Here is a 57671-nt window from a genome sequence, read left to right as displayed (position 1 = left end):
CGGTGGATCAGCGTGTCGGCGGCGCCCTCGCCGCGGCGGCGCTGGAAGCTGCCGCGGACGTCGTAGTCGTGCGAGTGCTCGAACGCCGCGTCGGGCGCGTACGCGACGGTCCAGCCGAGCGCTCCCGCCCGGCGGATCCAGTCGACGTCCTCCGAGTAGCGCAGGCTTTCGTCGAAAGGCAGGCGCTCCCAGACGTCCCGGCGGATCGCGGAGGCCGCCATCGAGAAGAACGTTCCCCTCCGGACGGCGAGCGTCCCCGAGGCCGGGAAGGCCCGCGCGTGGTCGGCCTGCGTGAGCGCGTCCGCGGCCGGGCGAGGGACCTGGCGCCCGTAGACTGCCGCTGTCGCGCCGCCGCGGAGCAGCGGGGCGAGCAGACGCCCGAGGGCGTCCCGCCCGCGCGGGACCGCGTCGGCGTTGACGAACGCCACCACCGCGGACCGGGTCCGATCCATGCCGGTGTTGAGGACGGCGCCGGGCATGTACGTTCCCGGCGCCCAGTCGAGGACCTCGACGCCCGCCTGGAGCGCGGCCTCGCGTGAGCCGTCCGTGGAGCCGGAGTCGATGAAGAGCACCCGCGCTCGGGGCGCCTCCTGGCGCGCGAGCGCCTCGAGCGTGCGCTGCGTGAGGGGCATCTCGTCGTGACAGCGGACGACGACGTCGATGAGGTCGGGCATGTGGGGTGAATCGGGGTTCCGCGCGTCGTTCATGGCGAATCGTTCGTGGCACGTGAGCGCTCACCGCAGGAGATACCGACGCTCTCCGGTCCCCCTCTCCCGTCTGCGTCCCCGTGCGCGTGCGCGCTCTGTCTTCGAGATCAAAAGCCGTCTCTATTCTCCAGAGCGCCTATCAACTTGAAGCGCCCAGAAATGGAGAGATTTGAACCACAGAGGCACAGAGGACACAGAGGAACAACAAAAAACTCTGTGCCCTCTGTGCCCTCTGTGGTTCGTTTTATCAGGGCTTCAACCTGCTCGGCGTCCTGGGAGGTCTTCGGATGACTCGAGAGCGCTGTTCTCCTCGATCATGATTGTCACGAGCACGCAGACAGGAGACGGGAGACCGCCAGCCCGCGAACGCTTCACGATGGTACATCGTTCATGACACACCGTTGATGTCGCGCAGGTTTCGCCGGCATTTCACCCATCCCCCGAAGCAAATGACCACTCCCCCGGCGCGAGGCCGCTCCCTTCCTCTCATCGCGAGCACGACACGTTCGGCGCGAGCTCACGTGTTCATTTACCCTCTCTCTCCTTGGCGCCCTCCGGCGCCGTGCTAAACATGCCAGACGCTCGCATGATGAACCTCGCGATCGCGACGGGCGGCACGGATCTCGGCCTCTCCGGTCTGAGTGCCTATCTGAACGCCGTGCTCCCCCGGCTCAGGCGCCGAGTCGAGCAGGCCGGGGGGGCGACGATCGCGCTCGGGCGGCGCGCGGATCTCGACGCCTACTCCGCCCACCTCGGCGGCGCCGAGCGGGTGGTCACGCGCGACGCGTGGCGCCCGGCGGCGCTCAACGCGCTCTGGCACCTCGGCGCAGCCGGCCGCGCCGCCGCGCGCGCGGGCGCCGACGTGCTGCTCCTGCCGGCGGCGCACCGGAGGGCGACCCTGCGCTCGCCGATCCCCACCGTCGCCGTGGTCCACGACCTCGCGCCGCTGCGCGTGAAGCGACGGTACGACCCGCTCCGCATGGCGTACGGGCGGCACGTCGTCGTCGGCGCGCTCGCCACGGCGGACGTCCTCGTCGCCGTGAGCGACGCCACGCGCGTCGACGTGGAGCGGGCGCTCGGCCGGCCGCCCGGCTCGGTGCGGGTGATCCCGAACGGCGTCGACCACGAGCGCTTCACCCCGGCCGCGGGCGACGACCCGCGCGTGCGCGACGCGCGCCGCCGCGTCGGCGTGGACCGCCCCTACGTCCTCTACCTCGGGCGCCTCGAGCACCCGGGCAAGAACCTCCTCCGCCTGCTCCACGCCTTCGCCGCCAGCGCGGCGCGCGCCTCGCACGCGCTCGCGCTCGCCGGCGCCGACTGGGGCGCCGAGCCGCTGCTCCGGGCCGAGATCGCGCGGCTCGGCCTCGATCGCGAGGTGAAGCTCCTCGGCTATCTCCCCGACGACGCGGTCCCCGGCCTCGTCGCGGGCGCCGACGCCGTCGCGATGGTGGGCCTCTACGAGGGCTTCGGCCTGCCGGCGCTCGAGGCCCTCGCGGCGGGGCGGCCGGTCGTGGCCTCGCGGACCGGCGCGCTGCCCGAGGTCGTCGGCGATCTGGGCGCGCTCTGCGATCCGCTCGACGAACGCTCGATCGCCGAGGCGCTCTCGCGCGCGCTCGGCGACGAGGCGTACCGCGCCCGCGCGCGGCGCGAGGGGCCCGCGCGCGCCGCCGCGCGGAGCTGGGACAGGGCGGCCGACGGGCTCCTCGAGGCCTGCCGCGACGCGATGGCGACGAGACGCCGGGGATCATGAGCAGGGAGCGCTTCATGGACGGAGCGGAGGCAGGATCGGACAGGGGCGGCCGCGCGGCGCGCGCCCGGACGCGCGTGCGCTTCGGTCGGGTGTGGGTCGACGCGCTCACGGCCGAGGGCGCGCTCGACGAGATCGAGCGCCTGGTCGACGCCGGCGAGGGCGGGCGCGTGTTCACGCCGAACGTCGACCACGTCGTGATCGCCGAGCGAAACCCCGCGTTCCGCGAGGCGTACGCGGGCGCGAGCCTCTCGCTGGTCGACGGCCAGCCGCTCGTGTGGACCTCGCCGCTCGTCGGCGAGCGGCTGCCCGAGAAGATCTCGGGCTCCGACCTCATCTGGCCGCTGCTCCGGCGCGCGGCGGCGCGGCGCCTCCGGGTCTACTTCCTCGGCGGCCGCCCGGGCGCGGCGCGCGCGGTCGCCGACAGGGCCGCCCGCGAGCTGGGCGTCCTCGTCGCGGGCGCCGAGGCGCCGAGGATCTCGATCGACCCCGCGCCGGAGGACGAGGCCGTCTGGGCGCGGATCCGCGCGGCCGAGCCGCACCTGCTCTTCGTCGCCCTCGGCGCGCCGAAGGGCGAGCTGTGGATCCACCGCGCGTCGGCGCACATCCGTCCGGCGGTGGCGCTCAGCATCGGGGCGGGGCTCGACTTCCTCGCCGGGCAGGTGCCCCGCGCGCCGCGCTGGGTCTCGCGCGCGGGGCTCGAGTGGCTCTTCCGCCTCGCGCTGGAGCCGCGCCGGCTCGCGCGCCGGTACCTCGTCGACGATCCGCGGTTCGCCGGGATCCTCTACCGGACCTGCCGCGACGCGCGCGACGCCCGCGTCCGCGTGTTCACGCCGCCGTCGCGGCGCCATGACCCCCTGACGACGTAGGACGACGCAAGAAAGGCGCGAGGTACCCTGCCTGTACGACCCCGAGGACACCCACGTGAGCGCGGCGAGGCCGCCGTCCGCGAGCGGCGCCGCGCCGGACCCGGCGCGCCCCGGGACGCCGGTCGAGCCGGCCCGCGTCCTCCGGGCGCTGCGGCGGAGCGCGCGCGCGCTCGCGCTCGCCGCCGCCCTGTCCGGCGTGGCCGGCGCGGCGATCGCGGCGACGCTCGTGAAGCGGGAGTTCGAGGCCGGCGTCGTGCTCGTGTGGGAGCAGGCGGTGGGCCGCGACGAGGCCGCGCACGAGCTCCAGACGGTGCTCGACAGCGTGAAGATCCCGAAGAACCTCGAGAAGGTGCGCGAGCGCCTGCGCCTGCAGACGCCGATCGAGGTCATCGGGCAGCGCGTGTCCACGGTGTCGTCGAGCGAGTCGAAGGTCGTCACGATCAAGGCCAGGGCCGAGGCCCCCGAGCTCGCCGCGCGGCTCACGGACACGGTGGTCGAGGTGTTCTTCGAGAACCGCCTCGAGAACGCGCGCGAGCGCCTGCGCGAGCAGGCAGAGAGCCAGCAGAAGGCGGTCGCCGCGGCCCGCGACGCTGTCGCCGCGGCGCGCAAGGCGTACGACGAGCTCCGCGCGGCGCACGGCATCGCCGACCTGCCGGGCGAGACGCAGGCGGCGATCGAGCAGGCGGCGCGGATCCGCACCGAGGGCGAGCTCGCGCGCGTGGAGATGGAGGCCGAGGAGGCGCGGCTGGAGTCGCTGCGCAAGGTCGCCACCAGGGAGTCGCCGACCGCGGTGCTGTCCGAGAGCGAGATCCTGCCGGACTCGCAGAAGCTCGCGCAGGCGCGGGCCGATCTCGTCGCGCTGAGGGCGCAGCTCGCGCCGGAGCACCCGCGCGTCCAGGCGCTGGAGGCCCAGGTGGCCTCGCTGGAGCAGCGCGTGGCGGAGTCGCCGCCGCCGATGACCGCGGGGCGCATCGTGGGCCGCAACCCGCAGTGGGAGACCGCGCGCGAGGGGCTCACGCACGCGGCGGCGCAGCGGGACGCGGCGATGAAGAAGCGGCAGACGTACGCGGAGCTGGCCGCGGCGGCGGAGTCGTTCGTGGCCAGGCTGTCGAAGATCGAGGGCGAGGCGTCCGCGCTGCTCTCGGCGCTGCACCTCGCGGAGCAGCAGCTCGCCGAGCGGAGGGAGCGGCTCGGGCGGACGGAGGACGCGATCCGCGCGCCGAGCGTCGGCTTCCGCGTGCTCTCGCCGGCGCGCGCGCCGACGTTCCCGGTGAAGTCACGGCGCGCGCTGGTCGCGATCGTCGTCCCGCTCCTCGGCCTCCTGGGCGCCACCTTCGCGGCGCTGGCGCGCGCGGTGTGGGGCCTCCGCGCGCACGTGGGCACGGAGCTCGCGTTCTGGGGGCGCGGGCCCGTGGTGGCGACGTCGACGTGGCCGCGCGACCCCGAGGCGCTCGACGACCTGGCGGCCGACCTCGGCGACGCGTGGCGGGGCTCGTCCGGCACGACGCTCGTCGCCGGCTTCGGTGAGGTGGAGGCGCGGCACGTCGGCCCGCTGCTGGAGCGGCTCGCGCGCGGCCCGGCGGGGGCTGGCGCGCCGCCGGGGCCGCAGATCCGCGCGCTCGCGTTCGATCAGGCGCTGCCCGCGCTGCGCCGCGCGGCGCGCCGGGCCGCGCGCGTGCTGGTGCTCGTCGAGGCGGGCAAGCGATCGGGGCCCGATCTCGGCGGGATCGCGACGCGCCTCGGCCGGAGCGACGGCATCGGCTTCGTGCTGCTCGGCGTCGCCCCGGAGCTGGTCGCGCTCCCCGATCACGTCGGCGACACGCGCGCGTTCTGGGGCACCGGCGCCGACGCGGCGGTCGAGCGCGCGCCGATCATGACGCAGGCGCGCCCGCCGGCGCCCCCGCGGGCGCGGCGCCGGGCCGGAGGCTGAGCCACCAGAGCAGCGCCCCGCAGATCACCGCGCCCGCGAGCGCCGCGGCGGCGCACGACGCCGCGCTCGCGAGCGCGCCCGCGCGCGCCGGGCCGCGCAGCGCCCACGACGTCGCGAGCGAGGCGAGCCCGCCGCCGAGCGGCGGCGCGAACGCCCGCGCGACGTCGCGGGCGCCGTAGCCGAGCAGCCGGCTCGCGTTGATCCACGCGAGCGTCGTCTTCACGAGGCTCCCCACGACCGTGCTCCCGGCGACCGCCCAGATCCCGTACCGCGGCGAGCCGAGGACCGAGATCGACAGGTTGACCGCCGCGCCGATCGCGGCCGGCACCGCCGTCGCCCACGCCGTGCGCCCGCTCAGCGTGAGCGTGGCGCCGGCCATCTCCTCGCTCGCGGTGACGATCGAGGCGAGCGCGAGGATCGCGAGCACCGTCGCGGTCACGTCGTTGTCGGCGACGGCGCCGACCCAGGCCACGAGCAGCGGCTGCGCGTTGAGCGCGATCGAGCCCATGCTCACCGCGATGACGCCGCAGAAGACGCCGGTGCCGACGCGCACCGCGCCCTCGCGCCGCGCGGGGTCGCCGAGCCGCGGCTGGAGCACGGCGGTCGCCTGCTTCGTGAGCATGTAGATCATCTCGACGGCGCGGCTCGCGACGCCGTACGACGCGACGATCGCGAGCGGCGCCACGCGCGAGAGGACGACCGCGTCGACGCGGACGGCGAGCATCGTCGAGACGCTGATCACGAGCGACGCCGAGCCCTCGCGGAGCGCGCCCCACATCTCGGCGCGGTCGCGCGGGATCCCGGGCCGGAGCGGCAGGAGCGGGTCGATCGACCGCGCCACGCGCAGCGTGATCGCGAGCTCGATCACGCTCGCGAGGAGCAGGCCGGCCGAGGGCACCATCAGCGTGCGCCCGGAGATCGCGAAGCCGAGGGCGACGACGAGGAGGTGGGTGAAGGCCTGCGCCGTGCGCGCGTACGCGACCGCGTTCGCGCGGCCGCGGGCCATGATGTAGCCGCGGTACGGCGTGCCGAGCGCGGAGACCACGCCGCCGAGGAGCACGAGCACGGCCGCGCGCGAGATGTCCGCCTGCAGCTCCGCCGACCCCCCGCCGACGCCGAGGAACCACAGGTACGAGGCGCCCGCCGCGAGCGGGCCGAGCGTGCAGAGCGGGACGAGCGCGAGCGCGACGGCGCGGCGCGCGCGCGCCTCGTCGGCCGCGACCGCGGCGCGCTGGACGGCCGTGGTGAGCCCGAGATCGGCGATCGCGAGCTGGAAGCTGATCGTGCCGAGCAGCGACCAGGCGCCGAGCTTCTCGGCCTTGAGCCAGCGGGCCATCACCGTGTAGACGACGAGGCCCGCGACCATCGCCGCGACCTGCCTGCCGCCGCCGGCGAGCAGCTCGACGAGCACCCGCCGCTCGCCCGACCGGCCCGAGGGCCGCGCCGTCAAGGCGACCACCGCAGCACCGGCCCGGATCCACGCGGAGAGCGACGCATCACGCCCTCACCTGTTGAGCAGCGTCACGGGGACGGCGATGGCGGCGAGCGCCGGGGCGAGGCGGTTCACCACGTCGGTCGTCGTGGCGAACCAGTGCTCGGTGACGAAGACGATGTCGCCCGCGGCGAGCTCGACGTCGCCCCCGCGGCCCGCGACGAGGGCCTTCAGGTCGGCGACGTAGACCCGCGGGCTGGAGAGCGGGCCGCGGAGGACGCGGATGTCGCCGTTGTCGGCGTCCTTCGTCGTGCCGCCCGCGAGCGCCAGCGCCTCGGTCAGGCGCATCCCGGACCGGAACGGCGCGAGCCGCGGCGCGCGCACGTCGCCGAGGACGGTCACGCGCCGCCCCCGCGCCGACGGCACGAACACGAGATCGCCGGCGCGGAGCCGCACGTTGTGCCGCGCGTCGCCCTGCATCGCGCGGCTCAGGCTGATCGGCAGCGCCACGCCGCCGCGGACGACGCGGGCGGCGTCGAGGTCGGCGGCGTCGTACGTCTCGCCCGCCTCGTCGAACGTCTTGAGCCCGCCGGCCGTCACCACGATCTCGGCGACGCGCGCGTCGGGCCTGAGCTCGTACGCGCCCGGCCTGTCCACCGCGCCGACCACGGTCACGCGGTGCCCCGTGGCGCGGACCACCTGGAGGCTCACGCGCGCGAACTGGTCATACGCCTGCAACGCGCGCTCGACGCGCCGCTCCGCCGTCTGGAAATCGAGCCCGCCCACCTCCACGTCGCCCGCGAGGGGCACGTGGAGGCGCCCGGTCTCGTCCACGGTCACCTCCGGCACGTCCAGCGGATCGACCGAGGTTGTCCGCAGGTGGAGCACGTCGCCCGGGAGCAGCACATAAGGAGTCGGCGGCGCGTCGGGCACGCCGCTCGGCTCGACCCTCGCCGGCGGAGGGAAATTGGGATCTTCCGCGAGCAGGTTGGGCGCGGGCTGCGTGCGACTGCACCCCACGATGATGAAGAGGAGTCCCAGCGCGATGAGCGCGCCCGGCGACTCGAGGACACGAGCGCCGCCCGGCCGGCGCTGTACCGGGCGCGCGGGAGCGCAGTCCCGGCGACGCCGGCGGACGAGCGCGCGTGCGGCGCTGGCCATCTCCGATTGCGGCGCCACAATACCGGCGTCTTCAAGCATCTTCGCCAACGCTCCTTGTAACCTGGTCCAGGAGGACGCGATGCGCTGCCCTCGTTCGATGATGTTCGGGTCCCTCCGCGAGCGCCCGGCGCGGCGCGTCCGCGCGCGCTGCGCGCCGAGGAGGGTGGGTTGATGGACGGCGCCGCAGACAGCGGGGTGCACGCCGTCAGCGCGACGTCCCGCCTCCTCGATCGGGCGGCCGCGGAGCGGCTGCGCGATGATCTGCTCGGCGCGGCGGCGCGCGGCGCGCGCGCGTTCGTCATCGATCTCGGCGCCGTCGAGGCCTTCGACCCGATCGGCCTCTCGGTGCTCCTCATGACGCGGCGGGAGGCGCCCGCCGGCGCGCGGATCGCGCTCGCCGCCCTGCGCCGGCAGGGCCAGGCCGTGGCCAGGGCGATGCGCCTTCACGAGGTCTTCGACATCTACGCCGACGTCGGCGCCGCGACGGCGGACCTCTCCCGTTGACATGCCGATGTCGCTTAGCACGACGCTCGACACGGCCTTTTGCGCCCCCGTTTCATGCCTGTTTCCAGGGGAATTCTTCATGTGCTCTCCCGCGTGGATCACGGCAGGCGCCGCATAACGCCTTACGCGCGATGGCGCCGGGAGCCTTGATTTTTGCTGCCTTGCGTAACTCGTCGTACCGGATGTGTCGAGGGCAGCTATAGTCACAGGGAGATGACATGAGCGTGGAGTCGCATCGACACAGCCGAGCCGACAACGCGGTTGGGCCGGGCGGAGGGGGGGCGCGCTTCTGGCGGGTACGAGGGTGGCGGCACGGCGGGCGCGGCCCGGGTCCGGTCGCCGAGGAGGCTTGCTCGACAATGGCTCGCACACAGACAGATTCGGACCTGGGACCACATGACGCGGAAGAGCCCCGGACCGGGGCTCGGGCGGCGTCGCCCTCGGGGACGGCCGAGCAGCCGGTCAAGCTGATTGGAGAGAGCGCGCCGATGCGGGCGCTCGCACGGCAGATCGATCGGGTGGCGCGGAGCGACGTGACCGTGGCCATCTTCGGGGAGAGCGGCACGGGCAAGGAGCTGGTGGCGCGGGCCATCCACCAGCGCGGTCCGCGCGCCGGCGGCCCGTTCGTGGCCATCAACTGCGCTGCCATCCCGGAGTCGCTCCAGGAGGCGGAGCTCTTCGGCCACGAGCGCGGCTCCTTCACCGGGGCGACGCACGCGCGCCCTGGCTGCTTCGAGCAGGCCAACCACGGGACGCTGCTGCTCGACGAGCTCGGCGAGATGAGCCTCTCGACGCAGACGTGCCTCCTCCGCGCCCTCCAGCAGCGCGCGATCCGGCGCGTCGGCGGGTCGACCGAGATCCCGCTCGACGTGCGCGTCGTGTGCGCGACCCAGCGGGACCTGCGCGCGGCGGTGGAGAGCGGCCGTTTCCGCGAGGATCTCTACTTCCGCCTGGTCGTGTTCCCGATCGAGGTCGTGGCGCTGCGCGACCGGCGGGAGGACATCGCGCTCCTGGTCGACCACGCGCTCGGCGTGCTCGAGCGCGGCCGGAGCGTGCGGGTGCGGCGCGACGCGCTCGAGGCGCTCGAGGCCTACGCGTGGCCGGGCAACGTGCGCGAGCTGTTCAACGTCGTGCACCGCAGCATCCTCTCGTGCGAAGGCGGCGAGATCACCGCGGCGGATCTCCCCGAGTACGTCCGGCGGACCCCGGCGTCCGCGGCGGTGACGCCGCTCGCCCAGATCGAGCGCGCGGCCATCGAGCGCGCGCTCGCCGCCTGCGGCCAGAGCGTCACCAAGGCCGCGGAGATGCTCGGGATCAGCCGCGCGACGCTGTACCGGCGCGTGGCGCAGTTCCGGGCCGAGGGCGGCGAGGAGCCTCCCGCGTTGCAGCGGCGCCCCCGCGTCCTGCTCCCGAGCGACGCGCCCAAGGCCCAGGCGTCGAGCAGCCGCATCCGCCGCCCGTCCACGTCGAGGCGCCGCGATTACCGCGCGCAGCAGCATCGCCCGGAGTGACAGACAGCGCAGCGCCTTCCTGGAGGGGATCTCGAATGAGGGTCACGGCCGTCCTGCCATTGCTCGCCGCGGCGTCGCTCTGCGCCGAGGTCGCCCACGCCGCGCCTGCGCACGCACTCTGTAACGATCTCGGGCCGACGCTGGGCGTGGGTGTATCCAGCTTCTCCGCGGCCGGCGACTGGCCGGCGGTCGCCGCGCAGGAGCACGGGGTCGACTGGAGATTCCTCTACCTCTACGTCCTTCCGACCGACGATCCGGAGCCCGACGTGCAGAGCTATCTGCTCTCGAAGATCGAGCTCGCGAGTTCGCTGGGAGCGATGCCGGTGTTCACCTTCTATCAACTCCTCCAGATCGGCCAGCGCGCCGGCGTCGCCGGGAGCGAGCCCGACGTCGTGCAGAAGGTGCTGGGGGACCGGGATCGGATGCGCGAGTACTTCGACAATTTCGTCCTCGTGCTCCGGACCTCGGCGATGGCGGGCGTGCCTGTGCTCGTGCACGTAGAGCCGGACTCGTGGGGTTTCATGATGTGGGCCATGGGCGTCGAGGGGAACGCCGACGCGACGTCGGTGCCGGTCGCCGTGGCGAGCTCGGGGCACCCCGACGTGGCCGGGTTCCCGGATCACGCGGGCGGGCTCGGGCAGGCGCTCGTGAAGCTCCGCGATCAGCACGCGCCCTCGGTGCGCCTCGGATGGCACGCGTCCAACTTCCGCGTGGGCGCGCGTCCCGAGGTCGTGACCGGCTTTTACTCGTCCATGGGGGAATGGGACGTGCTCGTGGGCGAGAACTTCCACCTCAACGTCGACGACGCTGTGTGGTGGGAGCCGTGGGACGAGTCGCTCTTGCAGGCGAACCTGAGCTGGCTCGAGGCGGTCACGTCGAGCGCCGGAGTCCCCTTCCTCTCCTGGCAGGAGCGGATCGGGACCACGGACTGGCACCTCTTCTCCGGCGACAGGAAGATGCTCGAGCGCTTCGCGGCGGCGGGGCTCGGCGGCGTGATGTTCGAGCTGCTCGGGAGCGGCGATCCCGACGATTTCCGGGCTTCCGGGCCATACGGCGCCGTCCCGCCGCCCGGCTCGACGGCCGGCGGGACGGCGGCGGACATGCGCGCGCGGCTCGCGGCCTATTCGGAGAATCCGCTCGCGTGGCCTGCGGGCTCGCCGTGCGCGCAGGCAGGCGGCGCGGGGAGCAGCGGCGCGGGGAGCGGTGGCGCGACCGGAGGCGGCGCAGCCGGAGGCGGCGCGACGGCCGGCAGCGCGGGAGGCGGCGCGACGGGCGAGGAAGGGGGCTGTCAGGTGCAGCCCCGCGCGGGAGGCGCCGGCGTGGCGCTCGCGGCCGCCCTCGGCGTGCTCGCGGCAGGGCTGCGGCGCCGGCGTCGCGCTCCTCCGGTGAGCGGTCGTCTCCGCGGCCGCAGGGCGCTTGACGGCCGGACCGCGGGGCTCGAGCGCGTGCGACCGAGCCTTGACGAGCCCCATGGATCGCTCGACATGAGCAGAACCGGAGCGAGGAGGACGCATGCAAGAGAACGTCGGCACGCTGGATCGAACGGCACGCTTCGTCGCCGGCCCGCTGCTCATGGGCCTCGGCGCCACGGCGCTCGGCGGCCTTCGAGGCCGGCCGGGAGGGATCGTGGCGCTCGTCGCCGGAGCGCTGATCGTGGAGAGCGCCATCACCCGCGTGTGCCCCGTCAACCGGCTGCTCGGGGTCGACACGCGAGAGAAGGAGCTCCGGGCGGCTCGCGTCTGACGCGCTCGAACCGGGGCCGTGGAGGCGTCTGACAGGGGGCGTCGCCGGGTTGCGCGCCGCGTGGCCATGCTATGTCGAGCCGCATGACGACGACGCGCATCGCCGTTGTGGGCCACGTGGAGCACGTGACGCTCGGACGCACCGAGGGCATCCCGAGATCGGGCGACATCGTCCACCTGCAAGACACGCGCTTCCTGCCCGGCGGGGGCGGCGGCGTCGCCTTCGCGCAGCTCTGCCGGAGCGACGCCGAGGTCCACCTGTTCACGGCGCTCGGGCGCGACGAGGCGGCGCGGGCCGTCGAGGAGCGCATCCGGGCCGCGAACGAGCGCGTCCACATCCACGCGGCGCGGCGCGGCGTGGCCCACCCGCGCGTCGTGATCGTCGTCGACGGCGACGGGCGTCGCACCATCGTCGTCACCGGGAGCCCGCTCCAGCCCGCGGCGACCGATCCCCTCCCCTGGTCGATCCTCGCCGACTGCGACGCCGTGTACTTCACCGGCGCCGATCCCGAGAGCCTGCGCCTCGCGCGCGCCGCGCGCCGGCTCGTGGTGACCGCCCGCAGGAGCGCGGCGCTCCGGGCCGCGGCGGTCGCGCCCGAGGTGGTCATCGGCAGCGTCGAGGACCCGCGCGAGAACGCGCCGATCGACGCGTATGATCCGCGCCCCGGCGCGCTGGTGCTCACCGATGGGCCGCGCCCGGTGCGCGTCCTCCGCGACGGGGGCACGACGCTCGTGGACGCGCCGCCCGCGCCCGCCAGGGTCGTCGGCGACTATGGCGCCGGCGACAGCTTCGCGGGAGCGCTCACGTTCTTCCTCGCCCACGGCCTCTCGGTCGAGGAAGGCTGCCGCCGCGCCGGCCCGCACGGGGCCGCGGTGCTGCGGGGGATCGATCCGCTGGAGACGCAGATTCCCCTCGTCGCGCCGTGATAGCGCGCCAGGTGAGACGCTCGGTTTATCCCCAGGGGGCCAGCACTGCCCGGCGGAGCATGAGCGCGCGCGCGAGCTGGTAGTCCAGGCGCTCCCGCCGCAGCTCTGCGATGATCGCGGCCAGCTCACGGACGGCGAGGTCCGCGTGCTCCTCCGGGAGCGCGCCCAGAAAGGCCTCGACCCGGCAGATCAACCCGTAATCCTCCCACACGGCGAGCTCCAGGAGGTCGCGCAGGACGCCGTGGAGCCCGGCATGGGCGCGAGCGAGATCGAGATATGCGCGCTCGCTCGCCCTGAACACCTCGCTCATCCGTGCGAAGGAATCGTCGACCTGCTCCATCATCTCGATGACGGCTGTCATCGCTCCCCGGTGCAGCGCCATGCGATCGAAATCGGACACGGCCGTCACGAGGAGGACGTCGATGCGGTTCTCGACGAGGAACGCGAGCAGGTCCGTGGCGCGGTGATCGTAATAGCCATCGACGCCGGCAAGCTCACGGAGCTCGCGCTCGAAGCGCGCAGGCGACACCGGCAACAGCGGCCAGTTGCCGCGGAGAGCGCGCGCCTCAAGCCGCCGGCGAGGCGTGTTGCGCATCGCGTCCGTGCGGCGGTTCGGGCCCGCGTGCCATACGCGCTTGAAGGCCTTCTTCAGCAGCCACTCGCTCGCCCGCTCCTCTGCGTCGAGGACCTCCTCCGGGGTCCGCGCGAGCCGCGCGAGCCGGCCGCGGAGGTCGGCGACCTGCGCGAGCATCGCCTCGGCCCCGTCGCTGCTGACGCGCCGGCTCGCCGCGCGGGCGCGGAACTCGCGTGCCATCCCGTCGAGGCCGCGCGGCTCGGTCAGCGCGAGCCGGAGGAGCCACCGGTCCCAGTGGCAGAAACAGACGCCCTCGATCTCGCGCCACGGCTCCGGGCCGTAGCGTATGCCGTCCTCGAGCGGGCGCTCCGCCGGGCGCGGCGGGCGGGCGGCGCGGGCGTCGTCACTCATGTGTCCGCCCCTGGGGCGCAGCTCAGCCGGTACTCCCGCTCGACGATCGCCGCCGCGCTCGGTCCTCGCCAGTACGGCTTGATCCATCGCGGGTTCGCGTCCTTCCAGCTCCGCCCCGCGCGGCGCCAGTGGCCCCGGACCATGCAACGCCGGATCGCCTGTACATCGGATGCGCCGCGGCGCACGCGCTTGAGCTGCTTCAGCGAGGTGACGTCGATCTTGCCGGGGAGGCGGAAGATGCCGTCCGTGGGCGGGATCGCGCCACCGCGGCGGCGGCGCGGCGGGGGCGCGTCGTCGCCGCGCGGGTCGCCGGGGACGGCGTCCGCGTCGGCGCTCGTCGCGTAGAGGATCGCGTTGATCACGAGGCCGACCAGGCCGCGGAGCGGCGGTGAGGCGATGAGGGTCTCGACCTCCTCGTCGGGCTCGTCGCCGGGCGAGAGGGTCCTCAGGAGATCGACGATCCGGGTGTCCTGTCGCACCGAGAGCTCGCGCACGACGAGCTCGGGCCATCCGCCATCGCGGGCGTCGGCCCCGAACGCGAGGCGCAGGTCCATGGGCCCCGCGCCGTCCGCCGTGGCCGTGACGTAGACGGTGAGCACCGAGAGGATCCGGCCGCGGAGGCGCGCCGACGGGTCCTCCGCGAGCAGGCGCTCCGCGAGCCCGAGCGCGTAGCGGTCGGTGAAGACGAGCGCGAAGCTCGTGAACGGCGGGCGCAGCGCCTCGCCGATGACGTCGAGCGCCGTGGCGCCGAGCATCCACGCGAGCCCCTCGTCGACCCAGAAGACCTTGCGCAGGTGGAGCTCGAAATTCGAGAGGCTCTCGACCCACGAGGCGACGATCGCGCGCCCGTCCGTGGCATCGGGCTCCGCGGCGACGCCGCCCTCGGCGTCTTGAGCCAGGTCGCGCCGGAGGCGGCGGAAGCCGAGATCGCTCTCGACCTCCTGGCGCTCGATCGTGCGCGTCAGATCGTCGCGGGACGTCCTCCGCGCTCGCTCGCCGATGTCCGCGGCGACCTCCACGAGATCGGGCGCGAGATCCGCGATGATCTCGTGGGGCAACCGCGGCGCCGCTTGCTTGCGCGATCGGCCGCGCGCGAGGTCCTCGATCCCCAGCTCTTCCCACATCCATGTCGGGTCGAACGCGGCTGCCCCCTCCGCCAGGGCGCGCTCGTACAGGCGCTCGAGTCCCTCGACGAGCTCGGCGACGCGCGGCCGCAGCCCGTCCGCCGATGCGGCTGCGCGCGGCGTGAGCCCGTCGAGCGCCGGCACCGGCTCGTCGAGCCACTTCTCGTAATGCTGCTGGAGCATCTGCACCGCGGCCTGGCGCAGCGCTTCGGGCGCCGCCGCGGGCGTGCCGCCTGCTTCGCCTCGCGGGTCCGCGAGCACGGCCTGCTCGACGTCCTGGTGCTCGGTGACAGTTCACGAGCTGCGGCAGACCGGGGCCGATCCAGGCGTCGAAGAACATGGGCACGCGCGCCTCGCGCAGCGCGGCCTCGTCGAGGTCGGCGCTCAGCGCCGTGAGCTGCTCCACCAGCCGCTCCCGCAGCCGGCTCTGGATCGGGAAGAGGCCGCCGTCTATCTCCGGCTCGCCGGAGGCGCCCTTCGGCATCACGCGCGCGGCGACGAGATCCCAGGTATGGAGCGCGCGTGACGCGGACCGCTCGCGCACGCGCACCTCGCCGCCGTGGAGCGCGTCGCGCAGGGTGACGCCCGCTCCGGGCACGACGTGGACCACCTCGTAGAGTCGCATGGAGCTCGCGCGACCCATCTCCAGGTACCTGCGCTCGCCGTGGCCGAGATCGTGGTGACTCTGGAGGATCTCCTCGGCGAGCGTCGCCCCTTCGCGGAACGTGACGACGTCGAAGATGAGCCAGAACTGGAATGCGACCTCGGCCATCTCCACGACAACGTCGTCCCTCCACCGATCGAGGAGCGGGGCGTGCTTGCCCAAGAACCTCCTCCTGGCATCGTCGATGTCGTCGGGATGCGCCGAGAAGAGGACCCTTTGCAGCGCGGCTTGACGATCGGCGCGCGTGTACGGCGCCCCGCCTCCGTTCCCGAGACAGCACTTCTTGTGCTTGCGCCCGCTCCCGCACGGGCAGGGATCGTTGCGACCGACCTTTCTCATCGCGGCGCAGGGTACGCGATCCGCGCTGCTACAGGCGAGGTGATGAGACAGTATCGCCCGAAGGCGCCTGAGCCTCATCGCATTACGTCGAACAGGATAATTTTCCCAAAGGAACGTGCCAAAACTCCATTCGAGCGCTGAACGTTCCGGAAAGAAGTCTGAGAAACCATGAGCTCATATCGGAATGAATCCCCATGCATGGGGCGCGGCTCGGTGCGTCCCTCGCCGATCGGCGGGAGTGCGGCGTCCTCATGCACCGGAGGGCTACTTCGGCCTTCGCTGGTGCGATAGCGTGGCGTGGGTCATGGTCGTCTTCCTCTCGTTGCACGACGAGCGTCGCTTCTCCTCTGGCGTTGTCCTCGGGCCGACCGGTTGCTTCTCGACGGCTCGCGGGCGGCGCGCGCAACTCGCTGCGCGCATCGGGGATGCGATCGATATCGCGGAGGTTGCGTGAGATGGCTGCTCGCTACGCCGGGGCGGGATGGGCGCGCGCGAAGCGAGCCCTCGAGGCCGCCTTCTCGGGCCTCGGGAGGCCCCGGATCGATCGCGTGGTCAAGGTGGGTCACGGCCTCTCGAACGAAGTCTATGCGGCTCACGTCGAGCTGGTTCCGGATCCGGACGGCCGCTCCGGGGCGTATGCGGCGTCCGTGCCCGCGAGGGGCAGCGTTCCGCGGACGCGCGCGAGCTGGCAACGCGAGGGCGCGCTCCTCGAACGGGTCGCCGCCTGCACGCGCGTGGTCCGCGTGCCGACATTGATGGCGATCGTCCCCGTGGAGGGGGTCGACGTGGCGGTTCGCTCCTACCTCGAAGGGGTCCCGCTCGACGTACGCGCCGGCCGCCAGCCCGGCGTGGCGCCCTGGGAGGTCGTCGCGCGCGTCGCCGCGGCGGTGCACGCCGTCGACGTGGGCGACATCCCCGACCTCGGGGGGCACGCCACGCGGCGCGCGCACGCCCTCTCGGAGATCGCGGTCTTCGACGGACTTTCCGAGCTCCGCGAGGTGGAGCGGTGGGCGCTCGATCACCTGCCGGAGGAAGAGCCCTCGACGCTCGTCCACGGGGATCTCCTGGGGCAGAACATCCTCCTTCACTGGGAGCAGCCCTGCGCCGTCATCGACTGGGAGGTCGCGACCCGAGGCGACCCCGCGTACGACATGGCCATCGTCACGCGCGGGCGCGCGAGGCCGTTCCAGGCCGACCATGGCCTGACACGCCTCCTGGACGCGTATGCCGCGCAGGGGCGGCCGCGCATCGAGGCGCCGGCCGTGCACCTGTACGAGCTGTGCCTGGTGGGGCGCTGGTACCGCGAGGCGCTCGAGGGCGACGGCGGAGGAGAGCCACCGGGTCAGCTCTTGCAGCGTCTCGAGAGCCTCCTCAGGCGAGCTCGCGCGGCGAGCGCTGGGCGGGTGCAGGGGTGCCCACGACCAGCGACGAGCTGACCACCGACACGGAAGACCTGGAAGAAGAGCTCGCATGGCGGTCCATGCCGAGCTCCTGGCCGCCGGAACATCTACAATATCCTTTCCCGCGCGACGAAGCGGAGGAAGCGTGACGAGCACGCTCTCGGAGTCCAGCCACCAGCTCGCCGAGCCCGGCTGGGACGGACACGCCAGCGCTGCCCCCTGAAGCATGCGGTCGAGGCGCGTCGTCCAGCACGAAAGCCTCCAAGCTTGCCACCGCCAACAGGGCGACGCCGGCAAAAGGTGGAGAGCTCGCCGTCGTGCCGGCGTCGCCGGTATGCGCGGACCTCATGGCCGGGCCACGTTGCTGTGACGTACGCCATGGGATAGGGTCCCGCTGAGGCCGAGGGCCCTGGCTGGAGGCTGGCGATGCTGCTGGAAGACTGGGTGGAGCACATCAAGAACGTCCTGTCGCCGTCCTCCTTCAAGGACGTGGCAGTCGCCGCGCTCCGCGTCCCCTACGGCAAGCACGTCCGGCTCTCCGACGGCACGGGCGACGCCGGGGTGGATGCCTGGATCGATCTGCCCTCGGGCGGTGCACCGGTGCAGTTTCACGCCGGGCGCGCGGAGGAGTGGGACGCGAAGCTCGCGCGTGATCTCGGGGCGCACGAGCTGCTCAGGCAGAGCGGGCGCATGTTCTTCGTCTGCGCACAGACGCCGGCGGCCGGGCCGAAGCTGAAGAAGGTAGCGCAGCTCGAGACGACGTACGGTGTGACCATCACCGTCATCGACGCCCGCGACATCGCCTCCACGGCGAACGATCCCGACGTGCTCGCCGCGCTGTCCCGCTCCGCGCCCACGGCGCCTGCGGAGCAGGCAGAGCGCCCCCGGAATCCGGCGGTGGATGCGCGCCTCGCGTTCGCCTTCTTCCACGAAAAGAGCGGCGATTTCCGCGCCGAGGTCGCTCGGAGCGTGCTGTCGGCGTGTCTGCTGCGCGAAGACGAGCCGATCCCGACCGAGGCGCTGCTGGACAGGGCTATCGAGGCGGCCGGGATCGGGGGCTCCGTGCGCCACTCGTTTCGCATGGAGCTCAGGGCGCTCGCTGAGCTCGGCAAGGTCGAGGTCAGCGCGGGCCGCATCTCCGCAACCGGCGAGCTAAAGACGCTCACGAGGGCCGCGCTGGAAGTCCAGGAGACCGCTGCGAAGCACCTCCGCGAGAGTTGCGTCCGTGCGCTGGAGAAGAAGGTCCAGAAGCTCGATAGGCGGAAGGAGGCGGTGGCGGACGTGTTCGACGATCTGGGGCTCCTTCTGCGCGAGAGCCTTGCGGAGACGCTGCCCGGGCGCTCGTCGGAGGCGCTCACGAGACGCTTGAACGCGGTGGAGCGGCGCCTTTCGGGATATCTCAAGCCCAGCGGCGGCGACGCCGCCGACGCTCTCAAGGCGCTCATCGACGTCGCGTCACAATCGCCCTATGGCCGGGCGCTCGCCGCGGCGGAGCTCTTCATCCAGATGACCGACCGAGACAGCGGCCAGCTCGCGACGGCGGTCGCGCAGCGCGACGGACTCGTGATCTGGCTCGACACGACCGTCGCGCTGCCGATGCTGTGTGGCAAGTTCGACCGCATCGCGGAGGGCTGGACGACGTCGGAGATCGCCGTCGAGCTGCACACGGCCCTGGCCGAGCGGGGCATCAAGGCGGTCGTCCCGAGCGTCTATATCGAGGAGATGGCGTCGCACCTCGTGGACGCCGCGCGCCATTACCGCTCTCTCGTCGGTGCAGATCCGGATCTGGCGCGCTCGGAGAACTTCTACGTCGCGCACTTTCACGCGGTCGCGCAGCATCGGGGGGAGCCGACGACGCTCGAGCGCTTCGACGAGTTCTTGCAGGATCTCGGCCTGCCGCCGCAGTGGGAGGAGGCCGAACGGCGCAACTATCTTCAGCTCCGCCGCAAGATCGAGGTGACGCTGGCGAATGTGCTCAGGCGTTACGGCATCGGCGTCTATCGGGTCAGGTCGGCGGAGGCGCTGCCGTTCCCGGAGGAGCCCCGCCGCGACGAGATCGTCCTCCGCCACGACCGCTGCGTGGCGCGTGATCTCGAGGAGCGGGCCAGGACCGAGGAGGAGCCGGCCAGGACCGAGGAGGAGGGCCTGGTGCTCTGCTCGGAGGATCGGTGGCTAGTCCGCGCGCTGACCGACAAGTACCTGCTCGCGATCCATCCTGCCGTCCTGCTCGACGTGCTCCAGATCGTGCGCCCGATCGGGCAGGCAAGGCGGCTCGCCGCCGTGCGCGAGATGGCCGCGACCTTCAGCGAGCGCGCGATCACCGAGGGCGCGGCGGTCTGGGACATGCTCGCGGAGCTCAAGGATCCTGATCTGTCCGACCGGCAGCTCTTCCGGAGCGCCAGGGAATTCAAGGAGGCGTGGCTGCGGCGCGCGAGCCACGGCGAGCGCCCGCGCGCGAGCGACTGGCAGCGATTCAAGGCGGGTCGCTCGTTCGGCTCGTGAGCCCGGCGCTCGGGGTGGCGCAGGTCTCTCCGACCCGACCTTGAAGGGCGCGGAGTCGCCGGCTCGCTCCTGCCGGCACGCGGGGAGAGGTGTGCCAACCAGCCTGCGTCTGTGCCATGCGAAGGGGATCCGACACTGGACGGCGATCCACTGCGCTCACCGAGGGGCGGCCCCCCTCAGGACCGCGTCCCACAGCGCTCGCCGGGGTGCGGGCCCCCTCGGGACCGCGATCCACTGCGCTCACCGGGGCGCGGGCCCCCCCGGGGACGCCGCCTGTCGCTCGTCTCGCTTCATCGGCCTCTGATCGCGCGGGACGCCAACAACACGCTCGAGCGCGCTGGGCCCCACCGAGAAGCGCTGTCACCGCAGCGTGACAGCCGCTGTCCGCGCGGCGGTCACCTGTCGCGCCGCCGTTACGCCGCCGTACCGCCTCGACGGGACGGGCGCGGGCGATCCGCGGTTTTCGCGCCTTCGCGCTCGTGGCACGGCGGATGCTCTTTACCTCGGCGCGCAGGGCGGCGAGCATCGACCCCTTGCATTCTTGACCGGCGAACGCGCCGGAACGACGGCTTGAAACTCTCTGGAGGAGGAGATCGCAATGAAGCGCTCTGTCTTTGCGCTCGGGATGATGGTGGCGGTCGGGCTCTTCCCGGCGGCGTGCGGGCCGGAGTCGCAGCTCGACGGCGAGCTCGCAGGGCCGGGGCTCAGGGCGATGGCGGGCAAGCCCGGATCCGAGGACACCAACGGCACCCCGAATCGCGCGTGGCACACATGGAAGGAGCCGCTGGCCCGCGCGCTCGGATTCCCGCTGCTCCAGGCAGACGGCACCATCAACCCGGTGGTCCTCGCCACCGGGCTCCTCGACGAACCGAAGGGCGACGGCGCGGGCGGCGGAGGCCAGGGCGGCGGCGCCGAGCGCGCGGACGGCGAGGACGTGACGGGCCACGAGATCTTCGACCACGCGGTCCGGTGCGCCCTCGCGCGCGGCACCGTCGTGACCCACGACGACATGCCCTACGTCGGACGGGGCATGGTGAGCGGCGCGTCGATCTGGACGGCGCGGGGGCTCCCCGTCCAGGTGAGGAACAACGTGCTGGAGTGCGTGATCGCGTTCGTCAACGACAAGATGGACGACATCGCGGTCATGATCGCGGGCTACAACGTGATCGACGACGGGAACGAGCACGGTGCGTTCAAGTACAGCGAGGCGCTCTGGTGCGCGCACGCCACGGCCGGGGCCGAGGTGGAGGTCTATCCGACGTTCTCGTTCGCGCAGAGATGCGGGCCGGACCCAAAGACCGCGCTGGAGCAGCGGTACTGCTACGAGAAGGACGCTTGCGGCCTCATCTACAAGGGGATCCTGGATTTCACCGCCGAGTGCAAGGGCGACCCGGACACCGGCCAGTACAGGTGTGATGACAAGCCGTGCACGATGACATGGCTGAAGGATCCCATGCCCGGGTGGTGCGTGCCTCCTGTCGGGTCGCCGTCCTTCTCGACCTCGCCGCCCCCGCCGCCTCCGCCGCCCACGTCCTCCTCGCCGCCCCCGCCGCCCCCGCCGCCCATACCCCAGTGAGCCCCGGCGCTGTCGCCGGGCTCAGGGCGCGGCGAGGCCTGGCGGCGCCTCGGCGGAAGCCGGCGCCTCGACGACAACCGGCGCCTCGGCCGCGGCAGCCGCCCCGCCCGTGAGCCGCCGCGCCTCGGCGAGGCGCGCGCCCAGCGTCCGGGCGCGCAGCGGGTTCGCGTGGATCGCCGCCTCGAGGGCCGCCACCTCGCGCAGCGTGGCCTCCCTCCGGGCGGCCGCGTCGGGCGCCGCCCCGGCGCGCAGGCGAAAGAGCGCGCCCTGCGCCGCGAGCGCCCGGTCGTGGCGCGGGTTCAGCCCGAGCGCCGCGCCCGCGTGCCGGAGCCCCTCGGCGATGTCGTCGGCCGCGTCCTGCCCGCGGCGCCCCGCCGCGTCCTGCCCGCGGCCCGCCCTCCGGAGCGCGGCGCGGGCCTCGTGGATCTCCGCCAGCACCGCGTACAGCGACGGGTCGGCGAGCGGCTCGCCGAGCAGCAGGGGACGGAGCGGGACGAGCGCCGCGTCGAGCCGCGCCGCGTCCGGACGGCCCCGCTGCGCGCCCCACCGGAACGCGAGGAGCTCCGCCTCGGCGCGCTGCACCCGGTCCCACACGTCCCAGGGAGCCTCGGAGAGGCTGCGATCGAGCGTGTCGCGCGCGACCTGGATCGCGGGCGCCGGGTCCTCGCCCCGCGCCATCCGCACGCGCGCCTCGAGCATCGCCAGCATCGCCCGCAGCGACTCCGGATAGCCGGCAGCGCCCGGCGCCATCTCCCGCGCGCTCGCCTGCACCCGCGCGAACGCCGGGCCGGGATCGGCGCCGGCGTCGAGCGCGTACAGCGCCAGCGCGTGATCCAGCCAGAGGCGCCAATAAGGCGCCCCGGTCCATGAAGGATCCTTCTGGCGCATGGCCTCGATCACCCCGCGCGTGCGCTGGACGACCTCTTCGGGATAGCGGCCGGCGCGGGCGAGGTGCTCGGCCTCGTAGACGCCGGTGATCAGCCGGGAGGTGCGCGCGCTGGCGAAGCCTGGTTCGAGCGCGAGGACGTCGTCGCAGCGGGCCCGGGCGCGCTCCAGGGAGCCCGTCGGGTCGAGGCCGCGCAGCGACTCGTAGCGGCCGCGCTCGGCGAGGACGCTGCAGAGCTCGTTGAGCGCCCAGGCGAGGTCCGGCTCGCGCTGGAGCGCGGCCTCGTAGCCCTGGATGGCGCGCTCGAGGGCCTCGCCCTGCTCGCGGCCGGTGAGGTCCGCGTGGTACGCGCGCGCCCGGAAGACGGCGGCGGCCACGTACCGCGCCATGGCGTCGTCCGGGCTCGCGGCGAGCGCCTCCTCGGCGCGCGCGGTCGCGTCGCGGAGCGCCGCCCCGGCGTCCTCGCCCGGAGGCATCCTGCTCGCCACCCACCAGGCGAAGGCGCTGTGGACCCAGGCCAGCCTCACGCGCGCCTCGGGGCTGCGCGGGCTCGCCGCGAGCGCCCGCCCGCAGGCCTCGCGCGCCCGCTCGAAGCTCGGGCGCATCGGGTCGCGGCGCTTCCCGGCGGCGTTCATGGTCTGCGCCCAGAGCTCGCACGCGCCGGAATGCACCGCCGGATCGGAGCGGCCGTGGTCCGCGGCGATCCCGTACGCCTCGGCGGCGGGCTCGAAGTGGGCCTTCATCTTCTCGAAATCGAAGGCGACGGCGTCGTGGCGGTGGCGGCTCCCCATCGCGAAGAGCACGTCGCCCTCCAGCTTCTTCGCCTCGTGGAGCCACGGCGCCCCCGCGAACGCGGCCCGGGCCTTCTCCAGCGCCTCCTCGTGCCTGCCCTCGGCGAGCGCGAGCAGCCCCTCCACGTACGCGGGCGCCTCGATCGCCGCGGGCCCCTCGCCGGCGCCGGCGAGCGCCGCGCGGAGGTGCGCGACCGCCGGCGCCCTGTACTCGGCCCCGAGCGCCGCGATCCGGGCCTCGCGCTGCGCCCTGTCCTGGATGCGGCGGGTCTCCTCCAGGCCGCGGCGGTAGAGCTCCGAGAGCGCCACGCCGGCGGCGTAGTCGAGCCCCGGCGATCGGTAACCCGCCCGCTCGGCCTCCCGGAGGTGGTCGAGGGCCGCGCGCGGCTCCTGGAGCGCGAGCAGACCGCGGCCGAGCGCGTACTCCCCGGGGCCGCGGCCGAGGGCGCCCGCGGTCGCCATCCGGGCCTCCACGGCCTTCAGCCGGGCGCGGACCACGTCGCGCTCGCGCTCGACGTCGTGGAGCGGCATCCCGTGGGCGCCGCGGAGGAAGAGCTCCATCTCCTTCACGGTCTCGCCGAGCTCGCGCGCGAGTCTCGCCTGCTCCGCGGCGGCGCGCCGGCTCCCGACGAACAGACCGGCGACGACGAGCGCCGCGACGACCAGCGCGGCCGCTGTCGCGACAGCCGCCCGGTGCCGCCGCGCCTGCCGGGCGAGGCGGCGCGCGAGGGAGGCGCGCCGCGCGAGCACGGGGTCGCCGTCGAGGAAGCGCTGCAGATCCTCCCCGAGCGCCCGCGCCGACTCGTAGCGGGCGCCGGGCTCCTTCTCCAGGCAGCGCGCCACCACCGCCTCGAGGTCCTGCGGGACGTCGCGGTCCAGGGCCCGCAGCGGCGGCGCGTCGGCCTCCAGCACCTGGCGGAGCACGTCCATCACCGTGCCCCCCACGAACGGCGGGCGGCCGGCGAGCAGCGCGAAGAGGGTCGCGCCCAGGCCGTGGACGTCGGTCCGCCGGTCGAGCGCGCGCACCCTGCCGGCGGCCTGCTCGGGGGCCATGTACGCGGGGGTCCCGAGGACGGCGCCCGTGAGGGTCGCGCCGCCCTCGCCGGCGTCGCGCGCGATGCCGAAGTCCATGAGGTAGGGGCGGTGCGACCCGTCCTCGCCGCGCTCCAGCAGGATGTTGCTCGGCTTGACGTCGCGGTGCACGAGGCCGATCCGGTGCGCCTCGTGGAGCGCGGCGGCGATGGTCCTGGCGACGCGCACCTTCTCCTCGAGCGTGAGGTCGTCGCGGGCCTCCTGGAGGGAGCGGCCCTCGATGTAGCGCATCACGATGAACGGCACGCGATCGGCGACGCCGGCCTCGAAGACCTCGCAGACGTTCTCGTGGCGGAGCCGCGCCTGGGACCGGGCCTCCCGCAGGAAGGTCCCGTCGACGTGCGCGCCCGCCAGCACGAGCTTGATGGCCACGCGCCGGCCGAGCCGGAGATCGCGGGCCCTGTAGACGACGCCCATGCCGCCCCGGCCGAGGAGGTGGAAGTCCTCGAAGCGGGCGTGGAGCGAGGGCGGGATCGGCGAGGGCTCCTCCGGCGCGGCGGCGGGGCCGGAGGAGCCCTCGCCGAGGCCGAGGTCGGGGGTGGCCTCGGGCGCGGCGGCGGGGGCGTCGCCCGCCGCGCCGAGGCCGGGGCGAGGCGCGGCGGGCGTGACCGGGCCGGTGAGGGTCGCGTCGTCGCGGCCGCGCCGCGGCCCCGGCGGGGCGGCGGCGCAGGGCTCGTCGGCGTCCGCGGGCGGGATCATCGGGTGCGGAGGCCGTGGCGCTGGATCAGCCGGTGGACGAGCTGGCGGGAGACGCCCATCGCGTCGGCCGCCTGCGAGATGTTGCCGCCGTGCTGGCGGAGCTTCTCGGTGACGTAGGCGCGCTCGAGCTCCTCGAGCACCATCTCGCGCGCCTCCGGCAGCGGCAGCTCGAGGAGCCGGCGGAGGCGGGCGTCCGCGGGGGCGGCAGGCTCCGCGCCGGCCGACGACGTGCCCGCGGGAGAGGCGCCCGAGGGGGATGCGCCGGACGCGCCGACGGGAGCGGGGCTCGCGGGCTCCGGGCCGGAGCTCCCGCGCGGCGCCGGCGGCCCGGCGCCGACGATCTCGTGGAGCAGCTCGGGGAACAGGACGAGGCGCGCGACGGTGTTCCGGAGCTCGCGCACGTTGCCCGGCCAGTCGTGGCCCTCCAGCAGGGCGAGCGCGCCCGGCGGCAGGTCCGCGAGCGCGCGCGGCGGCTCGCGCGCGGCCAGGAACCGCTCGACGAGGAGCGGGATGTCGTCCTTGCGCTCCCGGAGCGCGGGGACGTGGACCTCCACGACCGAGAGCCGGAAGTAGAGATCGGCCCGGAACGAGCCGTCCTGGGCCTTCGCGCGCAGGTTCCGGTGCGTGGCCGCGACGATCCGCGCGTCGAAGGGGACCCACTCGTTCGACCCGAGCCGCCGGATCTGCCGCCCCTCGATCGCGCGGAGGAGCTTCGGCTGGAGATCGAGCGGGAGCTCGCCGATCTCGTCGATGAAGAGCGTGCCCCCGCTCGCCTGCTCGAGCAGCCCCGGCCGCGCCGCCGCGGCGCCCGTGAACGCGCCCCGGACGTGGCCGAAGAGCTCGCTCTCGACGAGGTTCGGGGCGACGGCGCCGCAGTCCACGACAACGAAGGGGCCGTCCTTGCGGCGGCTGCGGGCGTGGATCGCGCGCGCCAGGACCTCCTTGCCGGTGCCGGACTCGCCGAGCAGGAGCAGCGTCTCGTCCGTCGGCGCCGCGCGCTCCAGCTTCGCGAAGAGCGCGCGCATGGTCAGGCTCCGGCCCGCCGCGTCGCCGAACGCGTCCGCGCCGGAGAGCGGCAGCACGGACGGCGGCCCCGCGGCGCCGACGACGAGCTCGGAGCTGCCGACCGTGGCGGGGACGCCCGGCGGGAGGAAGGCCTCGACGAGTCGGATATCGCGGACCAGCGTGCCGTTCTTGCTGCCGAGGTCGCGGAGGAGCACGCCGCGCTCGGTCATCCGGAGCTCGCAGTGCCGCCGCGAGGCGCGGGGATCGGCGAGCACCAGGTCGCAGTCGGCGCCCGCGCCCACGATGAGCGGGCGCAGCTCGAGCGGCGCGGCGAGCGTGCGCCCGTCCGGGAGGGTGACCGTCACGGTGACGGCCGGGAGCCGCAGGGCGCGGCCCTGATCGAAGCTCGTGAGCGTGCAGGTCGCCCCGGGATCCTCGCCCATGATCGCCATGGTGCCCCTGGGGGGGTGCGCGTCAACCCGGAACCAGCGCGCCCGCGGGAGCGCGGACCGCGGGCGCGCCGCCCCTGGGATCCACGGTTGGATCGGCTGTAACGCCGCCGTGACAGCGGCCGTCATGCGCGCATGACGGGTGTCCCGGCGAGGTGTCGTCGCGCGGCGACGCGCCCGCGGGAGACGCCGGAATCGGCCTGAAAGCGCGGCGATCCGCGCCGTCCGGGCGCGGCACGCGCGTTGCGATGTGCCCCCTCGAACGCGACGAAACGCGGATCGAGGAGGATGCGGACATGACATCTCGTGACAGCGGCGCAGACACGGTGGAGCAGAGGGCGATCTTCGGAGCGCGGCGCGGGGCGAGGCTCGGGCTCGTCGCGCTGGCCGTGCTGGCGAGCGCCGTCTGCGTGAGCCGCCCGGCGGCCGCAGTGCTCGCCGAGCCGGGGCTGCGCGAGATCCCGCTCGACCCCACCGGCGCGATGTTCCACGCCGAGGTGATCGGCGACGAGCACTTCGACTACCTCCGGATGCGGGACGGCACCGTCGTGGTGCTCAACGACCTCTCGGGCGACTACGAGGTCGCCGAGCTCGGCTCGGACGCGCGCGGCACCCCTGCCCTCGTCCCCTCGGGCGTGCTGGTCCGCGATCTCCGCGCGCTGGGCGGCCCCGTGGATCCGGCGCTGCTCGCGCGCATCGACGAGGAGGCGCTCGACGACCTCTGGGAGGCGGCGATCGCGCGTTCCCCGGGCGCGCGGTCGTTCGCGGCCCCGCCCGCGAGCACCGGCGTGCGGCGCCCGCTGCTCACGATCCTGCTGGAGTTCACGCAGGGCGGCGGGCTCACCGCGCCGGGGGCGTTCACCGGCGGCTTCGGGACCGACATCGCGACCTGGAAGGACACCCTGTACGGGAGCCTCCCTGGCTCGGTGAACCACTATTACGCCGACATGTCGCGCGGGAAGTTCTCGTTCATCCGCGCGCGGGAGACGCACGGCACGGCGAACGACGGCATCGTCCGGATCAAGCTGCCGTTCGCGCACCCGAACAGCAAGAAGGACTTCGCGCTCCTCCAGCCCTACCTGAAGGAGGCGCTGGTGATGGCGAATCCGTTCGTCAACTTCGCCTCGTTCGACGCCAACGGCGACGGCAAGGTCCGCGGCGACGAGCTCAACGTGATCTTCGTCGTGGCCGGCTACGAGACCTCGAACACCAGCAAGACGCCCTCCGTCTGGGCGCACGCGACGGGCTTCGACGCGCCGATCACCCTCGATGGGAAGGCCCTCTCCGGCTACGCGGTGATCGGCGAGCGGCAGGTCCACAAGATCCGCGGCGTGCCCACCACGATGCCGGCCACGGTGGGCGTCATCGTCCACGAGCTCGGGCACTCGGCGATCGGCCTGCCGGATCTCTACAAGGGCCCGACCCCGGTCGGGGCGTGGTGCGTGATGGCGAGCGGGAGCTGGGGCACGACGACCGGATCGCCCGCCGGCTCGACGCCCGTGGCGATGGGCGCGTGGAGCCGGCTCAAGGCCGGGTTCCTGGCGCCGATCGTGATCCAGCCGGGGGCGCCGGCGCAGGACATCCCGGTGGTCCAGTCGGCCGGCGCGGAGCTCCTCGGGCAGACCGTGGATCCGACGATCTACAAGATCGAGACGTCGGATCCGGACCAGTACTTCCTGGTGGAGAACCGGCAGAACGAGGGATACGACCGCGGGCTGCAGAAGTGGATCGGGTTCGGGGACGTGTCCGGCGGCGTGGGGATCTACCGGATCGACGAGGCGAGATCAGCGGGCAAAGGGAAGATCGCCTTCATGGCGAGCAACCCGGGCGCGACGAGCTCGGTGGCGAACCTCTACAACCTGGAGGGCGAGCGGACGTTCACGCCGTTCACGGATCCGAGCAGCGACGACGGGGACGGGATGTTCACGGGGCTCTCGATCACGGAGTTCAACGAGGCCGGGCCGATCATGCTCGCGCACGTCAGCCACGTGCCGTTCGGGTGCAACGAGATCACCGCGTCGGTGGCGGAGCATGAGATTCACGGCCGGGCGCAGAAGCAGGTCGTGGACCTCGGGGACGAGCAGCTCTTCCTGGGATACCGCACCACCGGGGCGCTGGAGGGGCTGGGGGTCGACAAGGACGAGGTCGTGACGCTGCACGTGGAGGCGCCGGGGATGTGGAGCGTCGGGGGCTGCGACTGAGTGAGAGCGCGTGGGGTCGGACCGACCTCACGCGCACGCCTCCGGGAGGGCGGCGGCGGGAGAGGCGGTGATCATGCGCCTGCGGTCTCCGCATGGCCCGCGATCAGGGAGCTCGCGCAGGCGAGCGCGTCGTTCATTCCGGCGACGGAGTGCTCGAAGAAGATGTCCCTCGCGTGGTTGCCGTCCTTGAACACGACGAGCTTGATCGGCCCCGTCTCCGCGCCCCACTCGAGGTCGATCGTGTACCGGCTCGTTCCCCTCTTCACGATACGACGGGTGATGCGCCGCTCCTCGGCCTTGAAGTCAGGACACCATCCCTCGTAGGTGACGCCGATCCCGTCGTGGACCTCGGGAGAGAACGCCGGATCCTTCAGGCCCTCGAGGGCCGCGAGGTACAGCGGATCGGTCGACCGGAAGCTCGCCAGCCATGCGTCGTACTGCTTCCGGGCTTCCTCCTGCGCCCTGCGTCGGGCCTGCTCCTTCTCGGAGATCCACGCGCCCTGGACGACGAGCTTCATGCCCTCGCGGCGGAGCGTCACGGTCGCCGCGATCGGCGTCTCGGCACCGCCGTCCGCCGCAGGGGCGTCGTGCTCCGACTGGTAGCAGGTGATCGTCCCGTCGGCGTTGAGCGTCGGGCTGCGCCGATCGGCGTCCAGCATCTCGCTCGCCTCGATCTCCGGCCACCCGCTCATGGGGTCGGAGAAGTCGAAGAAGCGGACCTCGTAGGGGCAGGCCCAGATGCATCCTTCGACGACGAGCATCGCGGCGGACGCCTCGAAGCGCATGTCCGTCCAGCAGAAGCCGACTCCCTCCTTCGCCTCGTCCGGCAGGTGGTCGCGGCGCTTCCCGGTGTCGAGCTCCACCACCGTCTGGCCCTGGTAGTCCTCGCCGCAAACCAGGTAGTCGTGGCCGTTCGGATGCGCCTCGACGAACAGGAACGGAAACGAGTCGTGGTTCCGCTGCACGACGGCGGCAGGCTCGCCGGAGCCGGTCCTGTACACGGTGCCCTGGGCGTAGTCCCAGGCGCCAGGCCCGGTCGAGAAGCTCGACACGACGAGCCGGTACTTCCCGCTGGGGCTCAGGAGCTCGCGGCGCGCGTCGACCTGCTCGTTCTCCGGGGTGAAGAAGGCTGCCTTGTCGGGCGCGCGTGCCGCTGATTCCTCCGTCATATCTCCTCCGCGCCACGGCCTCGTCCGGCTGCGCTGCTCCAGCGTAGCAGGTGCGCGATCGAGCCGTCTGTACCGGTCCCGCGGCTGATACAGTGCTTTCGATCGGCGCGGCCCCTGTGCCTTCACCGGCGAACGCCGCCTCTCTACGCTCCGGGCCACACCTTACCGGAGCCACCCGCGATGACCGAGCTGCTGCCCCTGGCGACCTATTGCTTCGTGATGTCCAGCACCCCGGGGCCGAACAACATGATGCTCACGGCCTCGGGCGCGAACTTCGGCTACCGCGGCTCGCTGCCCCATGTCCTCGGCATCAGCGTGGGCGGCGCGGTCCAGACCTTCGTCACGTGCCTCGGCCTGGGCGCGCTGTTCACCGCCTACCCGGCGCTGCACGGCGTGCTGCGCGTGACCGGCGCGCTGTACCTGCTGGTGCTGGCGTGGAAGCTCACCGGCGGCGTCGTGGCGAAGGGCGCCGAGGTGCCGCGGCCGCTGTCGTTCGCGCAGGGGGCGCTGTTCCAGGCCGTCAACCCGAAGAGCTGGGTCAAGGCGGTCACGCTGGCCTCGGTGTTCATGCCGGCGGGCATGCCGGTGGTGAGCGGCGCGCTGCTCGTGTCGGCCATCGGCCTTGGCATCACCTTTCCGTGCATCTCGGCGTGGGCGCTGTTCGGCGTGGCGATCCGGCGTCTTCTGACCGACCCGCGACGGCAGCGGCTGTTCAATGGCATGATGGCCGGCGCGCTGGCGGTGCTGGCGCTCCTGTTCCTGCGCTGACCCATGTTCTCGCTCGACCGCGACTCCGCCGTTCCGTTGGCCGACCAGATCGAGGCGCGGCTGCGCGCGCTGATCGAGGGCGCGCAGTTGCCGCCGGGCGCGCGGCTGACGTCGATCCGCCAGCTCGCGGGCCAGCTCGGCGTGAGCCCCAACACCGTGGTGGCGGCCTACGATCGGCTGGTGGCGGCCGGGCTGCTCGAGTCGCGCGGCACGGCCGGGTTCTTCGTGTGCGAGGCGGCCGCGGCCCTGCCGGACGCGGCGTGGCTCGAGGCCGGCGAGGAGCAGGAGCCGGTGTGGCTGGCGCAGCAGTCCAACGACCAGCGCGCCGGCGTGCTGCTGGCCAGCAGCGGCGCCCTGCCGGCGACCTGGCTGAGCGACGCCATCCCGGCGACGGTGCTGCAGCGGGCGCTCGCCCGGAGCGACGCCGGGATGGCGGCGCGCATTCCGCCGCAGGGGCTGCCCGAGCTGCGCGAGCGCATCGCGATGCTGCTGAGGTCGCAGGGCATCGCGGCCGACGCGGGGCGGCTGCTCACGACGTGGGGCGGGACGCATGCGATCGACCTGATCTGCCGTGCCTTTCTTCAGCCGGGCGACGCGGTGCTGGTGGAAAACCCGGGGTATTTCTTGATGTTCGGACGGCTGCGCCAGGCGGGCTACCGCATCGTGCCGGTGGCGCGGAGGCCGGACGGCGTGGATCTGGAGGCGCTGGAAGCGGCGTGCCGCGAGCACCGGCCCAGGCTGCTGTTCCTCCAGAGCGTGCTGCACAACCCGACCGGCTGGGGATCGAGCGCGGCCAACCTGCACCGGGTGCTGATGACCGCGCAGAAGCATGGCGTTCTGATCGCCGAGGACGACGTGCACGGTCACTTCCACCCCGGGCATCCGACGCGGCTGGCGCAGCTCTCGGGGCTGGAGGGGGTCGTCTATTACTCGAGCTTCTGCAAGGCGCTGAGCCCGGCGCTGCGGCTGGGGTACATCGCGGCCGAGCCAGGGCGGCTGAAGCCGCTGCTGCGCGAGAAGATCTACTCGGTGCTGACGACCGGCGCGCTGAACGAGCTCGTGCTGCTGGAGGTGCTGTCAGCCGGCAGGTGGCGGAAGCACATCGACCGGCTGCAGCAGAAGCTCGGGGTGGCGCGGAACGCGGCGGGGCGGCGGCTGAGAGAGGCGGGCGTGGTGCTGGACCATCCGGGTGAAGGAGGGTTGTTCCTCTGGGGAACGGTGCCGCGCGGCGTGGACGTCGATGAGCTGGTGAAGGATGCGTATCTCAACAAGATCCTGCTGGCGCGGGGGGCGACGTTCATGGCGGATGGCGCGGCGGATCCGCACATACGCTTCAATGTGGTGTTCAGCCAGCACGTGCGGGTGGCGGAGTACCTGGCGGAGCGGTTTGCGGCCGTGGCGAGCGTGCGGGGCGCGATGGAGAGGGCGGAGGCGGGGGTGTAGCGGGAGCGGCCGGTGAGGCGCCGGGCCATGCCATCGGGCAGCGAGGGGGCCTGTTGAGCTCGGGGTTCTCGCGGAACGATTATGCGGCAGCAAACCGTAGCGATCCGTCGCTTTCTCCGGGAATTGAGGGAGGCATGCGCCACGGATCGTGGCCCCTCGGCAGGCATGGACCCAACCCGGGCCCAAACGGCGATCGGCACGCCCGAAGAGCTCCCGCAGACCGACCCGTCGCCTCGGACCGTCCTGGTCACCTCGCTTGCCAGCATCCTGAGCCGCGCTGTCACCCTTGGGGATGAGGTGGCGGCCCGGGTCGTTCACGAGGCGATCGGCCGGCTGCTCTCGGCGCCTGCTCAGCGCCATCGGTAGACTCCAGCGAAATCGCACCGGTCGCGGGCACCGCTCGCCGACGCTGGCGAGGTGGCGCGTTCTGTCCGCCGTCCATCGTCGGCGCGAGCCGCTTACGGCCGCTCTTCTGCGGCTCGGCCACTGCGGCAGACACGCTCGACTTGCTGGGGCGCCGCGTTCGCGCGCCCGCTTCACCCGCTTCACTCGTCGCGCGCTCTTCGGTCGTCGCTTCGAGACGCCTCCCCCCGTCTCGCCGTTGATGGCGGCGCCCTAACCGTCGCCCTCGCATCGCACGGCAAGCCTATGTCCACGGCCGCTCCGCGTCAGGATGCAGGTCGCCGAACGGATACTACGCCGACGCGTCCGGCAGTGGAATGCAGCCGCGGACCGGGCTCGTCGCAAGATCAACTGGACCTTCACCGTCCACGACGCCGAGCGGATTTTCGGATCCGACTGGTTCAACAGAATCGTGTCAGAGTACTAGGTTGCGACATCCTCGAAGAACAGGGCGCGCCAGACGCAGCCAGCCGGGCTCATGTCACGAGCCCGTCCTGAAACGTGATGCCGCCGAGCACGAACGTCTGCTCGGTGTACCGCCTGTCACTCGTTCCAGTTCTTCCACTCGTCCCAATTCTTGGACTGAGTCTGCCACACGCCCGTGTTGTTGTAGTCGCCACCGTCTTTGAGGAACGCGTCCTTGCGGGAGTTCTCCCCGCCGAGGTGCCAACGCATCCAAGCAACGTTCGCTCCGGCGCCGTCCCAAGGCCCCGAGCCGTGACCACCGCCCTTCATCTTGCCGAGCCAGACTGGCCCCTTGTTGCCGGGGTTGTTGAAGTCACCCTCGGCGTTGGGCGCCTCTTGACCCGTTTCACCGTAGATGATGCCGACAGGGATCTCGAGATTGACGAGGGCGTTGTGCTCGAAGGAGCCGCTGTTGTCGAGCAACGCGGTGGAGACGCGCTTATCGGTTTGAGCAGCCGCTTCCGACGACAGCCCGCCCATCGAGTGCCCGAACACACCAACGCGGTCGAGGATCAAGCGGCCGTACATGGGGCTGTTCTCATCGGCGTCCTGAGCCTCCAGCCAATCGATCGCCGCCGACATGAGCACGGCGTCGCCCGTCGACTCTCGAATACCGACGAGGACGAAGCCGTGCGAGGCCATGCGCGTCAGCAGCTGTAGGTAGTCGCGAGGAGGGGTACCTCCGCCCGGACCCCAAATGGCCACCGGGTGCTTCTTGTTGGGCTCGGTGGTGAGCGTCGTCGGCCTGACGAGAATGTGGCCACCGCCGCTGAACGAGAGGTCCTGAACCGTCGTCTCGAGCGGTCCGTTAGCGTTCACATTGTCACCCGCCAGCACCACTTCGGGCCGATCGACCTGGCCGCCGCTACCGCCCGCGCCCGAGTCGCTGCCTCCGGAGCTCGTGCCGGTGCCTGCGGACCCCGCAGTGGTACCACCCGAGCTGTTGCCAGCGGCCTCGCCCGTGCCGCCCGCTCCGGCGGGGTCAGCGCCGCCGCCAGAGCTGGTATCGGTTCCGCCCAAGCCCGCGGCACCCGAGCTCGAACCGCTCGTCCCTGGGCTGTAGCCGTCGCCGGGAGCGGACTCGCTCGAGCAAGCAAGAACTAGAATGAGAACAGAAGGAGCTAGTTGCCTCATGGGATACCTCGGAGCTCAGAGCGCGCTTTCTTGACGACGGCCCTCAGGCCAACCTGCTACCGGAGCGGAAAAATCCGAACGACTCGCTGCTGTGCGGCGGCTGCGATGTGAGCGCACACATGACCCGATTCCGCTACGAAGTCCACCTATTCCGCTGCCGCGCGATTGTTCAAACCGCGCTAAACTCGAGGACTTCGGCCGGACGGCTCTATACCTCTGCACTGGCGCCCCCTTTCGCAGCTGCGTGGACCTGCAAACCAGCGCTGGCCTCGACGAACGGAGGGCGCCAGCCCTTCCGCAGGCTCGCTGTCATGGGCTCGCTCGCCTCGACGCCACCCTCGCGGCCAGTCAGCCCCACCTGCCCCGAGCTCGAGCCCCCAGCGGAGCGCCCCTCCGCCGTCGCCCACGGTTCGCGTGAGGCATCGCGCGCAGCTCGTGTCCGGGCCGCCGCAGGCGCCCGCGCAGCGGGGCGATGCGCCTGACGAGGATCAACGCCTCATGAGGAGTCAGTTGGTCCCGCTGTGCTTCCGGATCTACTACGGCTTCCTCACGCGCGAGGGAATGCGAGCCGACGAGGCCGGAACTCTCGAATGGTCGGATGTCGACCTTGACCGGGGAGCCGTTGTTCTCGATGAGAACAAGACCGATGACCCCCGTGCCTGGGCACTATCGCCTGATGTGGCGCGCGCGCTTCGTGCTTATCGCGAGCTCTGGCCGGACAATCGGCGTGTCTTCGTCGGGCCAAAGTGTGACCCCTTGCCGGGTTGTCACGGGGCGGAACGCTTCAGAGAACACCTCCAACGCGCGGGAGTCGATCGACCCGAGCTGTTCGAGACCACGGAGTCGAGGCTGAACATCCGACTGCACGACACTCGAGCGACCTTCATTACCATCAAGCTCGCGAATGGTCGCACGGAGACGTGGATCTCCGACCGAACCGGACACAAGTCGAGCGGCCAGATCCACCACTACAAGCGCGCCGCGCGCAAGATCGCCGAGCTTGGGCTGGGCGACTTTGCCCCCCTGGACGAGGCGATCCCCGAGCTGAGAGGAAAGGGCGGCTCGGTAGGAGGAGGCCAACCCGCGTCCGCTGGAGCAGGCATGGGCTCGGCGAGCGCCGAAGCTTCCGCCTCCGGCGCGCCGCCCGGTCAGACGGCGCCCCCGGACGACGTCCCCGCCCCCGCCACGGCGGACGCTGGCGCCTTCACGGGCGGTTCGTTGGGCCCGCGTTGGGCCACGCCGGAAGAGGACTCGGCCACGCGGCAGTCGGAACCAATTGAAATAATAGATATTTCTGCCGCTGACGCCCCGGCGCCGGAGATGTCCTCGCGGAACATCTCGACGACGCCACTGTGCTCGAGCGTCGGCATGCGGAGCTCTATCGGCGGTAGATGCCGTGGCCAGAGGGGGCTGGTGCACGCGAGCTGCCGATCGCCGACCGGTCGCAGCGGAGCGCTCGCGCGGCGTGACGTATCGATACCGATGGACGGTGCCAGCGTGAAATCCACCGCAATCGCTGAGCTGCCGAGAGCCTTCCGGATGAGCTTCGCTTCCGCCGGATGGAGACCCGCCCCTCAAGGAGAACGGCCGGCCGCCGTGCCGGCTCCGCCGTCGTCCTCGTCCTCGGGCAGTTCATCCAGCTCTCTCCAGAGCGCGTCGAGGTCCAGCGTCAACCCCTCGCAGGCGGGCACCACGTGGCCCCCCTCCGAGGCCGAGAGCGCGACGGCATACCGCCCATCCTGGCCGAGCTCGAAGATCTCCAGCCCGCGGACCTGGGGATCCAGGATCCAGGTGTAGCGCACGCCGAACCTGGCGTACTCGCCCAGCTTCTCGATACGATCGCGGCGCGCGTCCCGCGGTCGCGGCGAGATAACCTCGATGACGGCGCTGGGCGGCCGTGTCGCCATCGGGCTCGCTCGCGCGGGGAGCTGCGCGCCCGGCAGGTACATCGAGACATCCGGTTTGCGGCCGCGGTCCTGCGCTCTCATCCCGAGCTTGAGCTCGGAGCCGAAGACGCGCCCTCCCCGCGGGGCGGCCCACACGCCGAGCACGCGCATCAGCCACGCGACCACCGCCTCGTGCAGGACGCTCGGCCCCTCTTCCTCCTCGATCCGACCGCCGACGAGCTCCCCCGCCTCGTCCTGGTCGAGGTCGGCCCAGGCCTCGAGCGTGATCCTCGCTGGCTCGCGCGCGTCGGGCGCCGCAACTGTCGCCATGACCTCAGGGGAGCAGGAACGGTCGCTCCGTGGTCGCGGTCGAGGGCCGGCGCGCTGATCGAGCTCGTGCTGCTGGAGGTGCTGTCGGCCGGCAGGTGGCGCAAGCACATCGACCGTCTGCAGCAGAAGCTCGGGTCGGCGCGGAATGCGGCGGGACGGCGGTTGCGACGCGATGCGCTCGCGACGATCACTTGTGCGTCGGAACGATCTTCTTGATGGTCCCGTCGTCGTTGAAGTAGGCGCGATCCACGCAGGTCGAGCGCCGGTAGCTCCCGCCGGTCGGCAGCCCGGCGTTGTGGTACGTGAGGTAGCTGGCGCCCTTGAAGTCGAAGAGCGACTGGTGGATGGTGTCGCTGTTCGGCACCCGGTCCAGGATGACGCCCCGATGTTGCCACGGCCCTTCCGGCGACGTGCTGGTGGCGTAGGAGATGGTCTCCGGGAACCCCGAGGCGTACGTCAAGTAATAGAGGCTGCCGCGCTTGGAGAGGAACGGCGCCTCGGTGTAGCTGGGGACGTTCGTGAGCACGTGGATCTGGGCGCTGCCGAGGCTGCGGTTCTGCATCTTCCCGCTGCCGTCGGTCGTGTAGGTCTCCCCCTTCAGGTGGATCATGTCCTGCTCGAGCTCGACCCAGTACAGAACCTTATTTCCCCAGTACAGGTAGACCCGGCCGTCGTCGTCGACGAGGACCGTGGGGTCGAGGTTTCGCCACGAATGGTCTGCCGTGCCCTCGGTGTCGTCCAGGAAGATGAGCGGGATTCCCCGTGCGTCTCTGAACGGGCCTTCCGGCTTGTCCGCGACCGCGACGCCGATCGAGATCCCGTAACCGGACTGGCCGCCCTCCACCGGCGCGTAGAAGTAGAACTTCGGGTTGCCGTCCTTGTCGTCGCGGTGGACCACCTGACCCGCATTGGCGTTGCCCGTCGAGTCGCCGCCGCGAGCCCACGAGAACACATCGTAGCGCATCACCGCGCCCTTGTTCTCCCAGCGGACCATGTCGGACGACGCCCAGAGCCGATAGTCGAACATGCGATATCCGCTCGCACCTTCGACCTGCTCGTCATGGCCGGTATACAGGTAGACCTTGTTGTTCCAGACCATGGCGGCGCCATCCGCGGTGAAGATGTGGTCTCCAGGACCGCTCGTCGGATCGGGCGCGTCGTACTTGATGATGGGATTGTCGAACTCTGTCGGGGGCGGCGCGTCGTCCCCGCCACCGCCGGTCCCGCCGCCGCCCTCCCCGGGATCGACCGTTCCGCCGCCGGTGCCGCCGGCGCCGCCGGTGCTGCCGGTGCTGCCGGTGCCGCCGGTGCCGCCGGTGCTGCTGCTGGTGCTGCCGGTCGTCGCGGCGCCACCTCCGGCCTGTCCACCGGCTCCTTCGGCCTGTCCACCGGCTCCTCCGGCGCCGTCGGTGCCGCTTGAAGCTTGACCTGACGAGTCGCAAGCCGTGAGCCAGAGCCCACCGATGACGAGCGCCAGATACGGCGCTCCCCAAAACGAGAGTCCTCGCCTCTTCATGTTTGGCCTGGCCGGTCGGGGATCTGCGATGTGTGCCCGCCCGAGGCGGGCACACACACCCAAAGGGGCAAGTAACCGATCCGGAAACCGGAATGTGAACGTTCACACGGCCGATGTCAAAAGAAAATGAGCGGCTCGCGGCGCCCTCGATCGCGACGGGTTGCGCAGCGGCGGACGGCTGCGGCGCCCGCGTGAGCGGTCCCACGAGAGCTCGTCGGGCCGGCCGGCGCTGACCGCGGGCCGGCGCCTGCCCGTCCTGACGCCGCGCTCCGCAGGGGCCTCGCCAGCGCTGTCCTCCCCCGGACTCGAGGGGACCCGCGGGCCGGTCGATCAGGAGCGCCTGGTCCAGCGCAGGGCAAGAGGAAGCTTTGACGCGTTCACGCCTCCGCGCCGGTGTTACGGCGGGAGCACGGCGATGATCCGGAGCGGGCCCCCCGAGCCGCCGCGGATCTTCATGGGCAGCGCGAGCACCAGCGCGCCGCGCGCCGGCAGCGCGTCGAGCGAGGCGACGTTCTCGAAGGCGGGGATGTCGGCGCCGAGGAGCACCCGGTGCGTGATGAAGTCCTTCGACGGCCCGTGGTCGATGCTCGCCGTGTCGATGCCGACCGAGGCCACCTTCCGCGCGACGAGGGCGCGCGCGGCGTCCTCGCCGATGCCGGGAAAGTGCAGGTTGGACGCGTCGCCGGGCCTGTCGTCGCCGAGGTAGCGCCTCCGATCCGGCCAGCGGCTCCCCCATCCGGTGCGGATCAGCACGACGGTCCCGGGCGCGATGGCGCCGTGTTCCCGCTCGAAGGCCTCGATGTCGGCCCTCGTCACGCGGTAATCGACGTCCCTGGCAGCGGCTGCCGACACGTCGACGACGGCGGCCGGCGCGACGAGGCGCGAGATCGGCACGGCGTCGGCGGTGCTCTTGCCCTCGGCGAAATGGATGGGCGCGTCGAGGTGCGTTCCACCGTGCTCCGGCGCGCAGAAGTCGTTCGACGCGTAGAAGAATCCAGCCTCGGTAGGGCCGTGGTGAACCTGATTCAGCACGAAGCCCGTCGCGGCTGTCGGCCAGTAAAGCGTCCTGTCGTCGAAGGGGTACGTGAGATCCACGAGCCTCGCTCCCTCGGGCAGGCGCACCCCGCCCTGGGTCGAGGCCGCCCTGGGCGTCGTGGGCGTCGTGGCGTCGTTGCCGGCGGCGCAGCCGATCGCGAGAATCCCTGTGGTGAACAGCGCACAGAACATCGCACGTGCCATGGTTCCCTCCCGGATCTCGACCGGAGGCCCAGACGCCGCGCCCCCGCGTCGTGTGAGTGTGAGGGCCAAGCCTACGCCCCGGCGGGGAGCCTGCCACCTCGAACCACGGGGCGCGGGTCCTCGCGCTCGCGCGAAGCGTCCGCCCGCGCCATCAGGGTGGCCGAGCGGGATGCCGTCCACCGGAACCGGCGTCGGCCCGGCGGGCAACTACGACTACGATCCGGATTGGCGCCCATCCGTCAGCGTCCACGCGCTCCAGTGAGCGTAGCGCCCCGACGAGTGCACGCGCCGCCACCCGCGATCGACCAGCGCCCGCGCCAGCACCTCGCGGAGCCAGGCGTGCGTGACCGCAAGCACGCTGCCGCGCTGGGCCGCGAGCCCGATCAACCACTCGGCCGCGTCGCCCGCCTGGCGCTGCGCCGCGGCGGGAGGCGCCTCGGCGCGGAGCGCTCCATGGGCCTTCCTGAGCCCGATCGCGAGCGCCCAGACCGCCAGAGGCACCCGCGCGTTGCCCAGCGACGGCGCGGGCTGCTCCAGCTCGCGCAGCAGCGGCGACGTGGCGATCGCGGCGCCGGGGGCGAGCAGCTCGGCCGAGGCGCAGGCGCGCGGCAGATCGCTCGCGACCACCGCGCCCACCTGCATCGCGAGGGTCCGGAGCGCGGGCGGCGGCGTCTCCCCGGGCGCCAGGCCCGCGGCGTCGTAGGCGTCGCGCCAGCGCTGGAACCCGGCAGCGTCGATCCAGCCGGTGTGGACGTGCCCGGAACGGCCGTGTCGAACCAGGATGATGCGCGCGGTCAACGTCGGTCCTCGTGAGGTTCGCTCAGGGGAATTGCAGTGCCTCGCGTGGATGTCAAGGCGCGGACGGCCAGCGGGGTTTCGCGATGGTGGGTCGACGGAGATTCGAACCTGGGCCTTGGCTTGGCAACGAAGCGTGAGAAGCTCACGAGGTAGGCTGACGAGCCGGCGACCGCGCAAGGCAAGCTCTTCTGAGCCCAGCCTGCATGCGTGCTCCAGCTACGCCCTCTGATGCTTCGGTGGCCATTGGCCATTGAGGATGGCCGGCACGCCTTCGGGCCACAGGAGCGCGTCCTCGAACTTGATACCGCCTTCCTCCGGATCTTCGTACGCATCCCACCCGCAGGCCGGTGGCTTGATACCTTCATACTCCATGAGAGCCCGTGAAACCTCTATGACCTCCTGAGGGAGCTCGGGCCGTGTCCAGGTCTCGAAGAGCTCACGCAGCCGTGTCGCGAGCGGCAGGCGGCGTTCGTAGTGCACCGGCTGAAACTGCGGCGCCATATAGTGAGCCCCTTCGTCACGTACGCAGCATAGACATCCAGCAAGCGCAGGATGTGCTCGCGTGGCGGCACACGGCTGAACGTCCGGTAAACACGCGGGGCAGCAAACGCCGACAGCCAGTAGATGACATTGATGATATCTGCCGTGTCCTCGATGCCCTCTCCCTCATCGACGCTCGCAAATGCGAGGGTGCTCCCATTCTCGAAGGTGACCTTCATCGCTCCTCCCTCACCAGTACGTACATTGACGTTTGCCGGGACCCAAACGTGCGTGATCAGAATGTAGGCTCCAGCCACGAGGTTACCGTGCCTGAGGCAGCCCTAGGCGCACCATGACTTGAAAAGGAGGTTCCCGAGCCCCCACGGGCATTCACCTGTTCCGCACTGTGTCACCATACAAAACGCTTGCTCGCCGTTGCTCAATGGACATTCGGTCGTCTGAGGGCACGCATACGGCTCATCGAAGCATCCGAAATTGGGATAGATGCCGTCCGTCGCAGCCAGCGCGGTCGCCTCGGGCGTCTGGATCCAGGCATGTGCGGAATCCCATCCGGCCGGTGCGTACTGCTGGATCAGCGCGTCGAGCGCCTCCAAGTCGAGCGCCGCTGGATCCACAGCCTGCGTTTCCACGAGGTTCGCGACCATGACCGCCGCGTAGGAGGCCGCCATCGTCTTGAGCGCGACCTCTTGGGGGTCGATGCTCATGAGCTCGTCGTAAGCTGCCTCCGCCTCGGGCGACGTCGTCTCGCTCTCCTGATCGTCCTCCACGTCGTCGACCGCCTCGCTGTCCTCATCGGGGTCCGCCGGCGGCGTGTGCTCCGCGGATTCGTTCTCGATCTCGTCTCCATCGGATGGACGGAGATGAATCGTGCATGCCGGAACCAGCGCAGCGACCATGCCCCCCGTCAACACGAGCGCCCCCACGGCATGCATCCATGCTTGCATGATCCCCTCCTTGACGCGGCGCACCGTACGCAGGCTCGCCAGCGGCGTCCATGCGGCCCTCCCGTGGCCCGAACATAGGGAATTTCCTGATTCTTCTCTCCCAGGCCGCTTCAAGGGGCCACGTAAGAACGCCGGCTCGTCCCGAGTTTCGCGCATCTACGCGGCATCGAGTGGGTTAGCTCACACCAGTGCGCCGGCGAGACGGGCTAGCCGGGGCATCGGGGGGTCGGAGGGTCGCCTCTCCAGCGCGGAGACGGGTGCCACCCATGTTTTTGTTGGAGGCACGTCCACCGGGAGATGGGTGCCACCCATCTTTTTGTTGGAGGCACGTCCACCGGGAGATGGGTGCCACCCATCTTTTTGTTGGAGGCACGTCCACCGGGAGACGGGTGCCACCGATCTCCCGCCTCGACGTGCCACCTCACCCGGACGGGTTCACGGCGTCGCGCCCGCCCCGAACGGGGCCGCCGGGACGGCCAAGGCCAGCGATGCGGCGGGCCATCTCACTCTGGAAACCCTACCAGCAGCTGCGGCAGCGCCGGTGTCGCCTCCACACGCTCGAGCCGCAGCCCCGCCCTGGCGAGCAGCCGTGCGAAGTCGTCTCGCGTCCGCTCCCGGCCACCCGTCACCGTCAGGAGGTGCAGATCGCACAGCCCACCTCCGACGTGGGCGTCGCCAAGGACGAGCTCGAGGATGAGCACCCGTCCGCCCGGACGCAGCGCCTTCCGCGCGTTGGTCAGGATCCGCACGGCGTCCCGGTCGTCCCAGTCGTGGAGCACCCGCGCGAGGAGCACCACGTCCGCCTGCACGGGCCAGGGTGCGAACAGGTCTCCGGCCACACCAGCAGGGCCGCCCGGCGGTATCTCGGCCACGATCTCCGGCAGATCCAGGACCCTCACATCAAGGTCCGAACGCGAGCGGCGGAGCAACGTCGCGAGCGCGCCCGTGCCCCCACCCGCATCCAGGACCACCCGGGCGTCTCCCATCGGGAGCTGCTGCACCAGAGGGGCGTAGTCGTGCAGCGCGTAGCTCCGCAGCATGCGGTGATGCGCCGCGCGCCGCACCGGGTCTGCTGCGACCTCGGCGAACACATCGTCCGGTCTCCACGAGGCCGACCGGAGCGCGCGCGGCAGATCGTGCCAGCGACGGCGCAGCGGTCCCGCGTACTCGATCGCCGCGTCCGCGAGCGTCAGCGGGTGGGCCGCGCGCAGGTGATCACCGCGGCTCGTGGTGCGCCACCTGCCGTCCACGGCGCCCTCGATGACGCCGAGCTCGCCCAGCGCACGCAGCAAGCGGCGCGCCCGCTCCTCTGGCAGGCCACAGAGCGCTGCCACTTCCGTCTCCGTCGCAGGCAAGACCTCGACGACGCCGAGCTCCACCGCTGCCGCCAGGGTCTCGGTCTTCCAGAAACCCACCAGGTCCGCAGAGAGCGCCGCAAACTCGCTGCGCGACGCGGCCCGCAGCACGGTCACCGTGCGCCCATCCTCATCGATCGCCTCGAGCGATCCGTCGAAGCGCTCCACGCGCGCCTGGCCATTGTAGAACGGCTCCACCATCGCGAACCGCTGACCATACGCGGGCTGCCCGCCGCCATTCACGTGTGTCCACCCCTGGTCGTCACGGGCGCGCGCAAATCCCTTGTGGAACACGTCCAGGTCCAGAAACCAGCGACCGTGGACGAGCTCGCCGCGTGCATCGATATGTGTGGAGCGGCCATCGTCGCCCTGTGCGACCGCGATGCCGTCTCGGTAATCGCCCGCGTAGCGCCAGCGCGCCGCGTACACGGCGCGCCCGGCCTGATCGACGTGGCGGTACAGTCCCTCGCTGTCGCGGACCACGCACCGGCTGTCCTGGTAGTTGCCGCACCAGGAGTACCGTGCTGGATAGACCTCGGCACCATCCGGCAGGATGTGATGCCAGCCCTCGGAGCTCGAGACGGCAGCGCGCCCCTCGTAGAAACCGAAGGTCCTCTCGAACCTCCGCGTGTACGCGGGCTCCCCGCGAGCATCGATGTGCCAGGCCGCGCTGCCGCACCGGACGGGCGAAAGGCCCGGCGCGTGGAACGCGAGCACCTCATCGAAGCGTGCCGCGTACAGCGGCTCGCCGTCCACGAGGTGGTGCGTCCGCTCCGGGGCGACCCGGGCACGTTGCCAGTCGTTCATGGCTCACCCGCCGGCCGCCGCATGTTGCACCCCATGCAGAGCGCACGGGTCCGGTAGGTCGTGAGCATCCGCTGGTACGATTCGCCGTCCCATATCTCCATCAGCCCCGCCTCGTGGAGATTGCCGAAATCGCCGAGCGTCCTGCGCTGCGCGTCGGGGGCGCAGCACGGGTCGAAGCGCCCCTCGGCGCTGATCCACACCTCCTGGCCGAGGAACGGGCAGCGGCCTCCCGGAGCCAGGTCATCGGGCGCGGACTCGTCGAGCAGGAAGATGTTCTCCAGCAGCACGTGCTTGCCGTTCGGCAATACGCGCTCCGACGCCGCCTCTCGGGCGGCCAGCACGGCCTCGTTCCAGCGCCGGATCGCCCCGGTGTCACGCCGCATGGAGAGCGGCTTGATCTCCTCGAAGTGCGCCCACAGGTGGTGCCCCTTGACGCGATCCACGCCGAGGCGGACGGCGAGCCGCACGATGTCGGCGAGCTCGGCGACGTTCGCCTCCAGGAACGTGAGCTGAAACGTGACCCTGCAGCGGTTCCCGCCGGAGGCGGCGTGCGCGTCGCGGACGGCGATGAACTCTTTCACGTTGTCGAGCACGGCCTCCCAGCGGGACCCGAGCATGATCAGCTCGTGCGTCTGCCGGGTGGCCCCGTTCCAGGAGATCTTCACGTCGGACGTGATCGGCACGAGCCGCTCGGCCCAGTCCCGGGCGCCCCGACGCGGGAAGGTGCCGTTCGTTGTCAGGTTGAGCTTGACCCTGTGCTCCCGGCACAGGTCGACGATCTCATCGAAATGGTCATACAGGAGCGGCTCGCCCATGGTGGAGGGGATCACCTCGCGGAGGCCTTGGCCGGCCGACTGCGCGATCACGCGACGCACGAGCTCGATCGGCATCAGGCGGCGCGGCTTCCCAGCCGCCTTCCGCGCCTCTTGAAGAGGGCTGTAGGGCGAGTGCTCCTCGCACATGATGCAGCGGAGATTGCAGGTGTCCGGGTTCGTGTCGAACGTGATGCGCCATGGCCCTTGACGGGGCTCGATGCGAGCCGCATCGCGGCGAGCGATGACATCGGCGTAGATGCGCTCGATCGCATCGACGTGCCCCGCGAGGTCCGGCACGTGCCCCGACGCGGACTGCGCGTACCCGCGCTGGCCGAGGCGGCGGGCGAGCGCGGGATCCTCCGCGAGGCGCTGCATCTGGCGCGCCATCGAGGCAGGATCGCGGTGCTCGAAGAGGAGGCCGTTGACCTCGTGGTGCACGTACTCGGCCATGCCGCCGGCGTTCGCGGTGATCACCGGCACGCGCGCCTCCAGCGCCTCGTGGATGACGAGCGGCGAGTTCTCGACCCATATCGACGGCACGACGATGCAATCGACCCTGTCGAAGACGTCGCGCACGATATCCTCGTTGCGGTACTCGGTCAGCCACTCCACGCGAGCGGCCGCGTCGCCCGGCAGCCTCTGGGCGATCGCGCGGAGCGCCTCGGTGTCCTGGCCGCGCGGTCGGCCCCAGATGCGGAGCCGAGCGTCTCCCCTCACCTGCCCGAAAGCCTCGAGGAGCTGGTGGATGCCTTTCGCGGGGATGTGCGTCCCGATGTACCCGAAGGTGAACGGCTCCCCGGGGGTCCGCGCGCGCCCACGCAGGCGGGGGAGGTCGAAGCCATAGTCAAGGTAGACCAGCTTGCGCTCGGGCAGACCGAACGCCTGACGGTACCGGCGCTCCAGGTAACGCGCGGGCGCGATGAACAGGTCGACGAGCTCCGTCATCTCGCGCACGTGGCGCATCCGGCGCGCGACCCAGTCGGTCCAGTAGGCGACGTCCTGCTCGCGCTCGTCCGGGGCACCGGAGAAGAAGCGCGCGTAACAGCGCTCGGCGCACTTCCGGTCCTCCTGGCCATCGCACGCTGGCCATACATCGTCCGGGTTCTCCGGGTGCGTCTGCATGAACTGCCCGCGCGGGCACATCACCCAGTAATCGTGCAGCGTATACACGATGGGGATCCCTCGCCCGGCGGCCTCGGCGACGAGCGACGTCGAGAGGTGGTTGAGGTGGCCGATATGGACCACGTCGGGCCGGAGCCGGTCGCAGAGCTCGGCGAAGCGCTGGTCGACGCCCGCGTGCCGGTAGCCGTCGCGCACGCGCGGCGTGTTGACGAGGTGGAGCGAGATGCGCGGATCGCCGCTGTCCGCCTCATGGCGGAGCGCGTAATCCGGCGCGAACGGGTCCTCCTCGCGCGTGAAGACGTGGACCTCGTGGCGGCCGGCGAGGCCGCGAGAGAGCGTCTGCGTGTAGACCTCGGAGCCGGCGTTGTAGCGCATGGGGTAGCCGTGGATGACCTGCAGGATCTTCATGAGCTCTCCTCAACACGGTCACAGGCTTCCAGCTCGCGCCAGAAGTCGTGCCTCTGGAGCCCCATCGCACTCGCCTCCTGACGGGCCAGCTCCGCCAGTCGCCGGGCGCCGGCGTGATCGCCCTGCGCGCCGCGGAGCCGCGCGCGGAGGAGGAAGAGCCAGGGGACACGGAGGTGGTAACAGGTCTTGCGGAGGAGCACCTCGGCGGCGTCGAGCTGTTCGACCGCCTCGTCCAGGACGTTCTGGACGAGCGCCACACGGGCGGTGGTGAGCGCCGCATCTGCCTCCACGAGACGGAAACCACGCGCTTCATAGATCCGCCGGGCCTCGTCGAGGTGTCTCCGAGCCCGGTCGACGTCCCGGTGTGCCCAGAACGAAGCGCAATCGATGTGACAAGGCGTGAGGTGGTCAATCCGCCCGGATTCCTTGACGAGCGCCACGGCCTCATCGAACCGCAGCATCGCCTCGTCCGGCCGACCCAGCGCGTCGAGCGTCCGGGCGAGCACGCGCGCCGACAGGCCGCGGTTGAGAAGGGAGCTCGCGTCGGGATCGTCGCCGCGGCTCAGATCGATGCCCCGCGCCGCGCGGTCATGGGCGAGCGCCACCTCACCGAGATCGAGCAGCAGCACGGCGTGGCTCGCGAAGGGGTAATGCGCCACCCCCCTGTGTCCCGCGCTCTCCCGCTCGCGGATCTGCTCGATCTCCTCGTAGGCGGCGCGAGCGTCGTGCAGCCGGCCCAGCCGGTGCATGAGGTGGGCACGGAAATCGCGCGCGACGAGGCGAGGACGCAGCTCCCCGGAGGCGTCGGCGTGACGCACGGCGCTCTCGACGTGGTCGAGCGCCCTCAGGATGTCGCCCTCCAGCGAGTGCACCGAGGCCAGGTTGCGCTCGGACTCCGCTGCCTCCGCCGCGAGGCCGGCTGCGTCCGCGGTCCGCACGGCGCTCTCCAGGAGACGCACGGCGTCGGACGTCTCCCCTTGCGCACGGAGGAGCACGCCCGCGCTGTTCTCGAGCCAGTGCCGCTGCCACGAGGTGAGGTCTCCCCGGAGATGAAAGGTACTCCGGTCGAAGAAGGCGAGGAAGGCGCGCCGGTCTTCGGCCACGGCGCCGTGCAGCTTGAGGCTGGTGTGACGCTCTCCCTGGCGGATGCGGTCATGCAAGACCTGGAACGACTCCGACCATCGCCCTGCCTGAACGCCATGCGCGACCGCCGCGTAGAGCGGATCGAGGTCCTCGCGCCGGCCCGGATCCTCGCCTGCGCGCCGAGGCTGGTCGCGAAACCACTCGAACAGGATCTCGTGTGCGGCGCGGACCCCCGCGGGATCGCCCGCCTTGAGGCGGCGTCGCCAGTAGCCGCGCACGAGGGGGTGCTGATCCCAGGCGCCCGCGTCCGTCGTCAGGAGCAGCGCGGTCTTCGCCAGGCGCGCGCAGGTCCGCCGGAGCTCCTCGGGCGGAGCGTCGCTGAGGGACGCCGCGAAGCCGGAGGCGCCCGGATGGGCGCCGACCGCGGCGAGCGTGGCGAGATCCGCGGGCCGCTCGCAGAGCGCGACGACGCCGAGCACGGCGCGCTCCTCGGGTGTCAGGCGCGCTTCATAGAAGGAGAGGATGCGCTGGATCCGGCCGCCGTCGTCGAGCTTCTCGGCGCCGAAGTCGAGATGTTCGGCCGCGAGGACGTCGCCTCCGTGCGCCTCGTTCAGGTAGTCGGCCACGAGGGCGAGCGAGAGGGCGTGGCGGCGCAGGCGATCGGCCAGGCGCCCGAGCTGCTCGTCGGACCCGCGCACGCCTCGGCTCCGCAGCACATGGATGGCGGACGTGCGGTCGACGGGGCCCAGGTCGATGCGGCGGACGCCGGTCCCCTCGAGATCGAAGGGCGGACGCGTGGTGATCACGCACAGCCCGCCGCACATCTGAGATGCCAGCTCGCGAACGAGGATCGCCATGTGCCTGTCGTTGAGCTTTCCTCGGGCGTCCTGCAGCGGCTCCAGCCCATCGATGACCACGATCGTCCGGCGATCGCGCACGCGCCGGACCAGCCGGCTCACGTTCTCCATCGGATCGGCCGAGGGCGTCTCTCCGACCGCGGCGAGCAACACGGACACGGCGGCCGATGCGGAGGGCGCTCCCCCGCCGTCCTGATCTTCGATGGAACACGAGATCACGGCGTCCACGCCCCCGTAGGCCGGTTGAAGGCCGTCGAGCCAGGTTCGGACGAGCTGCGTCTTGCCGGCTCCCCCCTCGCCGACCACGACGACGACATGGACGGCGCCGTTGACGAGCGCGTCGTCCAGCGCCCTCTTCTCCTCCTCGCGGCCCACGATGTCTCGTTCAGGCGGAGGGAGGCGGCCGAGCGCGACACACCTCGGGCCGAGTCGCGCCGCCCTCAGCGCCTCGCCGACGCGGCGCGCGATCGCGACGAGGGCCTCGTCGGGGTCGGCGGCGGTCGCCACCGACGCGGGACCCAGGATCGGCCCGAAGCGACGGAGTACTTGGTCCTGGTCGTCGACACAGGCCCTCCAGCGCACGAGCGAGACTTCGGCGCTCCTCCGGTGCGTGAGGGCACGATGGGCGACGCTGCTCCACACGGGCCAGTCGAGCAGTCGCGCGGAGACGAGGATGACGACGTGGGTCGCCGCGCGGAGGCGCTCCTCGATCCCGTGCTCCACGTGCTCGCCGGCCAGGAGGCAAGAGTCCAGCACCTCGCCCCCCTCGGTGCGGCACACCTGCTCGATGTGAGGCCGAAGAGCCCTCGCGCCGTCGTCGTCGTCCTGGCAGTGAAGCAGGAGCACCTGCATGCGGGACGCCCGAGCAGAGGCGGACGCGGCGAGGCACGCTGGGGGCATGGTCAGCGCGCTGAGTTCGCTGGCATCGCCGCGGCGCCGGCGATGAGCTTGCGCAGGTGTTCGAGGACCGGCCGCCACGGCTCGAACATCGCTGCCGTACCGTACTGCTCGAGCCACTTGATGAAGGTGATCTTCCCCGGCGTCGTCAGGCCATAGTGCCACACGCCGGTCTTCTTGCGCCTCACCTTCTCATCGCACAAGTCCTGATGCCCCGGCGCGGACAGAAAGACGTCCAGCGTCGCGTTGGCGAACAGGTCCTCCGCCTCGACGGGAACACCGCATCCGTCGAGCCACCGCTCGTAGGTCAGCACGTGAAGGCCCTCCTCGGCCTTCTTCTTCCAGCTGAACCGGTTGGCGAGGAGGTCGTACGCATCCAGCCCGGGCTTGTCCGAATCGAACAGCGCGACGACGAGCCGACCGGGGGAGTAGCGCGCGGCGATGGTAACGGCCTGGAGCGCAGCGCCGGCCGCGCTGCCGCGCGGGAGGATGTGGAATCCATCGAGGCCGATGCCGAGCTTCTGGGCCGCCATCTCGAGGTAGTTCTGGTCGGTGAGGCCCTCCACGATGAGGATGAGCTTGGCCTCCTCGGGCACCTCCTCGGCCTTCTCCAGGAGAGACGACAGCGCCTGCGATCCGAGCAGGTCGGTGCGCGCCGCCGCCGTCACGTCCCTGGCCACGCTGGACCGCCCGGTCTCGTCCTTGCGCACCAGGAAGACGGCGCTCCGCGCACCTCCGCCGTCGGGGCGGAAGATGAACGGCGAGTGCGTGGTGACGAGCAAGGTCACGTCGGACCGCTGGGTGAAGCGCTCGAGGCCGGCGCCGAGCTCGCGATGGGCCTCCGGGTGGAGGAAGGACTCGGGCTCCTCGATGCCGAAGACCACAGCGCTCCTCGCGCTGTCGGCGATGAACGACAGGAGCAGGAGCAGCATGGCGCCTCGCACGCCCGTGCCCTTCTGCTCGAGCGCGGTGCGGACGGCATCGGTGATGAAGACGTGCGCGTCGGCGATCGCGTCCTCGACCGGGGGGACGTTGGGGACGAGATCGACCTCGGCGATGCCGCGCACGTACCGCTTGATCCGGTCCTCGACATGGCGGCCGACGGGCCGGAGGACCTGGCCGAGCGCCTCGACGTACTGCTGGCGCGCCTCGTGGGCGCGCTTCATCTCCTTGCTGTGCTCGGCGCCGACGGCGCTGCCGAGGATCTCCTTGAAGCCGCGCTGGAGGAGGCTTTGCAGGTCCTCGCCGCTCTTGATGTCGACGAAGCGGACGAGCTCGCGGAAGCGCTCGACCGCCTTCTGCCGCGGGTTGTTGCGGCCCTTGACCGGGGCCTTGTTGTAGCCCTCCCGTGTGAGGAAGCGCTCCTCGCGGAAGCCGCCGTTATGGTACTCGACGAAGAAGCGCACCTTGCCCTGGCTCGCGAGCGAGGGCTCCTTGAACCCCTCGATCATCCGCTCGTAGGCCTCGACGTCCGCGAGGACTCGCTTGACGGCCGCGCTGGGCGCGGCACCCGTCGAGAACTCCAGCTCGATCGACGGGCCCCAGGTCTTCGCCTTCGGCCGGTCCACCTGCTGGTCGGATTCCGCGTTCGGATCGAGCGCGAGGGCGATCGCCCGCAGGAGGTTGGACTTGCCGACGTTGTTCGGGCCCGTGATGTAGTTGACGCCCGGGGAGAGCTCGATGGCCGCCGCAGGGGGCTCTTCCTGGTCGCCTTCGGGATCGGGGGACCAGAAGGAGCGGTAGTTCCAGAGGGTGACCTTGGTCAGGCGCATGATCGACTGTGCACCAGACTACACGGATCAGCGGGTCGACTGTAAATGGGAAATGAATCCGGTGGGCGGCTCGGAAAGCTCAGGACCGCGTTGACGTGTGTGTGGAAAATGCCGCGAGGAAGGTGGTAGCGCGCGATGACGAACGTGGTCAGGCGCCTCTGCGGAGCCGGCGCGCCATGCTACTGCCACAACGTAGCTCACCCTCAGCCAGGGCTGGCGCCCTGGGTGGCCGGACGTGGCGGGTGGGTAACGCGGGGGTCGGCGGGCGGTGGATCGAGGAGGCTCTGGTAAGTCTTGCCGGTGTCGATGGCGCGCTGCATGCGGTCGTAGATGTCGAGGATGGTAGACTTCGTGCGATAGTCGCCAGTTGACTCGACATCACGTCGCTTCACCACCGGGAACTGTTCCATGATGTGCTCAACATCGCAACGATGAATCCCATACAGATGCATGCAAGCAGCATCCACCTCACACCTAATCAAAAATCGACGCTCTGCGTTCCAGCGAAATGGCTCTCCATGGTAACCACAACCGCGAGCAAAAGCAGCGACATCCCTTCCAGTATACACCAACTCCAGCGCAGCCGCACGAAACAAGCGACGAATATCTTCCGCAATCGACTCAGGCGACGGCAGCGGGAGCTGCTTAAAAACATAGAAACTCAGATTGCCACCACTTGCCTTCTGCCTAGCAACATAGTCAAACACAAATGAATTTATCATACATATGAGAACACACTGATCCACGGGATCGATATTAGGATACACGAGAAAAACGGAATCTCCAACGCCACAAACAGGCAGCACGCTCGCCACAACACTACGCGCATCGGCGACTGAATTGATCGTGCGTCGATAGCCAATAAGCCATTCGTGCCGCCACCATGAACATATTGAAGTTCGCACAATACTTTCATGAATCCAGTACCTTGGGCATACTGTAAAATCAGGATCGTCAAGCTCCGCAGCGCTCGGCTTCTGTGTCTGCGCTCGCCGGCGAAATGTGGCGTCTGACGCAGATTCAGAAAACGTCGAATGACGATGAGAGTACTGGTGCGCAAGCTTCGACTCGTACAGCGGCAACATCCGGCCCTCTTGCCTTTCGAACACGTTTCCGCTAAGCAACCACCCTTCGCGCAACAGGTCTTCACGCGTACGGAACGAGTCCGATTGACCTGCCATATGGAACATCGTACCAAAATCGATCTTCCACGGGCTGTCCTGGGTCGCCTCGCTATACACAATCGGCATTCGCGAATATATCGACTTCAGGATCGATGCGTCTTTCGCACTGCGCAATATTGGAAGGTTCCCGGTGTTAGGACTGAACCGGGCAACATCTTCGGCACTCAGTGTGTAGCGACGTTCTGGCTCAGCGAGATCGGCAACTTTCCAAAGCTGCGCGGCCATTTCCAACGACGATGAGGCCTTGACAGACAGAACGACGATAGAAAAAGACGTCGTACTCTCAACATCTCTGAATATGTAACCTCTATTCGTAAAACTCCAAAATCTACGCAACTGCCCCGCGCCTATGACAGCCCGAGCGAATTCTTTATTGGTATCGTCCGTTAGTATACCAGGTGGAAGCACTAGTCCGGCGACACCCGTGGGACCTAACGCGCTTCGCGCAGCCTCCGCGAACACGGAATACGTATTTATGTCGCCGTGACCGCACAGAGGAAACCTACCCGAATATCTGAGTACGTTAGCCTCCCCATCGGACCGTCGCTTCTCCAGGACAAACGCGCCGTGCATGTTTGGATCTACTTCAAAGAGCTCGGAGATGAGGCGCTTGCGCTGCGCAGCGTTTTTCGCCTGCGCTATTTCGGGCTTTCTCGTCGAGAACCATTCTTCATCTTGGATCTTCACCCGCTCCCAGGGCGGGTTCCCCAGAACAACATCGAACCCTCCACTCCGGTCAGACGCCTCGTTTCCGGTGTTTTTGACAGCGTCGCAACCAAACAGGAATATCTGTGGGAATGCTAGGTACCAGTGAAAGAACGAGTACTCCCGCGCAATCCGGCTCACCTCGCGCCGCGTCGCCGTCGGAACCACATCCGGGTCCTTCTGCATCCGCCGCCACAGGTCCTCGGTGATCGCCCCGTCCTCCAGCATCCCCTTCTGCTTCGGCCAGACGAACGCCGCGCACCAGGCATCCGCCAGGAACATCGCCTTGCGGAAGTCCTCGGACGCGGTGAGCTGCTCCCAGTCCTCTTCCTTCTTCCGCACCCCGCCGATGTCGTCGTCTCTGTCGGCCTCCACCCGCCCTGCCGCGGTCGTGATGCGCGCATAGGTGCTCACCGGCGGCCCCTTTGCGAAGTCCGCGAACAGCGTCCCCTGCCCCTTCCGGGCCTCCCGGTTGCGCTTCTTCAGCCGCTTGGCGACCTCCTTGTCGTCGCCCTCGATCACCTCGAACGCCTCGTCCGGGATCCCCTTCGCCATGAGCGCCGGCGTCGCCCCGAGCAGCGCGTTCCCGTGCTGGATGTGGCTCTCCAGGAAGCTCAGCGGCTTGCCCGGCTCGATCGCCTCCATCCACAGCGAGACCTTGCACAGCTCCACCGCCATGGGGTTCAGGTCCACGCCGTAGATGCACCGCCCCACCACATCGCGCAGCGCCCGCTGCACAACCGGCGGGCTCGGCTCCTCGCCACCCGAGCGCACCGTTGCCAGCCGCATCGCGATCCGCCGCGCCGCCGCCACGAGGAAGTGCCCGGACCCGCACGCCGGATCGCACACCTTGAGGTCCAGGATCGCCTTCTCCGGCTCGGGCTTGCCAGCCGCCTCGTCCAGCACCGGCTCGAGCGCCGAGTCGAGGAGGCAGTCCACCAGCGAGGTCGGCGTGTAGTAGCTGCCCGTCGTCTTGCGCTCGTGCCCCGCGGCCGTCGACAGCTCGAACCGCGCCGCCTCCTTGTGGATGTCCGGGTGCAGCTCGAGCAGGCTCTCGTAGACGCTGCCCAGCTCCTCGGCGCCGATATTCCGCCAGCTCACGGCATGGCGCGCCCTCCCCTGCTCGACGTAGCAAAGCGCCTTCAACGCCGCGAGGAGGTCCTCGTTGGCGAGCTCGAGCGCGTTCAGGTCGTGCGTCGCCTCCCGGCGCCACAGGAAGCTGCCGAGCGCCGGGAGGCCCAGCTCGGGCGAGCCGCCCTCGAGCGCGCCCATGATCAGCCGGAGCTGCTGCCAGAGGTCGCCGTGCGGACCGCCGCGGCGCTTGCCCGCCAGCTCGCGGAGCCGCCGGGTCGTGTAGAAACGCTGGTAGCGCGCCCGGGCGGCCTCGGGGGCCCTGGGGTCCAGGAGGGCGCCGCGATCCTCGGCGACGAAGAGGAAGATTAGCCGGTAGACAAGGCGGAGGAGCTGCCGGTAGTAGTCCTGCTTGTCGAGCTGGCTGGCCCCGAGGGCGGCGTGGAGCCCCTTGTTCGCCCTGTGCCGCAGGAAGCCAGTGCCGAACGCCTCAATGGCCCCGATGACGCCGGCGCGGAGCCGGTCGAGCGCCCGCACCCCCTCATCGCGCGCGGTCTGGAACCACCTCTCCAGCCAGCACTCCGCTGGCTTCTCGGCCTCGACGCGGCTCTGGTGGCAGACCAGCCAGAGCAGGAGAAACTCGCTGAACGCCTCGCCGTCGAAGATCGCCTGGAGGTCGAACTCCACATAGGCCTGCTGGGTGAGGCTGTGGTGATCGCGGAGGACGCGCAGGACATGGCCGTTGGAGACGAAGCCCCAGAGGTGGCCGTCCGAGCGGTTGAGGAGATCCTGCACGATGCCGTGCGGCGAGGCGGCGGCGGCGCCGGCTATCCCCTTCTGCTTGGTGTCGAGATCGACGCGGCAGCCAAGGAGGTGAATCGGCGAATTGTTCCAGACGTGCGAGATCGCATAGCTCTTGCCCCCGACGTCGAGCGCCGAGACCCTGGCCACCAGGCGGCCGTAGCCGAGCACATCGAAGAGCGGCAGAAGCCAGCGCTCGCGGGTCACTGTGGTGGCCGGATCTCCCTCGGGCAGCTTGGCAAGCGCGGCCTGGAAGCCGCGCCAGGCCACCGTGAGGCGGCTCCAGGCCCGGTTCACGGCGTCGCGGATGCGCTCGCCCGGATCGAGGTGGTAGGCCTCGGGCGAGAGGCCCGCGAGCGTCTTGTCCTCGAGCGCGATGCGCTGGAGGATGTCCTGAGGGAGCAGGCCGCCCTCGGTGTGGACGGCATGGAAGGCGAGGATCGTGGGGGCGCGGCTCACGGAGCACCTGCGATATCGGCGGGGAGGTAAACGAAGACGCCGAGCACGTCGACGGCGTCGTGGGCCTCGATGCCCAGCGTGCGATCGCCCCCCTTGGCGACCTTGCGGACGCGGCGGTGGGCGTCGAGGAGCGCCTTACCGCGCGCCTTCGCGATCTCGGCGAGCCGCGGCCGGAGGGCCTCGAACCCTTCGAGAACACGCTCGATCTGCACGCGTGCGGCGTCTGGCGGGACGTTGGCGTGCGGCTCGGCCGCGAGCAGCGGCTCGGCGGCCTCGAGCGGCAGCCACGTCGGGCTCTCCGGGCTGCCCGTGAACGCGGCGAGCGCGAGGTCTTCCGCGAGGAGGCGGCGCTCGTGGGCGTGGCGGTCCCGGCCCAGGATGTGGAACCGGAGGCGCGCGATTAGGAGCACTGTGCGCTTCTGCACGGCCCGGGTGCGGACGACGCCGGCACGGCGGGCGATCCCCTCCAGACCGGGGTCGAGCGCGGTCTCCAGGACGTGCGCGGCCAGGCCCTCGACCACGGGATGCGTGCGGGTGAGCAGCAGCGTCCCCTCCGGAGCGTGGCCGCGGAACGCGGCGCGGAAGCCCTTCTCCTCGCCGATGGCGTCGCGCACCGCGGCGCGACACTCGCGGACGTCGACCTCGTAAGGGTGCTTGCCAGAGACGACCGCGCCGAGCCCCCTCAGCGCCGCGAGCGTGAACCGCTCCACGTCCGCCTCCCCGCCGATGGCGCGCTGGACCTCGTCGAGCTCCCGCGCGATCTCCTCGTCGATCGCCTTCTGGATCTGGTGCTGCGCGAAGACGGCGCGGCTCTTCTTCTCCCGCTCGACGGCGGCATTCCACTGCACGTCGAAGGCGATGTGCTTCGGCCTGGGGAAATCCAGGCTGAGCTGCGTGCCGGCCCGCGCGTCGCGCATGAGCAGGCCTTCCTTGAGGACCTCCTCGACGACCTCGGTATCCATCGGCACGGGCACGGCGACGCCGAGCTGGTCGCGGATGCTCTTGTGCTTGCGCAGGAGCACCTCGAGCACGATGCCGTCCACGGGGTTGTCCTTGCCGTAGAACGTGAGGGCGCGGACGGTCTCCCGGTCCTGCCCGTAGCGGTCGACGCGGCCCTCGCGCTGCTCATGGCGCGTCGGGTTCCAGGAGAGGTCGTAGTGGAAGACCGTGTCGAACAGGTGCTGGAGGTTGATGCCCTCGGAGAGGCAGTCGGTGCAGACGAGGACGCGCTTCGGGTGCTTCTCGAGCTGCGCGACGCGGTTCTCGCGCTCCTCGGCGGGCAGCACGCCGGTGACCGCCTCGACGGTGACGTCCTTCGGGAGCTTCTTCCGGAGCGCCTCGGCGACGTAATCCACCGTCGGGATGAAGCGGCAAAAGACGATGGGCAGGGAGCCCTCCGCGACGAGCCCCGCGATGAGCTCCGTCGCGCGCTCGAGCTTGGCGTCCCCCTTGCCGGCGAGCTGCTCGGCCTCGCGCGCGAGGTCCCGCAGGCGCCGGCGCTCGGCCGAGCCCTCGTCCTCGTCTTCCCCGGCCCCGGGGACGACGTCGATGCCCTCGGCGCTCTCGTCGTCGAGGTCGAGCACCGCGCGGCGCCCCGCCTCGTCGACGTCCCTGTCCGACTCGGCGTCGGCCGCGCCCGAGCGGTTCCGCAGCGTGGCCGCCGCGGCGGCGGGGCTCGACGCGATGGACCGGAGCAGCGCCAGGGCGGACCACCAGCGGATGCGCTGGCGGCGCCGATCGACGCTCGTGTCGCCCACGGTCTCGCGGCAATAGGAGAGCACCCTGTCGAAGAAACGGCGGTACTCGGGCCGGAGCGCGTAGTGCTCCTCGGCCGTCACGCGCCTCGGGAAGCGGGTGGCCGCGCCCTGGTAGGCGAGGATGTCGCCGCGGCGGCGCTGGACGAGGTGACGCGCAAGCGCCTCGCGGTGCTTGCGATTCACCTCCCCCCCCAGGTCTTCCGGCAGGGCGGCGAAGCCCGGGTCGAGCAAGGCGAGGAGCGACCGGAAGGTCTCGGGCTTGCCGCTGTGCGGGGTGGCGGTGATGAGCAGGAGGTGGCGCGTCGGGTCCTTCACCAGCTCCTGGAGCAGCGCGTGCCGCTGCTGGGCGGCGCCCTTGCCGCCGCCGTCGGCGCAGGTGTGCGCCTCGTCGACCAGGACGAGCTCGGGCGCGGTGCGGAGGAACTCGTGCCGGCGCCGCTCCTGCTTGATGTAGTCGGTGGAGACGACGGTGATGGGGTGGCGCTCGAAGACCGACTGCCCGCCGGGGCAATCGCGCTCCAGGCGCGCCACGGTGCCCGAGAGGACCAGCGCGGCGTCGACGAGGTGGAACTGCTCGCGCAGCGCCTTCTGCCACTGCTCGGCGAGGTGCGGGGGACAGAGCACGGCCATGCGCTGGACCTCGCCGCGGTCGAGCAGCTCGCGCGCGATGAGGCACGCCTCGACGGTCTTGCCCACGCCGACGTCGTCGGCGATGAGCAGCCGCACCGGGTCGAGCTTCAGGGCCAGGAGCAGCGGGACGAGCTGGTAGGGCCGTGGCTCGACGGCGATGCGCGCGAGCGACCGGAAGGGGCCCGCGGCCGAGCGGAACCCGAGGCGGACAGCGTCGCGGAGCAGGCCGCCCGAGAGGTGGTTGCCGAGGTCCCTGGTCGGATCGGGCAACGCGAAGGTCGCCGACTGAACGGCCTCGAACGGCTTTCCGCCGGAGCCTTTACCCACGTAGATGCCGGTGATCTCGTCCTCCGTGCCGCCGAGGGGGCGGAGGACGAGCAGCTCCGGCTCGGACTCGGGGAGGACGACCCACTCACGCCCGCGCGCGCGCACGAGCGATCCGACCGCAAACGATGTCATGCTTGTTCTTTCCCGATCAGGCTGGTGAGAAACGGGCTCGGCGCGCCGGTCCACGAGACGGAGAGCTCGAAGAGCATCGAGGTCGCCACGCTCAGCCCTCCAGGGCCTCGAGGACGCGCTCGACGAGATCGGCCTGCCCCTCGCGGATGCGGAGAACCCGCGCGCCGCGGGCCTCGAGCGCGGCGGTGACGTCCGACGCCGTCTTCGCCGCCGCGTCGACCAGGTGCACGGCGCGCCCGCCGCGCGAGATCGTGCCCACGTCGAGGTCGATCACCCGCCCGCGGCGCATCACCTCTTCACCCGGGGCGACGGTGAGCCCGTCCACGGCGGAGAGCGCATCGAGCAGGGGGTGCCAGCGGGCGTCGAAGTCCTCGGGATCGTAGCGGCGCGCGGGCGCGGGGGCGGGCGCCTCCGGCCGCCGCGGAGACGGCGGCGGCGGAACATCGGAGCGAGCCGTGGGGCGGCCGAAGATGCTCGGATACCGCGCGAAGATCGCCGCCCAGTCGTCCGCATGGTGGAAGCGGATCACCGTGACGCCGTGCTCCTCGAGCGCGCCCTGCTGCTCGCGGTCCTTACGGCGCTGGTCGGCGTCGTCGTGCGGCGGGCCGTCGATGAAGACGGCGACGCCCTCGTCTCGGTAGAGGAAGTCGG

General features: G+C 71.3%; 36 protein-coding genes and 2 pseudogenes (2 of these 38 cut by a window edge). 15 read left to right on the top strand and 23 right to left on the bottom strand.

Annotated elements, in window-relative coordinates:
* Positions 1-707: the 5' portion of a glycosyltransferase family 2 protein gene (locus WME76_RS12910; protein ID WP_437960428.1), read on the bottom strand. The gene continues 181 nt to the left of window position 1, outside the view; the window shows 707 of its 888 coding nt (coding positions 1-707); its start codon is at positions 705-707; its stop codon lies beyond the left edge, outside the window.
* A 586-nt stretch (positions 708-1293) separates the two neighbouring features.
* Here WME76_RS12910 and WME76_RS12905 point away from each other — a divergent pair.
* Genes WME76_RS12905 through WME76_RS12895 form a run of 3 tightly spaced genes read left to right on the top strand, consistent with a single transcriptional unit; the run spans position 1294 to position 5253 of the window.
* Entirely contained in the window at positions 1294-2457 is a 1164-nt protein-coding gene (locus WME76_RS12905) for a glycosyltransferase family 4 protein (RefSeq protein ID WP_437960427.1), read from the top strand.
* Positions 2454-3323 (top strand): WecB/TagA/CpsF family glycosyltransferase, encoded by an 870-nt coding sequence (locus WME76_RS12900; protein WP_437960426.1) that lies wholly within the window; start codon positions 2454-2456, stop codon positions 3321-3323. Before WME76_RS12905 ends, WME76_RS12900 begins: the two co-directional genes overlap by 4 nt.
* Before the next feature lie 55 nt (positions 3324-3378).
* Positions 3379-5253 (top strand): GumC family protein, encoded by a 1875-nt coding sequence (locus tag WME76_RS12895; RefSeq protein ID WP_437960425.1) that lies wholly within the window; start codon positions 3379-3381, stop codon positions 5251-5253.
* Here the strand turns inward: WME76_RS12895 and WME76_RS12890 are convergent.
* Both WME76_RS12890 and WME76_RS12885 read right to left on the bottom strand, forming a co-directional pair.
* Complete coding sequence (locus WME76_RS12890) at positions 5195-6703, bottom strand: lipopolysaccharide biosynthesis protein (protein ID WP_437960424.1); 1509 nt, start codon at positions 6701-6703, stop codon at positions 5195-5197. The genes WME76_RS12895 and WME76_RS12890 overlap by 59 nt on opposite strands.
* A 54-nt stretch (positions 6704-6757) precedes the next feature.
* Positions 6758-7846, bottom strand: a complete 1089-nt coding sequence (locus WME76_RS12885) for an SLBB domain-containing protein (protein WP_437960423.1) — start codon at positions 7844-7846, stop codon at positions 6758-6760.
* A 171-nt stretch (positions 7847-8017) separates the two neighbouring features.
* Here WME76_RS12885 and WME76_RS12880 point away from each other — a divergent pair, with 171 nt between their 5' ends.
* The 4 genes from WME76_RS12880 to WME76_RS12865 all read left to right on the top strand — a co-directional run bounded on the left by WME76_RS12880 (position 8018) and on the right by WME76_RS12865 (position 12530).
* Complete coding sequence (locus WME76_RS12880) at positions 8018-8350, top strand: STAS domain-containing protein (RefSeq protein WP_437960422.1); 333 nt, start codon at positions 8018-8020, stop codon at positions 8348-8350.
* 218 nt (positions 8351-8568) lie between these two features.
* Positions 8569-9861 (top strand): sigma-54 interaction domain-containing protein, encoded by a 1293-nt coding sequence (locus tag WME76_RS12875; RefSeq protein ID WP_437960421.1) that lies wholly within the window; start codon positions 8569-8571, stop codon positions 9859-9861.
* A 35-nt stretch (positions 9862-9896) separates the two neighbouring features.
* Positions 9897-11636 carry a hypothetical protein gene (locus WME76_RS12870; protein WP_437960420.1) on the top strand — a complete coding sequence of 580 codons (1740 nt, stop codon included), beginning with the start codon at positions 9897-9899 and terminating at the stop codon, positions 11634-11636.
* A gap of 51 nt (positions 11637-11687) precedes the next feature.
* Positions 11688-12530 carry a PfkB family carbohydrate kinase gene (locus WME76_RS12865; protein ID WP_437960419.1) on the top strand — a complete coding sequence of 281 codons (843 nt, stop codon included), beginning with the start codon at positions 11688-11690 and terminating at the stop codon, positions 12528-12530.
* A 25-nt stretch (positions 12531-12555) separates the two neighbouring features.
* Here WME76_RS12865 and WME76_RS12860 read toward each other — a convergent pair whose 3' ends face one another.
* The 3 genes and pseudogenes from WME76_RS12860 to WME76_RS12850 form a co-directional block, all read right to left on the bottom strand.
* Positions 12556-13515, bottom strand: coding sequence for a hypothetical protein (locus tag WME76_RS12860; protein ID WP_437962253.1), 960 nt, complete (start codon positions 13513-13515; stop codon positions 12556-12558).
* On the bottom strand, positions 13512-14900 hold the full coding sequence (locus WME76_RS12855) for a hypothetical protein (protein ID WP_437960418.1): 1389 nt from the start codon (positions 14898-14900) through the stop codon (positions 13512-13514). The genes WME76_RS12860 and WME76_RS12855 overlap by 4 nt, the downstream gene beginning before the upstream one ends.
* Before the next feature lie 697 nt (positions 14901-15597).
* Positions 15598-15642 (bottom strand): annotated as a pseudogene (locus WME76_RS12850) (SEC-C metal-binding domain-containing protein); the annotation flags it as partial.
* Between the two features lie 304 nt (positions 15643-15946).
* On the opposite strand from WME76_RS12850, the gene WME76_RS12845 reads away from it, so the two are divergent.
* The 4 genes from WME76_RS12845 to WME76_RS12830 all read left to right on the top strand — a co-directional run bounded on the left by WME76_RS12845 (position 15947) and on the right by WME76_RS12830 (position 21120).
* Complete coding sequence (locus WME76_RS12845; protein WP_437960417.1) at positions 15947-16096, top strand: hypothetical protein; 150 nt, start codon at positions 15947-15949, stop codon at positions 16094-16096.
* Between the two features lies 1 nt (position 16097).
* Entirely contained in the window at positions 16098-17078 is a 981-nt protein-coding gene (locus tag WME76_RS12840; protein WP_437960416.1) for a phosphotransferase family protein, read from the top strand.
* A gap of 390 nt (positions 17079-17468) precedes the next feature.
* Positions 17469-19544, top strand: a complete 2076-nt coding sequence (locus WME76_RS12835) for a hypothetical protein (RefSeq protein WP_437960415.1) — start codon at positions 17469-17471, stop codon at positions 19542-19544.
* A gap of 598 nt (positions 19545-20142) precedes the next feature.
* Positions 20143-21120, top strand: coding sequence for a hypothetical protein (locus WME76_RS12830; RefSeq protein WP_437960414.1), 978 nt, complete (start codon positions 20143-20145; stop codon positions 21118-21120).
* Positions 21121-21141: 21 nt separating this feature from the next.
* Here the strand turns inward: WME76_RS12830 and WME76_RS12825 are convergent, their stop codons facing one another.
* Entirely contained in the window at positions 21142-24588 is a 3447-nt protein-coding gene (locus WME76_RS12825) for a protein kinase domain-containing protein (RefSeq protein ID WP_437960413.1), read from the bottom strand.
* Positions 24585-26045, bottom strand: coding sequence for a sigma 54-interacting transcriptional regulator (locus WME76_RS12820; protein WP_437960412.1), 1461 nt, complete (start codon positions 26043-26045; stop codon positions 24585-24587). Before WME76_RS12820 ends, WME76_RS12825 begins: the two co-directional genes overlap by 4 nt.
* Before the next feature lie 293 nt (positions 26046-26338).
* Here WME76_RS12820 and WME76_RS12815 point away from each other — a divergent pair, with 293 nt between their 5' ends.
* Complete coding sequence (locus WME76_RS12815; protein ID WP_437960411.1) at positions 26339-28243, top strand: M6 family metalloprotease domain-containing protein; 1905 nt, start codon at positions 26339-26341, stop codon at positions 28241-28243.
* A 71-nt stretch (positions 28244-28314) separates the two neighbouring features.
* Here WME76_RS12815 and WME76_RS12810 read toward each other — a convergent pair whose 3' ends face one another.
* Positions 28315-29412 carry a hypothetical protein gene (locus WME76_RS12810; RefSeq protein WP_437960410.1) on the bottom strand — a complete coding sequence of 366 codons (1098 nt, stop codon included), beginning with the start codon at positions 29410-29412 and terminating at the stop codon, positions 28315-28317.
* Positions 29413-29592: 180 nt separating this feature from the next.
* On the opposite strand from WME76_RS12810, the gene WME76_RS12805 reads away from it, so the two are divergent.
* A complete protein-coding gene (locus WME76_RS12805; RefSeq protein WP_437960409.1) occupies positions 29593-30180 on the top strand; it encodes a LysE family translocator in 588 nt (195 codons plus the stop codon).
* A gap of 3 nt (positions 30181-30183) precedes the next feature.
* Positions 30184-31623, top strand: coding sequence for a PLP-dependent aminotransferase family protein (locus WME76_RS12800; RefSeq protein WP_437960408.1), 1440 nt, complete (start codon positions 30184-30186; stop codon positions 31621-31623).
* Between the two features lie 945 nt (positions 31624-32568).
* On the opposite strand, the gene WME76_RS12795 is transcribed toward WME76_RS12800, so the two are convergent.
* Complete coding sequence (locus WME76_RS12795; RefSeq protein WP_437960407.1) at positions 32569-33510, bottom strand: poly(ethylene terephthalate) hydrolase family protein; 942 nt, start codon at positions 33508-33510, stop codon at positions 32569-32571.
* 612 nt (positions 33511-34122) lie between these two features.
* On the opposite strand from WME76_RS12795, the pseudogene WME76_RS12790 reads away from it, so the two are divergent.
* Positions 34123-34596, top strand: a pseudogene (locus tag WME76_RS12790) (tyrosine-type recombinase/integrase); the annotation flags it as partial.
* Between the two features lie 602 nt (positions 34597-35198).
* Here WME76_RS12790 and WME76_RS12785 read toward each other — a convergent pair.
* From WME76_RS12785 to WME76_RS12725, 13 genes are all read right to left on the bottom strand, one after another.
* On the bottom strand, positions 35199-35840 hold the full coding sequence (locus WME76_RS12785; protein ID WP_437960406.1) for a Uma2 family endonuclease: 642 nt from the start codon (positions 35838-35840) through the stop codon (positions 35199-35201).
* A 187-nt stretch (positions 35841-36027) separates the two neighbouring features.
* Entirely contained in the window at positions 36028-37356 is a 1329-nt protein-coding gene (locus tag WME76_RS12780; protein WP_437960405.1) for a glycoside hydrolase family 43 protein, read from the bottom strand.
* Between the two features lie 396 nt (positions 37357-37752).
* Complete coding sequence (locus tag WME76_RS12775) at positions 37753-38595, bottom strand: cyclase family protein (protein ID WP_437960404.1); 843 nt, start codon at positions 38593-38595, stop codon at positions 37753-37755.
* 213 nt (positions 38596-38808) lie between these two features.
* Entirely contained in the window at positions 38809-39393 is a 585-nt protein-coding gene (locus WME76_RS12770; RefSeq protein ID WP_437960403.1) for a histidine phosphatase family protein, read from the bottom strand.
* Positions 39394-39609: 216 nt separating this feature from the next.
* Positions 39610-39894, bottom strand: a complete 285-nt coding sequence (locus tag WME76_RS12765) for a hypothetical protein (protein ID WP_437960402.1) — start codon at positions 39892-39894, stop codon at positions 39610-39612.
* Positions 39895-40214: 320 nt separating this feature from the next.
* Positions 40215-40838, bottom strand: coding sequence for a hypothetical protein (locus WME76_RS12760; RefSeq protein ID WP_437960401.1), 624 nt, complete (start codon positions 40836-40838; stop codon positions 40215-40217).
* 503 nt (positions 40839-41341) lie between these two features.
* Entirely contained in the window at positions 41342-43000 is a 1659-nt protein-coding gene (locus tag WME76_RS12755) for a methyltransferase (RefSeq protein ID WP_437960400.1), read from the bottom strand.
* Positions 42997-45345, bottom strand: coding sequence for a glycosyltransferase (locus WME76_RS12750; protein WP_437960399.1), 2349 nt, complete (start codon positions 45343-45345; stop codon positions 42997-42999). Before WME76_RS12750 ends, WME76_RS12755 begins: the two co-directional genes overlap by 4 nt.
* On the bottom strand, positions 45342-48137 hold the full coding sequence (locus tag WME76_RS12745) for a hypothetical protein (protein ID WP_437960398.1): 2796 nt from the start codon (positions 48135-48137) through the stop codon (positions 45342-45344). The genes WME76_RS12750 and WME76_RS12745 overlap by 4 nt, the downstream gene beginning before the upstream one ends.
* A gap of 50 nt (positions 48138-48187) precedes the next feature.
* Positions 48188-49954, bottom strand: coding sequence for an ATP-dependent nuclease (locus WME76_RS12740; RefSeq protein ID WP_437960397.1), 1767 nt, complete (start codon positions 49952-49954; stop codon positions 48188-48190).
* A 203-nt stretch (positions 49955-50157) separates the two neighbouring features.
* A complete protein-coding gene (locus tag WME76_RS12735; protein ID WP_437960396.1) occupies positions 50158-54174 on the bottom strand; it encodes an Eco57I restriction-modification methylase domain-containing protein in 4017 nt (1338 codons plus the stop codon).
* Positions 54171-57020, bottom strand: a complete 2850-nt coding sequence (locus WME76_RS12730) for a helicase-related protein (protein ID WP_437960395.1) — start codon at positions 57018-57020, stop codon at positions 54171-54173. Before WME76_RS12730 ends, WME76_RS12735 begins: the two co-directional genes overlap by 4 nt.
* A gap of 91 nt (positions 57021-57111) precedes the next feature.
* Positions 57112-57671: the final stretch of a DEAD/DEAH box helicase gene (locus WME76_RS12725; protein WP_437960394.1), read on the bottom strand. The gene runs 4996 nt beyond the window's last position; 560 of the gene's 5556 nt are visible here — the last part of the coding sequence; the start codon falls outside the window, past its right edge; the stop codon is at positions 57112-57114.

Origin of the sequence: Sorangium sp. So ce119, from assembly GCF_051524405.1 — a bacterium.
In the GTDB taxonomy this organism is placed as follows: domain Bacteria; phylum Myxococcota_A; class Polyangia; order Polyangiales; family Polyangiaceae; genus Sorangium; species Sorangium cellulosum_G.
This window is presented reverse-complemented; position numbering and strand designations above follow the sequence as displayed.

Excerpts from the sequence above, each read along its gene's own strand:
- WME76_RS12905 (WP_437960427.1), top strand. The coding sequence starts at position 1,294 with ATGATGAACCTCGCGATCGCGACGGGCGGCACGGATCTCGGCCTCTCC.
- WME76_RS12900 (WP_437960426.1), top strand. The coding sequence starts at position 2,454 with ATGAGCAGGGAGCGCTTCATGGACGGAGCGGAGGCAGGATCGGACAGG.
- WME76_RS12885 (WP_437960423.1), bottom strand. The coding sequence starts at position 7,846 with ATGGCCAGCGCCGCACGCGCGCTCGTCCGCCGGCGTCGCCGGGACTGC.
- WME76_RS12880 (WP_437960422.1), top strand. The coding sequence starts at position 8,018 with ATGGACGGCGCCGCAGACAGCGGGGTGCACGCCGTCAGCGCGACGTCC.
- WME76_RS12875 (WP_437960421.1), top strand. The coding sequence starts at position 8,569 with ATGAGCGTGGAGTCGCATCGACACAGCCGAGCCGACAACGCGGTTGGG.
- WME76_RS12870 (WP_437960420.1), top strand. The coding sequence starts at position 9,897 with ATGAGGGTCACGGCCGTCCTGCCATTGCTCGCCGCGGCGTCGCTCTGC.
- WME76_RS12865 (WP_437960419.1), top strand. The coding sequence starts at position 11,688 with ATGACGACGACGCGCATCGCCGTTGTGGGCCACGTGGAGCACGTGACG.
- WME76_RS12860 (WP_437962253.1), bottom strand. The coding sequence starts at position 13,515 with ATGAGTGACGACGCCCGCGCCGCCCGCCCGCCGCGCCCGGCGGAGCGC.
- WME76_RS12845 (WP_437960417.1), top strand. The coding sequence starts at position 15,947 with ATGGTCGTCTTCCTCTCGTTGCACGACGAGCGTCGCTTCTCCTCTGGC.
- WME76_RS12840 (WP_437960416.1), top strand. The coding sequence starts at position 16,098 with ATGGCTGCTCGCTACGCCGGGGCGGGATGGGCGCGCGCGAAGCGAGCC.
- WME76_RS12835 (WP_437960415.1), top strand. The coding sequence starts at position 17,469 with ATGCTGCTGGAAGACTGGGTGGAGCACATCAAGAACGTCCTGTCGCCG.
- WME76_RS12830 (WP_437960414.1), top strand. The coding sequence starts at position 20,143 with ATGAAGCGCTCTGTCTTTGCGCTCGGGATGATGGTGGCGGTCGGGCTC.
- WME76_RS12825 (WP_437960413.1), bottom strand. The coding sequence starts at position 24,588 with ATGATCCCGCCCGCGGACGCCGACGAGCCCTGCGCCGCCGCCCCGCCG.
- WME76_RS12820 (WP_437960412.1), bottom strand. The coding sequence starts at position 26,045 with ATGGCGATCATGGGCGAGGATCCCGGGGCGACCTGCACGCTCACGAGC.
- WME76_RS12815 (WP_437960411.1), top strand. The coding sequence starts at position 26,339 with ATGACATCTCGTGACAGCGGCGCAGACACGGTGGAGCAGAGGGCGATC.
- WME76_RS12810 (WP_437960410.1), bottom strand. The coding sequence starts at position 29,412 with ATGACGGAGGAATCAGCGGCACGCGCGCCCGACAAGGCAGCCTTCTTC.
- WME76_RS12805 (WP_437960409.1), top strand. The coding sequence starts at position 29,593 with ATGACCGAGCTGCTGCCCCTGGCGACCTATTGCTTCGTGATGTCCAGC.
- WME76_RS12800 (WP_437960408.1), top strand. The coding sequence starts at position 30,184 with ATGTTCTCGCTCGACCGCGACTCCGCCGTTCCGTTGGCCGACCAGATC.
- WME76_RS12785 (WP_437960406.1), bottom strand. The coding sequence starts at position 35,840 with ATGGCGACAGTTGCGGCGCCCGACGCGCGCGAGCCAGCGAGGATCACG.
- WME76_RS12780 (WP_437960405.1), bottom strand. The coding sequence starts at position 37,356 with ATGAAGAGGCGAGGACTCTCGTTTTGGGGAGCGCCGTATCTGGCGCTC.
- WME76_RS12775 (WP_437960404.1), bottom strand. The coding sequence starts at position 38,595 with ATGGCACGTGCGATGTTCTGTGCGCTGTTCACCACAGGGATTCTCGCG.
- WME76_RS12765 (WP_437960402.1), bottom strand. The coding sequence starts at position 39,894 with ATGGCGCCGCAGTTTCAGCCGGTGCACTACGAACGCCGCCTGCCGCTC.
- WME76_RS12760 (WP_437960401.1), bottom strand. The coding sequence starts at position 40,838 with ATGCAAGCATGGATGCATGCCGTGGGGGCGCTCGTGTTGACGGGGGGC.
- WME76_RS12755 (WP_437960400.1), bottom strand. The coding sequence starts at position 43,000 with ATGAACGACTGGCAACGTGCCCGGGTCGCCCCGGAGCGGACGCACCAC.
- WME76_RS12750 (WP_437960399.1), bottom strand. The coding sequence starts at position 45,345 with ATGAAGATCCTGCAGGTCATCCACGGCTACCCCATGCGCTACAACGCC.
- WME76_RS12745 (WP_437960398.1), bottom strand. The coding sequence starts at position 48,137 with ATGCAGGTGCTCCTGCTTCACTGCCAGGACGACGACGACGGCGCGAGG.
- WME76_RS12740 (WP_437960397.1), bottom strand. The coding sequence starts at position 49,954 with ATGCGCCTGACCAAGGTCACCCTCTGGAACTACCGCTCCTTCTGGTCC.
- WME76_RS12730 (WP_437960395.1), bottom strand. The coding sequence starts at position 57,020 with ATGACATCGTTTGCGGTCGGATCGCTCGTGCGCGCGCGCGGGCGTGAG.